47 protein-coding genes and 1 pseudogene (1 of these 48 only partly in view) are annotated in these 57295 nt (G+C 72.0%); 8 read left to right on the forward strand and 40 right to left on the reverse strand.

The genetic code is table 11. The features are described 5' to 3' along the window. The 4 genes from ACFYYF_RS26235 to ACFYYF_RS26250 all read right to left on the reverse strand — a co-directional run. On the reverse strand, nt 1-78 hold the 5' end (the start) of the coding sequence (locus ACFYYF_RS26235; protein WP_388779810.1) for a phytoene desaturase family protein. The gene continues 1332 nt to the left of window position 1, outside the view; only the first 78 of its 1410 coding nucleotides appear in the window; its start codon is at nt 76-78; its stop codon lies beyond the left edge, outside the window. Nucleotides 79-373: 295 nt separating this feature from the next. Then, nucleotides 374-1240, reverse strand: a complete 867-nt coding sequence (locus ACFYYF_RS26240) for an inositol monophosphatase family protein (RefSeq protein ID WP_388779812.1) — start codon at nt 1238-1240, stop codon at nt 374-376. A 124-nt stretch (nt 1241-1364) separates the two neighbouring features. Then, a complete protein-coding gene (locus ACFYYF_RS26245; protein ID WP_388779815.1) occupies nt 1365-3185 on the reverse strand; it encodes a gamma-glutamyltransferase family protein in 1821 nt (606 codons plus the stop codon). An 87-nt stretch (nt 3186-3272) separates the two neighbouring features. After that, complete coding sequence (locus ACFYYF_RS26250; protein ID WP_388779818.1) at nt 3273-4046, reverse strand: DUF4232 domain-containing protein; 774 nt, start codon at nt 4044-4046, stop codon at nt 3273-3275. Between the two features lie 413 nt (nt 4047-4459). On the opposite strand from ACFYYF_RS26250, the gene ACFYYF_RS26255 reads away from it, so the two are divergent. Beyond that, nucleotides 4460-5134, forward strand: coding sequence for a hypothetical protein (locus ACFYYF_RS26255; RefSeq protein WP_361686661.1), 675 nt, complete (start codon nt 4460-4462; stop codon nt 5132-5134). A gap of 51 nt (nt 5135-5185) precedes the next feature. Here the strand turns inward: ACFYYF_RS26255 and ACFYYF_RS26260 are convergent, their stop codons facing one another. From ACFYYF_RS26260 to ACFYYF_RS26305, 10 genes are all read right to left on the reverse strand, one after another. Then, nucleotides 5186-6775 carry an NCS1 family nucleobase:cation symporter-1 gene (locus ACFYYF_RS26260; RefSeq protein WP_388779821.1) on the reverse strand — a complete coding sequence of 530 codons (1590 nt, stop codon included), beginning with the start codon at nt 6773-6775 and terminating at the stop codon, nt 5186-5188. Nucleotides 6776-6900: 125 nt separating this feature from the next. Beyond that, a complete protein-coding gene (locus ACFYYF_RS26265; protein WP_388779824.1) occupies nt 6901-7923 on the reverse strand; it encodes a TIGR03842 family LLM class F420-dependent oxidoreductase in 1023 nt (340 codons plus the stop codon). Nucleotides 7924-7941: 18 nt separating this feature from the next. After that, a complete protein-coding gene (gene hydA / locus ACFYYF_RS26270; RefSeq protein ID WP_388779826.1) occupies nt 7942-9342 on the reverse strand; it encodes a dihydropyrimidinase in 1401 nt (466 codons plus the stop codon). Between the two features lie 217 nt (nt 9343-9559). After that, entirely contained in the window at nt 9560-10402 is an 843-nt protein-coding gene (locus ACFYYF_RS26275; RefSeq protein WP_361686673.1) for a nitrilase-related carbon-nitrogen hydrolase, read from the reverse strand. Between the two features lie 213 nt (nt 10403-10615). Next, nucleotides 10616-12205: a PucR family transcriptional regulator gene (locus ACFYYF_RS26280; protein WP_388779830.1), complete on the reverse strand. Its 1590-nt coding sequence runs from the start codon at nt 12203-12205 to the stop codon at nt 10616-10618. A 149-nt stretch (nt 12206-12354) separates the two neighbouring features. Beyond that, nucleotides 12355-13638, reverse strand: coding sequence for an aspartate aminotransferase family protein (locus ACFYYF_RS26285; RefSeq protein ID WP_388779833.1), 1284 nt, complete (start codon nt 13636-13638; stop codon nt 12355-12357). Continuing rightward, the gene (locus tag ACFYYF_RS26290; protein WP_361686682.1) at nt 13635-14477 is read right to left on the reverse strand and encodes a nitrilase-related carbon-nitrogen hydrolase; all 843 of its coding nucleotides are present in this window, start codon (nt 14475-14477) and stop codon (nt 13635-13637) included. The genes ACFYYF_RS26285 and ACFYYF_RS26290 overlap by 4 nt, the downstream gene beginning before the upstream one ends. A gap of 376 nt (nt 14478-14853) precedes the next feature. After that, on the reverse strand, nt 14854-16566 hold the full coding sequence (locus ACFYYF_RS26295; RefSeq protein WP_388779836.1) for a hypothetical protein: 1713 nt from the start codon (nt 16564-16566) through the stop codon (nt 14854-14856). Between the two features lie 222 nt (nt 16567-16788). Beyond that, nucleotides 16789-17724, reverse strand: a complete 936-nt coding sequence (locus tag ACFYYF_RS26300) for an HAD hydrolase family protein (protein ID WP_388779839.1) — start codon at nt 17722-17724, stop codon at nt 16789-16791. A 194-nt stretch (nt 17725-17918) separates the two neighbouring features. Continuing rightward, the gene (locus ACFYYF_RS26305; protein ID WP_388779842.1) at nt 17919-18173 is read right to left on the reverse strand and encodes a helix-turn-helix domain-containing protein; all 255 of its coding nucleotides are present in this window, start codon (nt 18171-18173) and stop codon (nt 17919-17921) included. A 32-nt stretch (nt 18174-18205) separates the two neighbouring features. Here ACFYYF_RS26305 and map point away from each other — a divergent pair, with 32 nt between their 5' ends. Then, nucleotides 18206-18973, forward strand: a complete 768-nt coding sequence (gene map / locus ACFYYF_RS26310; RefSeq protein ID WP_361686694.1) for a type I methionyl aminopeptidase — start codon at nt 18206-18208, stop codon at nt 18971-18973. Nucleotides 18974-19207: 234 nt separating this feature from the next. Here the strand turns inward: map and ggt are convergent, their stop codons facing one another. Beyond that, on the reverse strand, nt 19208-21025 hold the full coding sequence (gene ggt / locus ACFYYF_RS26315; protein ID WP_388779845.1) for a gamma-glutamyltransferase: 1818 nt from the start codon (nt 21023-21025) through the stop codon (nt 19208-19210). A 103-nt stretch (nt 21026-21128) separates the two neighbouring features. Here ggt and ACFYYF_RS26320 point away from each other — a divergent pair, with 103 nt between their 5' ends. Both ACFYYF_RS26320 and ACFYYF_RS26325 read left to right on the forward strand, forming a co-directional pair. Next, nucleotides 21129-21953, forward strand: coding sequence for a hypothetical protein (locus ACFYYF_RS26320; protein WP_361686700.1), 825 nt, complete (start codon nt 21129-21131; stop codon nt 21951-21953). A gap of 186 nt (nt 21954-22139) precedes the next feature. Continuing rightward, complete coding sequence (locus ACFYYF_RS26325; protein ID WP_388779848.1) at nt 22140-23714, forward strand: alpha/beta fold hydrolase; 1575 nt, start codon at nt 22140-22142, stop codon at nt 23712-23714. Nucleotides 23715-23761: 47 nt separating this feature from the next. Here the strand turns inward: ACFYYF_RS26325 and ACFYYF_RS26330 are convergent. From ACFYYF_RS26330 to ACFYYF_RS26400, 15 genes and pseudogenes are all read right to left on the reverse strand, one after another. After that, a pseudogene (locus tag ACFYYF_RS26330) lies at nt 23762-23986 on the reverse strand (amino acid ABC transporter permease); the annotation flags it as partial. A gap of 83 nt (nt 23987-24069) precedes the next feature. Further along, the gene (locus tag ACFYYF_RS26335; protein ID WP_388779851.1) at nt 24070-24216 is read right to left on the reverse strand and encodes a hypothetical protein; all 147 of its coding nucleotides are present in this window, start codon (nt 24214-24216) and stop codon (nt 24070-24072) included. 179 nt (nt 24217-24395) lie between these two features. Further along, entirely contained in the window at nt 24396-24836 is a 441-nt protein-coding gene (locus tag ACFYYF_RS26340) for a DUF6278 family protein (RefSeq protein ID WP_361686709.1), read from the reverse strand. Between the two features lie 253 nt (nt 24837-25089). Next, nucleotides 25090-25869, reverse strand: a complete 780-nt coding sequence (locus ACFYYF_RS26345; RefSeq protein ID WP_361686713.1) for an exodeoxyribonuclease III — start codon at nt 25867-25869, stop codon at nt 25090-25092. A gap of 107 nt (nt 25870-25976) precedes the next feature. Beyond that, nucleotides 25977-26612 carry an MBL fold metallo-hydrolase gene (locus ACFYYF_RS26350; RefSeq protein ID WP_388779853.1) on the reverse strand — a complete coding sequence of 212 codons (636 nt, stop codon included), beginning with the start codon at nt 26610-26612 and terminating at the stop codon, nt 25977-25979. A gap of 72 nt (nt 26613-26684) precedes the next feature. Next, on the reverse strand, nt 26685-27980 hold the full coding sequence (locus tag ACFYYF_RS26355) for an alpha/beta fold hydrolase (RefSeq protein ID WP_388779856.1): 1296 nt from the start codon (nt 27978-27980) through the stop codon (nt 26685-26687). 121 nt (nt 27981-28101) lie between these two features. After that, on the reverse strand, nt 28102-28359 hold the full coding sequence (locus ACFYYF_RS26360; RefSeq protein WP_388779859.1) for a DUF6059 family protein: 258 nt from the start codon (nt 28357-28359) through the stop codon (nt 28102-28104). A 112-nt stretch (nt 28360-28471) separates the two neighbouring features. After that, nucleotides 28472-30916: an SWIM zinc finger family protein gene (locus ACFYYF_RS26365; RefSeq protein ID WP_388779862.1), complete on the reverse strand. Its 2445-nt coding sequence runs from the start codon at nt 30914-30916 to the stop codon at nt 28472-28474. Continuing rightward, nucleotides 30913-33906, reverse strand: coding sequence for an SNF2-related protein (locus ACFYYF_RS26370; protein ID WP_388779865.1), 2994 nt, complete (start codon nt 33904-33906; stop codon nt 30913-30915). The genes ACFYYF_RS26365 and ACFYYF_RS26370 overlap by 4 nt, the downstream gene beginning before the upstream one ends. 140 nt (nt 33907-34046) lie before the next feature. Further along, the gene (locus ACFYYF_RS26375) at nt 34047-34628 is read right to left on the reverse strand and encodes a sugar kinase (protein WP_388779868.1); all 582 of its coding nucleotides are present in this window, start codon (nt 34626-34628) and stop codon (nt 34047-34049) included. Beyond that, nucleotides 34625-35812 carry an ROK family glucokinase gene (locus ACFYYF_RS26380; RefSeq protein WP_361686734.1) on the reverse strand — a complete coding sequence of 396 codons (1188 nt, stop codon included), beginning with the start codon at nt 35810-35812 and terminating at the stop codon, nt 34625-34627. Before ACFYYF_RS26380 ends, ACFYYF_RS26375 begins: the two co-directional genes overlap by 4 nt. Nucleotides 35813-35941: 129 nt before the next feature. Further along, nucleotides 35942-36748, reverse strand: coding sequence for an ATP-binding cassette domain-containing protein (locus tag ACFYYF_RS26385; protein ID WP_365486453.1), 807 nt, complete (start codon nt 36746-36748; stop codon nt 35942-35944). Between the two features lie 14 nt (nt 36749-36762). Then, nucleotides 36763-37818: an ABC transporter permease gene (locus tag ACFYYF_RS26390; protein WP_365486451.1), complete on the reverse strand. Its 1056-nt coding sequence runs from the start codon at nt 37816-37818 to the stop codon at nt 36763-36765. Further along, nucleotides 37815-38819, reverse strand: coding sequence for a sugar ABC transporter substrate-binding protein (locus ACFYYF_RS26395; protein ID WP_388779872.1), 1005 nt, complete (start codon nt 38817-38819; stop codon nt 37815-37817). The genes ACFYYF_RS26390 and ACFYYF_RS26395 overlap by 4 nt, the downstream gene beginning before the upstream one ends. Nucleotides 38820-39025: 206 nt before the next feature. Beyond that, nucleotides 39026-39763, reverse strand: a complete 738-nt coding sequence (locus ACFYYF_RS26400) for a GntR family transcriptional regulator (RefSeq protein ID WP_361686840.1) — start codon at nt 39761-39763, stop codon at nt 39026-39028. A gap of 128 nt (nt 39764-39891) precedes the next feature. On the opposite strand from ACFYYF_RS26400, the gene ACFYYF_RS26405 reads away from it, so the two are divergent. Beyond that, on the forward strand, nt 39892-40905 hold the full coding sequence (locus ACFYYF_RS26405; RefSeq protein WP_361686745.1) for a Gfo/Idh/MocA family oxidoreductase: 1014 nt from the start codon (nt 39892-39894) through the stop codon (nt 40903-40905). Nucleotides 40906-41047: 142 nt separating this feature from the next. Here ACFYYF_RS26405 and ACFYYF_RS26410 read toward each other — a convergent pair whose 3' ends face one another. The 4 genes from ACFYYF_RS26410 to ACFYYF_RS26425 all read right to left on the reverse strand — a co-directional run bounded on the left by ACFYYF_RS26410 (nt 41048) and on the right by ACFYYF_RS26425 (nt 45139). Then, nucleotides 41048-41542 carry a hypothetical protein gene (locus ACFYYF_RS26410; RefSeq protein ID WP_388779874.1) on the reverse strand — a complete coding sequence of 165 codons (495 nt, stop codon included), beginning with the start codon at nt 41540-41542 and terminating at the stop codon, nt 41048-41050. Nucleotides 41543-41573: 31 nt separating this feature from the next. Next, nucleotides 41574-42749, reverse strand: a complete 1176-nt coding sequence (locus tag ACFYYF_RS26415) for a cytochrome P450 (RefSeq protein WP_388779877.1) — start codon at nt 42747-42749, stop codon at nt 41574-41576. Between the two features lie 42 nt (nt 42750-42791). Continuing rightward, nucleotides 42792-43463 carry a response regulator gene (locus ACFYYF_RS26420; RefSeq protein WP_388779878.1) on the reverse strand — a complete coding sequence of 224 codons (672 nt, stop codon included), beginning with the start codon at nt 43461-43463 and terminating at the stop codon, nt 42792-42794. 404 nt (nt 43464-43867) lie between these two features. Further along, complete coding sequence (locus ACFYYF_RS26425) at nt 43868-45139, reverse strand: histidine kinase (RefSeq protein ID WP_388779881.1); 1272 nt, start codon at nt 45137-45139, stop codon at nt 43868-43870. Nucleotides 45140-45317: 178 nt separating this feature from the next. Here ACFYYF_RS26425 and ACFYYF_RS26430 point away from each other — a divergent pair, with 178 nt between their 5' ends. Further along, a complete protein-coding gene (locus ACFYYF_RS26430) occupies nt 45318-45524 on the forward strand; it encodes a hypothetical protein (RefSeq protein WP_388779884.1) in 207 nt (68 codons plus the stop codon). Nucleotides 45525-45531: 7 nt separating this feature from the next. Here the strand turns inward: ACFYYF_RS26430 and ACFYYF_RS26435 are convergent, their stop codons facing one another. The 5 genes from ACFYYF_RS26435 to ACFYYF_RS26455 form a co-directional block, all read right to left on the reverse strand. Then, nucleotides 45532-46140 carry a dihydrofolate reductase family protein gene (locus ACFYYF_RS26435; RefSeq protein ID WP_388779885.1) on the reverse strand — a complete coding sequence of 203 codons (609 nt, stop codon included), beginning with the start codon at nt 46138-46140 and terminating at the stop codon, nt 45532-45534. Between the two features lie 126 nt (nt 46141-46266). Further along, nucleotides 46267-47082: an AIM24 family protein gene (locus ACFYYF_RS26440; RefSeq protein WP_361686766.1), complete on the reverse strand. Its 816-nt coding sequence runs from the start codon at nt 47080-47082 to the stop codon at nt 46267-46269. Between the two features lie 133 nt (nt 47083-47215). Continuing rightward, a complete protein-coding gene (locus ACFYYF_RS26445) occupies nt 47216-48598 on the reverse strand; it encodes an MFS transporter (protein WP_388779888.1) in 1383 nt (460 codons plus the stop codon). Between the two features lie 496 nt (nt 48599-49094). Continuing rightward, nucleotides 49095-50750, reverse strand: coding sequence for an amidohydrolase (locus ACFYYF_RS26450; protein ID WP_388779891.1), 1656 nt, complete (start codon nt 50748-50750; stop codon nt 49095-49097). A 464-nt stretch (nt 50751-51214) separates the two neighbouring features. Further along, a complete protein-coding gene (locus tag ACFYYF_RS26455; protein ID WP_388779894.1) occupies nt 51215-52114 on the reverse strand; it encodes an Lrp/AsnC family transcriptional regulator in 900 nt (299 codons plus the stop codon). A gap of 211 nt (nt 52115-52325) precedes the next feature. Between ACFYYF_RS26455 and ACFYYF_RS26460 the strand changes: the two genes are divergently transcribed. Together ACFYYF_RS26460 and ACFYYF_RS26465 are read left to right on the forward strand one after the other, a co-directional pair. Then, the gene (locus ACFYYF_RS26460) at nt 52326-53348 is read left to right on the forward strand and encodes a C-terminal binding protein (RefSeq protein WP_388779897.1); all 1023 of its coding nucleotides are present in this window, start codon (nt 52326-52328) and stop codon (nt 53346-53348) included. Next, a complete protein-coding gene (locus ACFYYF_RS26465; protein ID WP_388779899.1) occupies nt 53345-54157 on the forward strand; it encodes a class II aldolase/adducin family protein in 813 nt (270 codons plus the stop codon). The genes ACFYYF_RS26460 and ACFYYF_RS26465 overlap by 4 nt, the downstream gene beginning before the upstream one ends. Nucleotides 54158-54283: 126 nt before the next feature. On the opposite strand, the gene ACFYYF_RS26470 is transcribed toward ACFYYF_RS26465, so the two are convergent. Then, nucleotides 54284-57142 (reverse strand): M4 family metallopeptidase, encoded by a 2859-nt coding sequence (locus ACFYYF_RS26470; RefSeq protein ID WP_388779902.1) that lies wholly within the window; start codon nt 57140-57142, stop codon nt 54284-54286. Nucleotides 57143-57295 lie beyond the last annotated feature (153 nt).

Genomic DNA, 57295 nt, shown 5'->3' on the forward strand with positions numbered 1-57295 from the left:
GGAGAAGCCCCTGCGGGCCAGTTCCACGGCAGCCGTCAGTCCGTTCGGCCCCGCACCCACCACGACGGCATCGAGCATCGACGGCACCTTCGGACTCCTTTGTCAGCCGACGGCCACTGAGCATCAGGATATGCCGGTGGACTGACAGCCTTGACGGCACGGGGTGTTGGACCCGGGCACCCCGTGCCGGGCACCGGCCTCCACGAAGGGGAACCCGGGCCCGCGCGGGGCGTGGAACTCCCGCCCAGGGCTGCCGTGGCGCTCGCCTCTCAGGAGCTGCCATGGCGCTCACCGCTCAGGGCTGCCGCGGCGCTCACAGCTCAAGGGCGGCTGCCGTGGCGCTCCCGCTCAGGCGCGGTCATGGCGCTTCCGCTCAGGCGCGGGCCGCCACCCACTCCGGCTGACCTGTCAGCAGGGCGGTCACCCGGCGGGCCGTGGCCTCGTCCCGGGCCGCCGTGAACGGCAGCGCGTTGCCCCCGGTGACACGGAAGGGCTCACCGCCGAGCGTCCTGTGGGCGCCGCCCGCCTCCTCGACCAGGAGGAGTCCCGCGGCATGATCCCAGGCCGCCTCCCAGCTGAACGCCGTCGCGTCCAACTCACCGCGGGCGATGGCCAGATACTCCAGGCCCGCCGAACCGCAGGGGCGCGGGGCGACACCCTCGGTCCACAGTCCGAGGAGCGCGCGCTTCTGCTCGTCCGTGGTGTAGTCCGGGTGGGAGGTCGCGATGTGGAGGTCGCGGCCGGGCTCGGGCGATCCGGAGCGCAGCGGCACGCCGTCCAGCACGGCTCCCCGCCCCCGGACGGCGGTGGCGAACTCGCCACGCGCGGGCGCGTACGTCCAGGAGGCGCGCACCACGCCGTCCAGCACGAGCGCGACCAGTGTGCAGAACCCGGGGTCCCCGTGCACGAACTGCCGGGTGCCGTCGACGGGGTCGACGATCCAGACGGGCGCCGTGCCCCCGATCGCCTCGTAGATCTCGGGGTCGGCGTGCACCGCCTCCTCGCCGACCACGACCGAGCCGGGCAGCAGCGCGACGAGGGCCGCGGTGAGGTGCTTCTCGGCCAGGCGGTCGGCGTCGGTCACGAGGTCGTGCGGGCCGGACTTCTGGTCGATCTCGTCCGCGGAGAGCTGCCGGAACCGGGGCATGATCTCCGCGGCGGCGGCCTCGCGGACTGCGTGTTCCACGTCGGCCGTACGGTGTGCGAGAAACTCGTCGATGGTTTCGTTTTCTTCGATCATGGCTCCATGACAACACGCTCCACTGACAATCCTCACCCCTCCGGGGTACTCCAGGTGGAATCACCATGAATTCCCGGGGCCGCGCGATCACCGTTCCGGTCGCCGCGCCCTTCGCGGGCGGGCCTCAGCGGCCGACCGCGTACCCCTGCATCCCGCGCGGATTGGCCCCTGCCGACAGGATGCCGGTCTCCGGGTCGCGGGCCACCGCGCACAGCCGCCCCTCGGACCAGGCTTCGGCGACCGTGACGTCGTGGCCCCGGCGGCGCAGTTCCTCGACGACCTCCGGGTCCGTGCGGGACTCGACGGTGAGGCTGCCCGGACGCATGCCGCGCGGATAGAAGGAGCCGGGAAAGCTGTCGTTGTGCCAGTTCGGGGCGTCGATCGCGCCCTGGAGATCGAGTCCGCCGCGCACCTTCGGACGCAGCGCGACGGACAGGAAGAAGTGTGTCTGCCACTGGTCCTGCTGGTCGCCGCCGGGGGTGCCGAACGCCATGACGGGCACGCCGTCGCGCAGCGCGAGGGAGGGCGTCAGGGTCGTGCGCGGCCGTCGGCCCGGGGTCAGGGAGTTGGGCAGCCCCTCCTCCAGCCACGCCATCTGGAGCCGGGTGCCGAGCGGGAAGCCGAGTTCGGGGACGACCGGGTTGGACTGGAGCCAGCCGCCGCTGGGAGTGGCGGCCACCATGTTGCCCCAGCGGTCGACCACGTCCAGGTGACAGGTGTCGCCCCGGGTGCCTCCGTCGGGTGCCACCTCGGGTTCCGCGGCCGCGCGGGCCATGGTGGGCTCACCGGCGCCCGGCACCGCGAGCGCGTCGAAGCCGGGTTCGTCGGCGGCCACCACGCGCGCGTGTCCGCTCAGTCTCGGCTCGCGGCCGCCCGGAGCGCCGGGCCGCAGCTCGTACGACGCCTTGTCCCCGACGAGTGTCCGGCGGGCCGCGTTGTAGGGCTCCGACAGCAGGTCGCCGAGCGGCACCTCGGCGGCGTCGCCGTACCAGGCCTCCCGGTCGGCCATGGCGAGCTTGCAGCCCTCGACGAGCAGGTGGACGTACTCGGCGGAGCCGTGGCGGGGCAGCTCGGGCGGGAGCAGTGCCAGCTGCTGGAGCAGGACCGGGCCCTGGCTCCAGGGGCCCGCCTTGCACAGGGTCCAGCCGCGCCAGTCGTACGTCGCCGGGGCCTCGTAGGTCGCGGACCAGCCGGCCAGGTCGGCGGCCGTCAGGGTGCCGGCGTGGCGCTCGCCGCTGGTGTCCATGGTGGGCCGCCGGGCCTGCCGGACCAGGGCCTCGGCGATGAACCCGGAGCGCCACACCTCCCGCGCCGCGTCGATCTCGGCCACCCTGTCCCCGGCGCCGGAGACCTCGTCGAGCAGCCGTCGCCAGGTCGCGGCGAGGGCCGGGTTGCGGAACAGCTCGCCGGCGCGCGGTGACCGGCCGCCCGGCAGATACACCTCGGCCGAGGAGGTCCACTCCGTCTCGAAGAGCGCGCGTACGGCGTCCACCGTCTCGCCGACGCGTTCCACGGGCGCGTGCCCGTCCTCGGCGTAGCCGATGGCGTATTTCAGGACGTCGGCGAGCGGTTTGGTGCCGTGGTCGCGCAGGAGCAGCATCCAGGCGTCGAACGCGCCCGGCACGGCGGCGGCGAGCGGGCCGGTGCCGGGCACGAGGTCCAGACCGAGGCTCCGGTAGTGGGCGACCGTCGCTCCGGCGGGCGCGACGCCCTGTCCGCACAGCACGCGTACGGGGCCGTCCGCGGGGGCCAGGATGATCGGGACCTCTCCCGCGGGTCCGTTGAGGTGGGGTTCCACGACGTGCAGGACGAAACCGGCCGCGACCGCGGCGTCGTAGGCGTTGCCGCCGTCCTCCAGGACCGCCATCGCGGACTGTGAGGCGAGCCAGTGCGTGGAGGACACCATGCCGAAGGTGCCCTGGAGCGTGGGTCGGGTCGTGAACATGCCTGCCACCTCACGGTACGGAGCGATCGGCCGGTCCCGACTATGGCATCCGCCCCGGCCCAGGCGGCAGGGCGGGCAGGCGGGAGATCAGCGCACGGGCGCCCAGGCCGTTGTTCCCAGTGTGTTCTCGGGGCCGATGTCCAGCGGGTCCGGCAGCCGGAGGGTGACGGCGCGCTGCCCCCGCTGCGGCGCGATCCGCAGGTACACCCCGTCCTCGGCCGCCATCCGCCAGTACAGGGCGGCGTGCGCGCTCTCGCCCGGGTGGAGCGTGAAGGGCTCGGGGCCCGGGTCGGCGGGGGCCATGGGCACCCTGTCCGTCCCCGCCACGGCGTGTACGCCCGTGATCGGGGCACGGTCGCCGTCGAGCACGTCGACGACGGCGGGGCGGCCGTTCACCTTGTACGGGCGCTTGCCGCAGACGGTGAGCGTCAGGGTCATCCCGCGCAGGCCCATGGCCGCGTCGACCGGTCCGGTCGCGAGGCGCAGGCCGGACGCCGGGCAGGGACCGTCCTCCGCCGGCGCGGTCTGCGCCGGCACGGGCAGCTCGATGACGACGGAGTCGCTCGGGGTCCCGGACGGGTCCGGGAGATGGGCGGCGTCGGTCCCGACGACGCTCGGGACGGGGTCCGGGACGGAGGTCTGCCCGGGGTCGATCTCGTGGTCGATCTCGGTGGACAGGCCGCACCCCGCGGTGGCCGTCGCGACCAGGCAGGCGAGCAGGACCGGGCGCACCCACCTCTCCCGGAGGGCGGCGGCACGGGACGGGGTGCGCGCGGGTAAGGAGACGGTGGGGATTTCGGACCGGGCCCAGGGCCCGGCGGGGGCGGCCGCGCCGACGCGGCGCCGGTTCGTCGCGATCATGGGCCGATCATGGCACGAAAGCTCCACGGAGGGCATCGCTCCGCTCGCTCCGGCGTTCACCACCGGAGTCCGACCGGCTTGAGAGCAGGGCCAGTTGGAGACGGACCGGGGGCCGGACGGTCACGCCGTCGGACGGTCGGGGCACAGCGCCGCCCGGCACTCCGCGATCCCGTTACGGGCCGGTCTCGTCGCGTCTCGACGCGGAGGAAATGGCGATGATCGCAATTGTCGATCATTCGATCGAACAAATAAGACATCTTGCCGCAGCGTCAGTCAATCGACGCCAAGGTGAGTCACCGTCATCACACGGGCATGCCGCCGGTCGGCCCTTCCGCACCACGGCGTCTCATGTGACACTGGCGTCCCGTCCGCAGTGCGGACTCCTCCGCACCATCCCCCACGAGAAGTGCGCTTTGGGTTCTCTTCCTCTGCCGCTCGCGCTCGCCGCGCGCCTCCTGCCGGTCGCTCTGCTCGCCTCCGCGGGCTGGGCCCTGGCGACCGGCCCGTCCGAAGCGACCCCCAACGCCGAGGACAAATCGACGCAGAAACAGACATCGGACTCGCCGTCGGCTCCTTCGGCCTCCGCCGACGTCAAGACCTTCGCCGCCTCGCCCGCGCCCTGCGGCGGCATCCAGGTCGCGACGATCAAGTCTCTTGTCCCCGGCGCCAAGACGGCCGGGCAGGAGATCGCGTCGACCGACAAGGCGGTGCGCCGCACCTGCTCGTGGAACGCCCTGAAGGAATTCGACTACCGCTGGCTCGACGTCTCGTACGAGATCAAGGACACGAACGCCGCGGCGGAGAAGGCCTACAAGGAGCGTGTCGCCGACAAGAGCGGCGGCGGAGCGGTGCCCGGTCTCGGCGACTCCGCCTACTCCGTGGTCAACCTCAGCACCGAGGACAAGCAGGAGACCCGTGAAGGCGTGGTGATCGTCCGGGCGGCCAACGCCCTGGTGGTCGTCACCTACAACGGCAGTGACTTCGAGACCAAGAAGGCGCCCGGCACCGACGAGATCAACAAGGGCGCCATCAAGGCGGCCAAGGAGGCGGTGGCGACGCTGAAGGACGGCCAGAGCCAGAAGAGCTGACCGTCCTCCCGCCGCCGCGTTCGGTCCGCGGCCGTTCCGCTCCGGTCCGCGTCAGTCCGCGGCCGGTTCACTCCGGTCCGCGGCCGGTTCACTCCGGTCCGCGGCCGGTTCCCGCCCGTCCGCGAGGGCGTCCTTTCCGCGGGCCAGCATCAGGACCAGGTACAGCACCATCGAGGTGCCGAGGCCGACCGCCCATCCGTAGTCGGCGAGCGATTCCAGCGCCGGGACGGGCCGCCCGTCGATCAGCGGATGGAAGTCGGCGCCGCCGACGGCCAGGACGCCACCGGTGACGAAGGCGACCACCGCCCGCCAGTTCCAGCCGCCGTCGTACCAGTACCGGCCGCCGGTGCGATACAGGTCGGCGAGGTCGAGCCGGGTGCGGCGCAGGATCCAGTAGTCGGCGATGAGGATGCCGGCGACCGTCCCCAGCAGACCGCCGACCAGCCCGAGCCAGGTGAAGATGTAGCCCTGGGGGTCGGCGTACAGCTTCCACGGGAAGATCAGCACGCCCAGGACACAGGTGGCGAGCGCGCCGGTCCGGAAGTTGATCTTCCGTGGGGCGATGTTGGAGAAGTCGAAGGCCGGGGAGACCAGGTTCGCCGCGATGTTCACGGACAGGGTCGCGACCAGCACGGTGACCAGCGCGAAGAGGATGCCGACGACGTTGTCCGTCTTGGCGGCGAGCTGGACCGGGTCCCAGATCGCCTTGCCGTACACGGCCTGCGAACCCGAGGTGACCATGACCGACAGGAACGCGAAGAGCGTCATGGTGGTGGGCAGTCCGAGGGCCTGCCCGACGGTCTGCGCCTTCTGGCTCCTGCCGTACCGGGTGAAGTCCGGGATGTTCAGCGACAGCGTGGACCAGAAGCCGATCATGCCCATGAGCGAGGGCCAGAACAGCTTCCAGAAGTCCCCGCCCCAGCCGAGCTGCGAGGGCTGGTCGAGCAGCGGCCCGAAGCCCCCGGCCTTGTCGCTCATCCACCACAGCATCACGCCGGCGCCGACGAGCACGAACGGCGCGGCCCAGTTCTCGAACCGTCGGATCGTCTCCATCCCCCGGTAGATGATGGCGACCTGGAGCGCCCAGAAGACGGCGAACGACAGCCACATGGTCCAGGGGTGCCCGCCGATCTCGGAGGCGCCCGCCCAGCCGTCGCCGAAGAGCTTGCCCGCGAGGAAGTAGATCGCCTCTCCGCCGATCCAGGTCTGGATGCCGAACCAGCCGCAGGCCACCAACGCCCGTACGACGGCCGGGAGGTTGGCCCCGCGGACGCCGAAGGAGGCGCGGGCGAAGACGGGGAAGGGGATGCCGTACTTCGGCCCCGCGTGCCCGGTGAGCAGCATCGGGACCAGCACGATCAGGTTGGCGAGCGCGATGGTGAGGACGGCCTGCTTCCAGTCCATGCCGACGGCGATCAGACCCGAGGCCAGCGTCCAGGAAGCGGTGTTGTGGGCCATGCCGACCCACAGGGCCGAGAAGTTGTACGTGGTCCAGGTGCGCTTCTCGACCGGGACCGGGAGCAGGTCGTCGTTGGCGTAGGGGCCGGTGGGGGCGGGGGCGTCGGGCGCGATCTCCACCCGGCCGTCGGGGAGCGTGACTTGTCCCGCGGGCGGGCCGCCCGGGGAGACTATTTCTGTCATGAGCAGGCCAATCAATGAGGAGTGACGGGAAAGGCCGTGCGGGGACGACTCGGGGGGTGCGCGCAGTGCGCCCTGATCCCCTTCCCGGGACGGCGGGAAGGGGAGAATGAGGGGATGACCTTCGGTTACTGCCCGTTGATACCGGGGATGACCCGCGCTCCGTACGCGTCGATCGTGGCCTCCTGGGCGTCGTGCATGTCGTAGACGGCGAACTGGTCGACGCCCAGCTCGCGCAGCGCGTTCAGCTTCTCGATGTGCCGCTCGGGCGTGCCGATCAGGCAGAAGCGGTCGACGATCTCGTCGGGGACGAACGCGGTGTCGGGGTTGTCGGCCCGTCCGTGGTGCGAGTAGTCGTAGCCCTCACGGGCCTTGATGTAGTCGGTGAGTTCGTCGGGGACCGCGGCCGAGTGCTCGCCGTACTTGGAGACCAGGTCGGCCACGTGGTTGCCCACCATGCCGCCGAACCAGCGGCACTGCTCGCGTGCGTGGGCGAGCGCGCCGGCCGAGTCGTCCTCGGTGATGTACGCGGGCGCGGCCACGCAGATCTTCACCTCGGCGGGGTCGCGGCCCGCCGCGGCCGCCGCGTCCTTCACGGCCTTGACCATGTACTCGGTGAGGTAGAGGTCGGCGAGCTGGAGGATGAAGCCGTCGGCCTCCTCGCCGGTCATCTTCAGCGCCTTCGGGCCGTACGCGGCCATCCAGACCGGCAGTTCGGCACCCTGACTCACCCAGGGGAACCGGACGACCGTGCCGCCGAGGTCGGCCTCGTCGCCCCGGGCGAGGGCGCGGATGACCTTCATCGCGTCGCTGATCCGGGCCAGGGTGTTGGGCTTGCGTCCGGCGACGCGCATCGCCGAGTCGCCGCGGCCGATGCCGCACACCGTGCGGTTGCCGTACATGTCGTTGAGCGTCGCGAAGGTGGAGGCGGTGACCTCCCAGGTGCGGGTGCCCGGGTTGGTGACCATCGGGCCGACCGTCAGCTTCTCGGTGTTCGCGAGGATCTGACTGTAGATCACGAAGGGTTCCTGCCAGAGCACGGCCGAGTCGAAGGTCCAGCCGTACGTGAAGCCGTTGGCCTCGGCCCGCTTCATCAGGTCGATGACACGGGAGGCCGGGGGGTCTGTCTGCAGGACGAGTCCGAAGTCCATGGCGCCACTCCTGGTCGCTCAGAGAAGGTACTGACAGGTGGAACGGGGGGTGTAGACGCCGTGGCCCGCGCGCCCGGTGAACTCCCGGTCGGTGATGACCATTTCGCCGCGCGAGAGGACCGACTCGACCCGTCCGGTGACGCGCCTGCCCTCGTACGCCGAGTAGTCGACGTTCATGTGGTGGGTCTCGACCGACATGACCTGCTCGGCGTGCGGGTCGTAGATGACGACGTCGGCGTCCGCGCCGGGGGCGATGGTCCCCTTCTTCGGGTACAGGCCGAACATCCGGGCCGGTGTGGCGCAGGCGATCTCGATCCAGCGGCGCCGGGAGATGTGCCCGTCGACGACGGCCTGGTGGAGCAGGTCCATGCGGTTCTCGACGCCGGGAAGCCCGTTGGGGATCTTCGAGAAGTCGCCGCGGCCGAGTTCCTTCTGGCCGGTGAAGCAGAACGGGCAGTGGTCCGTCGAGACGACCTGGAGGTCGTTCGTGCGCAGGCCGCGCCACAGGGCCGCCTGGTGTTCCCGGGGGCGAAGCGGCGTGCTGCACACGTACTTCGCGCCCTCGAAGTCCGGTTCCGCGAGGTTGTCGGTCGACAGGAACAGGTACTGGGGGCAGGTCTCGCCGAAGACGTTCAGGCCCTCGTCGCGCGCCCGGGCGAGTTCGGCGACGGCCTCGGTCGCCGAGACGTGCACGACGTAGAGCGGGGCGCCCGCCACCTGGGCGAGCTTGATCGCGCGGTGGGTGGCCTCGGCCTCCAGGAGCGCCTTGCGCACCTCCCCGTGGAAGCGCGGGTCGGTCTCGCCCCGGGCCAGCGCCTGTTCGACGAGGACGTCGATGGCGATGCCGTTCTCGGCGTGCATCATGATGAGCCCGCCGTTCTCGGCGGAGCGCTGCATGGCGCGCAGGATCTGGCCGTCGTCGCTGTAGAAGACGCCCGGGTAGGCCATGAACTGCTTGAAGGAGGTGACGCCCTCCTCGACCAGCAGGTCCATCTCCTTGAGCGTCTCCTGGTTCACGTCGGAGACGATCATGTGGAAGCCGTAGTCGATGGCGCAGTTGCCGTCCGCCTTGGCGTTCCAGGCGTCCAGACCCTCGCGCAGCGAGCGGCCGACGCTCTGGACGGCGAAGTCGATGATGGTGGTGGTGCCGCCCCACGCGGCGGCCCGGGTGCCGGTCTCGAAGGTGTCGGAGGCGAAGGTGCCGCCGAAGGGCAGTTCCATGTGGGTGTGGGCGTCGACGCCGCCCGGGATCACGTACTTGCCGGTGGCGTCGATGGTGCGCTCGGCCGTCCACGACTCGGCCGCGGGCGTGCCCGTCGCGGCGAGGGCGGCGATCCGGCCGTCCTCGATCAGGACGTCGGCGTGGATCTCGTCGGACGCGGTGATGACGAGACCACCCCGGATGACGGTACGGCTCATGCTCCCTCTCCTTCCGGTCGTGGGTGCGTTGAGGGGGTTGTGGGGCTGTCAGGGGCTGGCGCCGGCGCTGCGTCCCGGTGAGGAGACCCATGGGCCCGGTGAGGAGGCGCATGGGGTGGTTCGCGGGACGGCGTGTGCCGGGTGCCTTGCCGCGGGTCCTGCGCTCGGATCGCGGGACCCGCGACACGGACGACCGGGGCGTGCCCCTTCCGGACGGTCAGGGCGCGGTCAGCGGCGCGTACGCGCCCGGGGCGCGGTCGCGGTAGAACTGCCACCGGTCGCGGACCTCGCGGAGCTTGGCCATGTCCAGGTCGCGGACGACGAGTTCGCTCTCCTTGTCGCTCGCCACCTCGCCGACGAACTGGGCCTCGGGGTCCACGAAGTACGAGGTGCCGTAGAAGTCGTTGTCGCCGTACTCCTCCTGCCCGACCCGGTTGATCGCACCCACGAAGTACTCGTTGGCCACGGCGGCGGCCGGCTGCTCCAGCTGCCAGAGGTAGCCGGAGAGTCCGCGTGAGGTGGCCGACGGGTTGAAGACGATCTCCGCGCCCGCGAGACCGAGGGCTCGCCAGCCCTCCGGGAAGTGCCGGTCGTAGCAGATGTAGACGCCGATCCGGCCGACGGCCGTGTCGAAGACGGGCCAGCCGGAGTTCCCGGGCCGGAAGTAGAACTTCTCCCAGAATCCCGGGACCTGGGGAATGTGGGTCTTGCGGTACTTGCCCAGGTAGGAGCCGTCGGCGTCGATCACGGCCGCCGTGTTGTACAGGACCCCGGGCTGTTCCTCCTCGTACATCGGCAGGACGAGGACGAGGCCCAGCTCCTTCGCCAGCGCCTGGAAGCGCCGGACGATCGGGCCTTCGGGGATCTGCTCCGCGTACGCGTAGAACTCCTTGTCCTGCACCTGGCAGAAGTACGGTCCGTAGAACAGCTCCTGGAAGCACAGGACCTGTGCGCCCTGCGCGGCCGCGTCGCGGGCCGCCTGCTCGTGGACCTGGATCATCGATTCCTTGTCGCCGGTCCACGCGGTCTGGAAGACGGCGGCGCGGATCACTCTGCTCATCGGGACCTCCGGTCGCTCGGTGTGCGAGGAGACTAGAAAGCCCCGGCCCCTTCTTTGAGTTGCACCGTGTCACGTCCGAAGTGCTGTGCCGTTCCACGGTGTCACCTCCGCGTCGTCCCGTGTTTCAGCCGGCTGATTCCGTGTTTCACGACTGTTGCCGCCGGTTCCCGACCGGCCCGCCGGTTCCTCGCCGCTGTCGCCGCCCATCGGCTCTCACCGTTGCTGTGCGTCGTGCGCGAGCAGGGCGATGTGGACGGAGGCGGCCTGCTCGAAGTCGTCGAGGTCGACGCCGAGGCGGGCCTGTATGACCTCCAGACGGCGGTAGAGCGCGGGCCGGCTGACATGGTGGAGCTGCGCCGTGCGCGACTTGTTGCGGCCGGTGGCGAGATAGGTCCGCAGGACGGGCAGGAGCCGCGGATCCGCCTGGGGACCGCTCAGCAGCCCGTCGAGTTCACGCTCCGCGAAGGACTGGACGTGCGGGTCGTCGCGCAACAGCCGGACCAGGCCGCGCAGATGGACGTCACGCAGCCGGACCAGCGCGGGCCGGTCCTCGTCGGCGGGCGCGTCGGCGGCGGCCTCCGCGACGTGGAGGGCCTCCCGCAGTCCGAAGGGCACGTCGTCCCAGACGATGCGGGGTGCGGCGGCAGCCACGGTGGAGGGGACCCCGGTCTCGTGCCGCAGTCGTACGGCGAAGTGCTCGGCCAGTGCCTCCGCGTCCTGGTCGCGCGGGAGGCTCAGCAGAAGGGCGGTGGCTCCGTCGGACAGTTCGGCGACCAGCCCCGGCAGCCCCAGCAGGCGCAGCACGCGGTCGAGTTGGGCGGCGTCGCCGTCGCGCACCACCAGCGGCACGAAGGTACGGCGGTTCACCGGCAGACCCGCTGCCCTGGCTCGCGGCAGGAGCTGGCGGGCCGGTACGACACCGCTCACGAGGTCGGTCAGCAGGCCCTGGGCGGACTCCGCCTCCCAGGAGTGGGCGGGACCCGCGAGCATGCGGTGCAGGACCAGCGCCTCGGCGGCCCGGTCGGCCAGGAGGCGCCCGGTCGCCGCGTCGCCCCGGTGACCGCACAGCACGATGCGGCCCCAGCGCTCCCCCCTGCCGCCCAGTTCGGCGCGGATCCATCCGTCGCCCGCGCTGCCTCCCCCAGTGCCTGAAGGGCCTGGGTGGTACCCCCATGCCTGCCGGGCGATGCGGTCCCAGTCGCGCAGCACGTCGTCGACGGCGGAGCGTTCTCCGGCGGTGGCGAGGACCCGGTGGGCGAGGTTGGTCACGACGACGGGGCATGCGGCGTGCACGGCGATCTCGTCGAGCATGCGCTGGAGCGACGCACCGGTGGTGATCAGTCCGGTGAGTGCGGTGCGTACGGCTTCGGAGAGGCTCACGGCCGCGAACTTGTGCCGCACCAGCCGGGACTGCACCTCCTCGGTCAACTCGGCGAACGGGAAGGGACGATGGAGCACCACCATCGGCAGCCCGCAGCGTTCGGCGGCGCGGCGCATCACGTCCGGGGGCGCGGGGAAAGCCCGGCCGAGCCCGAGGACGACGGCCGCCGCCTCGGCGCGGTGCAGCGAACGGATGTACTCGGCCTGGGCATCGGGGTCACCGGCGAGCAACACCCCGGTGGTGAGGACCATTTCGCCGCCGCTGAGCATGACGCCCACGTCGGCGGCCTCGGCCACGTGCACCCAGCGCACGGACCGGTCGAGGTGGCCGGCGCCGGCCACCACCTCGGGCTCCCCCGCCAGCACCCGGTCCAGGGCGAGGACCTGGCGGACCGAGAGGGCGGGTTCCAAGGCGGTGGTCATGGCGGCGTTCCCCTTCGTCCGTGGCTCGGTTCGCCTCCGGAGCGCTGCGGGCGGCCTCGGGGACCCGACGCGTACCCGGACCCCCGGGTCGTCGCGTGCCGGGTCCTCGAGACCACCGTCCCTTCGGCTCACCCGCCCTCGCTCATCTGTTACTGGGCCTGCCGCAAGGCGCGTTCCAGGATCGACGCGCCCTCCTCCGCCTCGGCGACGGTGAGTGAGAGCGGCGGGGCGATGCGCAGCACACTGGTGTCGTGGCCTCCGCCCTTGCCGATCAGCAGGCCCTCCTCGCGGGCCGCTTCGAGTACCGCTGCGGCTCCTTCGGGGTGCGCGCGGTCGGTTCCGGGCCTGACCAGCTCGATGCCGATCATCAGTCCGCGCCCGCGCACCTCGCGGACGCCGTCGAACTGCGCGGCGACCGCGCGGAGCCGTTCGATGAGGAGGCCGCCGACACGGCGGGCGTTGCCCTGGAGGTCGTGTTCGAGGAGGTAGGTGAGATTCGCGAGCCCCGCCGCCATCGTGACCGGTGAACCACCGAAGGTCGAGATGGAGTTGGAGTCCAGGCAGTTCATGATCTCGGCGCGGGCGACCACTCCCCCGATGGACATGCCGTTGCCGATGCCCTTGGCGAAGGTGAGCATGTCGGGCGGACCGGAGGCGGCGTGGGCCTGCCAGCCCCAGAAGTGCTCGCCGGTGCGGCCCCAGCCGGTCTGCACCTCGTCGGCGATCCAGAGGACGCCGTGCTGCTGGAGGACGTCGCGGAAGGCCGCGTACAGGCCGTCGGGGGGTGCGGTGAAGCCGCCCACGCCCTGGATCGGTTCGGCGATCAGCGCGGCGGGCGGGCGGACATGGCCGAGCAGGTCCTTCAGATCCTCGACGCAGGCATCGACGAAGGCGGTGTCGTCCAGGTCGGCGTAGGGACCGCGGGTGCGGACACCGCCGTGCACGTACAGCGTCTGGAGCGGCGACAGGGAGGTCGGTGACCAGCCCTTGTTGCCGGTGATCCCGACCGCGCTGAACGACCGGCCGTGGTAGCTGTTGCGCATGGCGAGGATCTGGTTGCTGCGCCGGTGGGCGGTGGCGAGCAACAGGGCCGTGTCGTTGGCCTCGGTGCCGGAGGTGGTGAAGAAGACGCGGGCGTCGGGGATGCCGGACAACTGGGCGACGCGTTCGGCGAGTTCGACCATCGGCCGGTTGAGGTAGAGCGTCGAGGAGTGGATGATCCGGCCGGCCTGCTCGCTGACGGCCTTCGTCACCTCGGGCAGGGCGTGCGCGGTCATCGTGGTGAGGATGCCGCCGAAGAAGTCGAGGTACCTGTTTCCCTTGGAGTCCCAGACGTGGCGGCCCTCGCCGTGGGTGATCTCGATCGGGTCCTCGTAGTACAGGGCGAGCCAGTCCGGCAGGACGGCCTGGTGGCGGGTGTACAGGTCGGTCATGGCCGCACCAGCCCTTCGTAGGCGTCGGGGCGCCGGTCGCGGTAGAACGCCCATTGTTGGCGTACTTCCTCGATGAGGCCGAAGTCCAGGTCGCGGACGACGAGTTCCTCGGACTTGTCGCTCGCCCGCTCGCCGACGAACTGGCCGCGCGGGTCGACGAAGTACGAGGTTCCGTAGAAGTCGTTGTCGCCGTACTCCTCCTGCCCGACCCTGTTGATCGCGGCGATGAAGTACTCGTTGGCGACGGCCGCCGCGGGCTGTTCGAGCTGCCAGAGGTAGGCGGAGAGGCCGCGGGAGGTGGCGGAGGGGTTGTACACGAGCTGGGCGCCGTTCAGACCGAGCTGCCGCCAGCCCTCGGGGAAGTGCCGGTCGTAGCAGATGTAGACCCCGACCCGGCCGACGGCCGTGTCGAAGACGGGCCAGCCGAGGTTGCCGGGCTTGAAGTAGTACTTCTCCCAGAAGCCCTTCACCTGCGGGATGTGGTGCTTGCGGTACTTCCCGAGGTAGGTGCCGTCGGCGTCGATCACGGCCGCGGTGTTGTAGTAGAACCCGGACTGCTCGACCTCGAACACGGGGACGACGATCACCATGCCGGTCTCGCGCGCGAGCTCACACATACGGGTGACGGTGGGACCGTCGGGGACCGGCTCCGCCCAGGCGTAGTGCTCCGGCTCCTGGACCTGGCAGAAGTAGGGGGCGTTGAAGACTTCCTGGAACCCGATGACCTTGGCACCCTGCCGGGCCGCCTCACGGGCGTGTTCCTCGTGCTTGGCGACCATGGATGCGGTGTCGCCGGTCCAGGTGGCCTGGACCAGGGCGGCACGTACGACGTTGCCCATGAGCTGCTCCTTCGACGGGACGTCAGAGAGCCTCTACGCCCGTAGACAAAGCTGTAGAGGCTCGAAAGTAAGCCCCCCGGACAGCCTTGCCAAGACCATCGTCGTTAACCCGCTGAGTCGATCACGTTTCTGACCCTCCCGGGTGAGTGACGTGGCCGGTGAAACGGGAGGTGCGGCCGATCGGGCGACCGCCCGGTCCGTCGCGCGCGAACGCACCCGAGGCCCGGCGCCTCACCGTTCGCGCCGCACTCCGATGTCACCTGTGCGCGTGCGCGCACGGGCAACAGCGTGCGGACGCCCACGCGCCTGCCGAGGGCAGGGTCAACCGTGACCGGTGCCCGGCGAGGTGTGCGTCAGGTCCCTCGCCGGAGGCATGTCATGCCGCGAATCCGGCCACGCGCAGAGCGTGGAGCAGGTCCCATCCGCATTCGTCGGACACTCCCTGAGCCGCCCGCAGGAGCAGCGGCACGAGGCGCTCCGGGTCCGTCTCGGCGCTTCGGGCGGCCTCCTCCGGGGTGCGCACGCGGACGTACGCGTCGAGGAGAGCGCCGACCTCGCGGCCGCGGCCCTCGTCGGTGAGGCCGAGGACGGCGGCCGCTATCTCGGGGGCGGGCCGGGTGACGCCTTGGCGCAGCATCTGCCGGCCGTCGGCGACGCGGCCGGCGGTGGCGAGCGCGTCGGCCGCGGCGACCAGTCGGTCGGCGGGCAGCGAGGCCGCCTCCCAGAGCAGGGTGGCCCAGTCCGCGTCGAGCCCGGCGCGGTGCAGTTCGGCGGCGAGCAGGGGGAAGCGGGCGGGGGGCCAGTACGCCGCTTCGACGAGCAGGACGTGCGCCTCGCCGCTGCGGCCCTCTCCGCGCAGCCGCGTCAGCGCCGCGACGCTCTCCCCGATGAGCCGCCGCGCGTCCTCGTCCGGCAGTTCCGGCCCGGTCGCCGCGTGGGAACGGGCGGGCTCCTCGGCGGCCCCCGCGAAACGCGCGCCGCGGGGCGTACTTGCGCCCCGCACGGTCGGGGCGGGCAGCACGGGACCGGTCTCCGGCACGGCCACGGGCGCCACGTCCGGCTCCACCATCCCGGCGAAACGGGCACTGCCTCGACGACGCCGCTTGGCACGCTTGCCCGGATGCGGGTCGCCGCCGGGGGTCGCCGTGTCGCGCGCCGGACCGGCCGCCGCCACGCGCCCGTGGTCGTGCCGGTCGTCCTGCGGAGTGCCGACGGACGCGCCCGTGGGGTGGACCTCGCGACCGCTCGGGTGATCCGTGGCGAAGGACCGAGGATCGGGACCCGGCGCACGGTCCGCATCGAAGGGCCGGGCATCGGGGCCCGGCGCCTGGTCCGCGGGCAGAGACCGCGCGTCGCGGCCCGGTGCGCGGCCCGGCGTATGGCCCGGTGCGTGGCCCGTTCCCGGTCCGGACGGGTCCCCCGCGAACAGGTTCCCGTCGGGCCGGCCCCCCTCCGAGGGGTGACGTCCGGGCCGGTGCCCCCCGGACACGTCCGGCCGGTTCTCCGGCCCCGGCCGCCACATTCCGTCCCCGGTGGCCGCGGCCGGCGGATGCGGCGCACTCCGCTCCCGGGCGCGATGGGCGTGGCGGTCGACGTTGTCCATGCGGTGGAGCAGTTCGGCGCACCGCGCGGTGGCCCGCTGGTGATCGTCCTGAGCCCAGGCGAGGTCCGCCCGGATCGCCTCGGCCTCCCCCTGGGAAGCGGCCGAAGGGAGCCGTCCGCTCAGTTCGGCCTGGCGTTCCGCGGCGTACCGCTGTTCGCGGAGCATGACGTCCAGGCGGTCGCCGAGCGCGTCACGGCCGCCCGGACGGACGTCGTACGCGGTCAGCGAGGCGGCGTGCAGCGCCCGGGCCCGTACCGTCTCCTGGGCGGCGGCACGTTCCCCGTACTGCCCGAAGACATCCTGGAGGAGTGCCTCCACGACGTCCCACGGTGGCACCTCCCGCCCTTCGAGGCACGCCTGCATGCCGTCGGGGTCCCGTTGCCAGAAGACCCCGCACCAGCCGCCGCCGCGGTCGAGCCGGTCCACAAGCCCGTTCAGATACCGCGCGAACTCCAGTACCTGTACCGGGAGTTGTCCTACAGCCATCACTCAACTCCCTGCCCGACGTGAGCGCTTCGACCCGACAGCGAACACGAGTCGTGTTACGGATCGACTACGGGGAGTTTTCGGCGGGGACGCAGAGATCTCGCGGCAGGGCGCACCGGAGCGCCCCCGCGCGGGCGTGCGCCCGGACGAAACCCGGGCGCACGCCGGTACGAACAGCCCACCGCGGGCCGCGCGAGCGGACCGGCGGACGTCACCGCACGCTCAGATGCGGCACGCCTCCACCGCCGCCGCGCGGGGCAGTACGAGCCGGACGAGAGCGGCGACGCCCTCGTCGTCGTTGCTGGGCAGCACGATGTCGGCGGCGCGCAGGATGTCCTCGTGGGCGTTGGCGACGGCGGCGGCGAGCCCGGCCGCGCGCAGCATCGGGATGTCGTTGGGCATGTCGCCGACGGCGGCGGTGTGTTCCGCCGGAATCCCGCCCCGCTCGGCGAGCGTCCGCAGCGCCTGACCCTTGTCGACGCCGGGGGCGGACATTTCGAGGAAGTCACCGGTGGATCTCGTGATCACCGCACGGTCCCCCACGACCGAGGCGATCACGGCGGCGAGTTCGTCCACGAGCAGCATCGGGTGGGCGGCAAGGATCTTGACCACCGGGTCCGCGTCCGCCGGCGCGGACACACCGTCCAGCGCCACATGACGCCAGGCGTTCGGCACCAGCCGCACGAAGGCCGTCTCCAGCCGGAGCCCGGACACGGAGTCGACCCCCAGCGCGACCCCGGGCACCGCGTCACGGACCGCGCGCAGGATCCCCGCCGCGTCGCCGGGGCCGAATCCCCGGCAGTCCAGCAGCCGCCCCGACCGGACGTCCACGGTCACCGCGCCGTTGCTGCACACCACGGGCCCGGTGAGCCCGTGGCGCCGGGCTAGGTCCAGGGTGTCGCGGACGGGCCGTCCGGTCACGCCCACCACGGCGATCCCGGCCCGCTCCGCCTCCGCGAGCGTACTCAGGGTGCGTTCACGGATGGCGCCGGACGAGTCGAGCAGTGTGCCGTCGAGATCGGTGCAGACGAGCCGCACGATCATGCGCGTACGGCGTCCACGTCTCGCCGCGCGCTCTGCGGGGATGGAAGGCCGCGCTCCGCCGGGCGCCGGCTGCTGCGAAGTCGCCACGCCGGAGCGGGCGTTGGTGTTCGACATGGCCGGAGGTTAGTGACTACGCGCGTAGACGACAAGGGAATGGTCAGTGAATTCAACAATTTCTCAGCACGAGCCGGCCAAAGCCGGACCGCGACACCCGGCACGCGGGGCCCGGCATCCGGCATCCGGCATCCGACACACGGGGCTCGGCACCCGGCACCCGGCACGGAACCCCCGGAGCGTCGGGCCCGCCCTCACGCCGCCGGCATCAGCGCACACCTGACGACCAACTCATCCATCGAGAGACCGAGGGCCCGTGCCAGCGCGGCGATCGTGAAGAAGGCCGGGGTGGGCGCGCGCCCGGTCTCGATCTTGCGCAGGGTCTCCGCGGAGATCCCCGCCACCCCGGCGATATCCGCCATGCTGCGTCCGCCGCGGGCCTCGCGCAGCAGCCGCCCTAGCCGCTCGCCGCGTTCGCGCTCTTCGGGGGTCAGAGGGGTTCGCACCATGACACCATTCTAATACCGGTATAGTAATTGGCATGGTGGAACTGAAGACCGACACATCGATCGACGAGATGTACGCGGCCGGCCAGGTCGTGGGCAGGGCACTCACGGCCGTGCGCGAGGCCGCCGGCGTGGGCGTCTCCCTGCTGGAGCTGGACGAGGTGGCGCATCAGGTCCTGCGCGACGCGGGGGCCACGTCACCCTTCCTCGGCTATCACCCCTCCTTCGCGCCCACACCCTTCCCCGCGGTCGTCTGCGCCTCCGTGAACGAGGCGATCGTGCACGGCATCCCGACGGGCTACCGGCTGCGCGATGGCGATCTCGTCTCCATCGACTTCGGCGCCGAACTGGGCGGCTGGGTGGGCGACTCGGCGATCAGCTTCATCGTGGGCGAGCCGCGCCCCGGCGACGCGCGGCTCGTGGAGACCGCGGAGCGGGCCCTGGCCGCGGGGATCGAGGCGGCGGTCGTCGGCAACCGCATCGGGGACATCGCGCACGCGATCGGCACGGTGTGCCGGGCGGCCGGGTACGGAATCCCGGACGGGTTCGGCGGTCACGGCATCGGACGCCGGATGCACGAGGACCCGGGCGTCCCGAACGAGGGCCGCCCGGGACGCGGGATGCCGCTGCGGCACGGCATGGTCCTCGCCATCGAGCCGATGCTCATCGGCGGCGGCACGGACGGCTACCACGCCGCACCCGACGGCTGGACGCTGCGCACGAACGACGGCTCCCGCGCGGCGCACGCGGAACACACGGTGGCCATCACGAACTCGGGCCCGCGCATCCTGACGGCCCGCTGACCCCTCCGACACCCGCGCCCGCGAGACGGACACACGCCCTTCGGGCACCCGCAACCACGGGACGGACGCGCACCACCTTCTCGGGCCCCCGCGACCGCCGGGCGGACACACCACCCCTCGGACACCGGTAACCACGGGACGGACGCACGCCCATCCGTCGGACGCCCATGGCCGCGGGGCGGGGCGCACCCCGCCCCGCGGTGCGGCGGTCTCGGCGCCGCCGGGGCCCGACGGCTAGGACGCGGGCCGTACGACCATGGCCGAGCCTCCGCCCCGGCGGACCTTCTCCGCGGCGGCCAGCCATGTGCCGTTCGCCAGGCGCTGGACGCCGGTGGCAGCGCCGATCTCCGGGTTCACCTTGAAGGAGTGCCCGATGCCTTCGAGCCCGGCCCTCAACGGGCTGTCGTACAGGCCCGGTTCGAGCTCGGTCTGGGCAGCGTTGCGCTGGCTGGCGCGTGGCGCGGCGATCGCGTCGACCAGCGGGAGACCTCGGTCGACGAACTGGGTCAGCGTCTGCAGCACGGTCGTGATGATGCTCGCGCCACCGGGCGAACCGAGGGCCACGACAGGCCTGCCGTGCCGGTCGAGGACGATGGTCGGTGAGATCGACGAGCGCGGCCGCTTGCCGGGACCGGGCAGGTTCGGGTCGTGGACGGCGGGGTTGGCCGGGGCGAAGGAGAAGTCCGTCAGCTCGTTGTTGAGGAGGAATCCGCGTCCCGGGACGGTGATCCCGCTGCCGCCGGTCTGCTCGATGGTGAGGGTGTAGGCGACGACGTTGCCCCACTTGTCGGCCACCGTCAGATGGGTCGTGTTCTCTCCCTCGTACGTGGTCGGGGCGGCCGTCCCGGTGCCGGCGCAGGCGGCGGGAGCGCTCGGGTCGCCCGGCGCGAGCGGACTGGTCAGCACGGCGTCGTCCTTGATGAGGCAGGCCCTGCTGTCCGCGTACTCCTGCGAGAGCAGGCCCTTGGTCGGCACGTCCTCGAAGGCCGGGTCTCCCACCCAGCGGCCCCGGTCCGCGAACGCGACCCGGCTCGCCTCGATGAAGTGGTGCAGGTACTGCGTCTCGCTCGCCCTGGAAAGGTCCGTCTTCTCCAGGATGTTGAGCGCTTCACCGACGGTGGTGCCGCCCGAGGAGGAGGGGGCGATCGAGTAGACGTTCAGACCGCGGTACGAAGTCCTGGTGGGCGCCTGGCGCTTGGCCCCGTAGGCCGCGAGATCCCTCAGGGACAGCTTGCCGGGCCGTGCGTTGTAACCGGACGCCGGGTTCACCGGCGGCCTGTTGACGGTGTCGACGATCTCCTGGGCGAGTTCGCCGGTGTAGAGGGAGCGTGTGCCCTTCCTGCCCAACTCCTCGTACGTGCGCGCCAGATCGGGGTTCTTGAAGGTCGAACCGACGACCGGCAGCGAGCCGCCGGGCAGGAACAGCCGCGCGGTGTCGGGGAAGTTCGCGAAGCGGGCCTGGTTCGACTCGGTCTGCGCGCGGAAGGTCGGGTCGACCGTGAACCCGGTGCGGGCGATGCGCTCGGCCGGCTCCAGGACGGTGCCCAGGCGCCGGCTGCCCCACGAGTCCAGTGCGGTCTGCCAGGTGGCGGGCGTACCCGGTGTGCCCACGCTCAGCCCGCTGGTGACGGCGTCGGCGAAGGCGAGCGGCTTGCCGTTCTCCAGGAACAGCCCCGAGTCGGCGGTCAGGGGGGCCGTCTCGCGCCCGTCGATCGTGTGCACCGCATGGGACTTGGCGTCGTAGTAGACGAAGTAGCCGCCCCCGCCGATGCCGGACGAGTAGGGCTCGGTGACACCGAGGGCCGCCGCGGTCGCGACCGCCGCGTCGACGGCGTTGCCGCCCTTCCTCAGCACCTCGATGCCCGCGGCCGAGGCGTCCGCATCGACGCTCGCCACGGCGCCTCCGTACCCCACCGCGACGGGCACCTTCGCGGCGGGCGTCCTCGCGGCCGTGCCCGCCCCCGGTGCCCCGGGCGGCGCGGCCGCACCCACTAATACCGTCGCGGCCGAAACCGCCAGGACCGTCAGATTCCGCGCAAGAGGGCGTCGCATCGATACCTCCAGTCAACAGTCGTCCGCGCAGCGTAACTTCACCGCGGTGACCACGTCAGGCCCCCTCGAACAGGGTTCCGTGGGCCCGCTAGCATGCGCGCACATGAATGACGACGTGCGCAACATCGTCCTCGGCGTCCTTGCCACCGGCCTCAGTGCCGCGCTCGGCTGGGTCGCCCGTACCTACCTGTGGAAGCGCAAGCTCCGCCGCAAGCAGGCGTTCTTCGGGCTGCCCGACAACTCCGAGTCCCTCCTCGTGGTGAACCGTGAGGCGGGCGGTCCGGAGCTGACGGTGATGCGGCACGACGTGTTCGCGCTTCTCGAACTGTCCGCGCTCATCAAGGACTGCGGCGCGCACGCCCAGGTCATAGCGCACGACGCGACCCAGCAGGGCTTCGGCGAGCGTACGGAGTTCTGTGTGGGCGGGCCGGCCTCGAACCGACGCATGGCCGCGCACCTGCAGTCCCTGCTGCCGGGCGTGCAGGTCAACGTCGACTCCGGGCGCGGGCCCGACCGGGGCGCCTTCCAGATCGGCAGCGAGCGCTACCGGCTGGAGTCGGGCCAGGCCGAGTACGTGATCCTCGCCCGGCTGACCGCGGGCCAGAGCCGTGACGTGAGACCGGTCTTCCTCTTCTGCGGCCAGCGTGCGATCACCAACCAGGCGGCGACGCGCTATCTCGCCCGCAACCACGCGCGCCTCGCCCGCAAGCACGGCGGCAACAGCTTCGTCCTGCTCCTGAAGGTCGTGAACTCCCAGGCGTACGGCCCCGATGTCGTCGAGGTCGTCGCGGACGTCACCCGCGCGGCCCAGGCCCCGCTGCCGACGCCGCCGGCCCTGGACCCGGCACCGGACCCGGCGTCCGGCTCCGGTGAGGACGGGGAGGCCGCGGCGAAGACGGCCGCGCCCCGGCAGCGCCGGCGTTCGTGACGCCCGGTTCGCGGGGTGCGGCGCTTTCCGGCCGTTCGTGGCGGCACTGCCCGTCGAGGTTTGAACGGATGGAAATGAACACTTCAACAATCGTTACTCCCACGTAACTTACCGACGGGTTACTTCGAGTAAGCCGCCGCGGTTACCGTCGGGTCACCTTGCACTGACCAAGTGAGGAGTGACCCGTTGGGAAACGGTCGCAACCCCCTGCGCACGTCCGCCGTCGGCGTCGTCTCGGCGACGGTGATCGCCGCCGCGAGCCTCGGCCTGGCCCCCGCGGCCCAGGCCTCAGACAGCTCCGGAGGTGTCCGCTTCGTCGACATCTCCGGTGACGGCGACACCATCCTCAAGGCCAACGTCGTCACCCCCGCGGGAGCGGACGGCACCCGCGCCTACCCGCTCATCGTGCTGCCCACCAGCTGGGGCCTGCCACAGGTCGAGTACCTCGCACAGGCCCAGAAGCTCGCGAACTCCGGTTACGTGGTCGTCGGTTACAACGTCCGCGGGTTCTGGCAGTCGGGCGGCGAGATAGACGTCGCCGGCCCCCGCGACACCGCGGACGTGTCCAAGGTGATCGACTGGGCACTCGCCAACACCCCGGCCGACGCACGGAAGGTGGGCGTCGCGGGCGTCTCGTACGGCGCCGGGATCAGCCTGCTGGCCGCCGCCCACGACAAGCGCATCAAGGCGGTCGCGGCCTTGAGCGGCTGGGCGGACCTGACCACGTCGATCTACTCCGGCCGCACCGAACACGTCCAGGCGGCCGCCCTGCTGGACGGCGTCGGGCACATCACGGGCCACCCCAGCGCCGAGACCCAGCAGGTGTTCAAGGACTTCTTCTCCGGGAACCTCGCGAAGGAGCAGAACCTGCTCGACTGGGGGAAGAAACGTTCTCCCGGGACGTACCTGAACCAGCTGGACAAGAACGGCCCCGCCGTCTTCATGGCCAACACCTGGGGCGACACGATCTTCTCGGCGAACCAGTACGCCAAGTTCTACGAGGAACTGACCGGCCCCAAGCGGCTGGAGTTCCGTCCCGGCGACCACGCCACCGCCGAGATCACCGGTCTGCTGGGGCTCCCCAACGACGTATGGACCGACACCGCCCGCTGGTTCGACCACTATCTGCGGGGCGAGGACAACGGCGTCGACCGCGAGCAGCCGGTACAGCTCAAGTCCCGCTCCACAGGCGGCTACGAGGGTTACCCCGACTGGAAGTCGGTCGGCGCCACGACGAAGAAGATCGGCCTCGGGGGCACCACCCGGATCCACACGAACGTCGACTCCGGCGCGGACGGCGGGGTCATCTTCCTGTCCAGCATCCTCGACCAGCTCACCCGGATCCCGCCGATGGCCTCGATCCCGCTGCTGCCGCGCTACTGGACCGCGGTGTGGCAGTCGGAGAGGTACGCGAGCACCCAGCGCGTGCGGGGGACCGCCAAGCTGCACACCACGGTCACCGGCACCGAGGAGAGCGGCACCTTCATCGCCTACCTCTACGACGTGGGCCCGCTCGGCGTCGGCAAGCTGGTCAGCAACGCGCCGTACACCTTCCACGGGCAGACGCCCGGCGAGCCGTTCGGCGTCGACCTGGACCTGTTCTCCACGGCGTACGACGTCCCGGCCGGGCATCGTCTCGCCCTGGTCGTCGACACGGTCGACCCCTTGTACATGGAGCACAACCCGTCCGGCGCGCAGCTGACCTTCTCCTCACCGGAGCACGACCCGTCCTACGTGTCGGTACCCCTGCGCGAGCAGTGATCTCCGGCTGGCGCCGGCCGGGCCTGGCCCTGTGAGCTGCTGATCCCCTACGGTCCCGGGGCTGTGGGGGGTACCCCACCCGGCAGCAGCGTCCCTGGTTCGGCCGGAGCCACGTCAACGGCCTCGGTCTCGGGACTGTGCCGCTTTCGCCCGTACGCCCGTGGGGCGGACCGGGAGAGCGGCACACACATCCCGATGCGGATCGGCGAGATCACCGTCGTCACGGGGATGAACGGCAAATCGTAGTCGAGGATCGCCGCGATCGGCCTCCCGGGCCCGGGGAAGCACCCGGCGAGGGGCACGCGCCGGCGCCCCCGCCGGGGAAGCGGCGGGTCCGGGCACGGACGGCCGCGCCTCACGCGGCAGTTGACGAGATGTTCGACGGGCCGGTGATCACGACCACCTCCGCCGTGCCGTCGGCGAGGTCGTGGTCCTGCGGAACATGCGGCTCCCCGAAGTGCGTGGTGACGTCGTACAGGTCGGTCAAGGGATCGACGGCCATGCCGGTCCGGCCTGTCGCCGACCGGGCAGTCACCGCAAACTATCGATGCAAATCGCCGCATAAGGGGCGACACGCACGTCAGGTCATTAGCCGTATTTGAGGCTGGATGACGAGGTGATCACGACGGTGCATCACGCCACCCCGGTCCGGTCGCCGGGACGTCCGCTCGCGCCCTTCCGTCAGGCCTCCGTGGCTTCGGCGTACATCTGGGACAGCTCGGGGACACCCTGCACGGCCCAGTCGAGGCCGGCTTCGACGACGGGGATCTCACGACCCGAGGGGAGCCGGACGGCCGGACTTCCGCCCGGCCAGACGTGCCAGGAGGCACCCGGCACGGTGCGCACCACGACGGTGCCGAGATAGAGACCGGCGTCGTTGCCGAGCCAGGGAAGCGCCTCGGGGTCGTCGCGCCACAGCGGCAGAAGCTGGTCCAGCGCCACCAACGAGTCCGGGGTGTCGTCCAGTTCGAGGCCCACGGCCGCGGCCTGGGAGCGGAGCAGTTCGCACTCGGAGAGCAGTTCGGCCACACCCACCGGGTCGTCCTCGAACGCCTTGGCGAGGGGACGCCCCTGCCGCACCGGATGCCGCTTGAGCAGCTTGTCCAAGAAGGGGATGTTCATGACCGGCCTCTCCGTGGGTGAGATCGTCGAAGCTCCGTGTTCCCGGTATGTGAACAAAATGTAGCTCGCGGCATTTCATCACGGAATCAGGCGAATCGTGACGCCCCGGGAAACTCCTCGGGTCATCACCGGTTCCCGAGCCGCCCATGAAGAAGGGTGCCCGCAATCGCCGGGCCGAACGCCTGCCGACGGTCACGGGCACCCGGGGAAGGTCCAACGGCCTGTCCGACGGATCAGGCGCCGGACGGGCCCCCTAGACGTCCAGGTCCACCACGACCGGTGCGTGGTCCGAGGCGCCCTTGCCCTTGCGCTCCTCGCGGTCGACGTATGCGTCCTTGACCGCCGTCGAGAACGCCTCGTTGCCGTAGACGAGGTCGATGCGCATGCCGCGGTTCTTCGGGAAGCAGAGCTGGCGGTAGTCCCAGTACGTGTACGGGTGCTCGTACTTCAGGGGGCGCGGGACCACGTCCGTCAGACCCTCCCCGCGCAGGGCCGCCAGCGCGGCACGCTCGGCCGGCGTGACATGGGTCAGCCCCTCGAACGCGGCCACGTCGTACACGTCGTCGTCCGTGGGCGCCACGTTGTAGTCGCCCATCACCGCGAACGGGCGGCTGCCTCCCGCGTCACCGGCCACCGCCGCTCGCAGGGCCTCGAACCACTGGAGCTTGTACGCGTAGTGCGCGTGGTCCACCTCGCGGCCGTTCGGTACGTACACCGACCAGACGCGGACCGGACCGCAGGTCGCCGAGACGGCGCGGGGCTCCTCCACACCCTCGTACTCGGGGCCGCCGGGCAGGCCCCTGACCACGTCCTCCAGGCCGACCCGGGAGATCACCGCCACGCCGTTCCACCGTCCCGTGGCGTGCACGGCCGCCTCGTAACCCAGCTCGCGGAGCTGTTCGGCGGGGAACTGCTCGGCGGCGACCTTGGCCTCCTGGAGGCACAGCACGTCCGTTCCGCTGCTCTCCAGCCAGGCCAGCAGCCTCGGGAGACGGGCGGTGATCGAGTTCACGTTCCAGGTGGCGATACGCATGCCTCACAACCTACCCGGCGGGTACGACAACGGGTCCGCCGAAGACACTCCGCGGCGCCCCTCACCGCCGGGACGGCACGGCTGCCGCGGCCGCCGGCGCCGACGGCTCAGACGTCCGCCGACGCTCCCGGCGCGAGCCGCAGATGCTCGGAGCCGCCGAGAGCCCCGATCTGACGGTCGTAGATCGGCCGGGCGAGGTCCGTGAGCAGGGCGTCGTGGATGTCGTACGCGCGTTGCGGCTTGACCTCGCGCACGTAATCGATGACCTCGGAGATCTTGTTCCACGGCGCCATCACCGGGAGCATCAGCGTCTCGACCGGCCGGTCGGGGACGGTCAGGGCGTCCCCGGGATGGAAGAGGCGGCCGCCGTCGACGAGATAGCCGACGTTGGTGATGCGCGGGATGTCCGGGTGGATCACCGCGTGCAGTTCGCCGTGCACCTGGACGTCGAAGCCGGCGGCGGTGAAGGTGTCGCCGTGACCGACGGTGTGCACCCGGCCGGGGAAGGCGGCGGAGACCTTCTCCGCCACCGACCGCAGGGTCCAGATCTCGGCGGCCGGGTTGGCCTCCATGGCCGCGCGGAGCCGCTCCTCGTCGAAGTGGTCGGGGTGCTCGTGCGTGACGAGGAGGACGTCCGCGCCCACGGCGGCGTCCTCCTCGCTGAAACCCCCGGGATCGATGACGAGCGTCCGCCCGTCCTTGTCGAGACGGACGCAGGAGTGCGACTTCTTCGTGAGCTTCATGAGTCCATCCTGCCCCCGTGCCCGTCCCGGAGGTCACTCCTGTGGACGAGTCCGCCGGACGACTCCGCCCGTTCACTCCTGGGGGGTCGTCTCCTCACGGATGATCTTCTGGGCCACCCGGAAGGCGCTGTTCGCCGCCGGAACACCGCAGTAGACGGCCGTCTGGAGCAGCACCTCCTTGATCTCCACCGGGGTGAGACCGTTGCGCAGCGCGGCCCGGGTGTGGACGGCGAGCTCGTCGAGATGGCCGCCCGCGACCAGGGCCGTCAGCGTCACGCAGCTGCGCGAACGCCGGTCGAGTCCGGGACGGTCCCAGATCTCGCCCCACGCGTAGCGGGTGAGGAACTCCTGGAAGTCCCCGGAGAACTCGTCCGCCGAGGTCAGCGCTCCGTCGACGTGCGCGTCCCCCAGCACCTCGCGGCGCACCTTGATCCCGATGTCGTACGGGTCCTGCCGCCCCGCGGGCTCGGGCGCGACGGGGGCCGGGGCGATCTCGGCGAAGGGGGCGACGGGCGGCGGGGCGGCCTGCACGGGGTACGCCTGCGCGACCTGGACCGCCATCTGGCCGGTGGACGACTCGAAGGCGGGCAGCCAGGCGCTGGAGAAGTGCCGGACGAGCAGATCCGTCACGGCGGCGGGCTGCTCCACGGGAACCAGGTGCGAGGCGCCGGGGACGACCGCGAGCCGGGCGTCCGGTATCCCCGCGACCAGCGTGCGCGCCTCCGCGGGCCCGGTGACCTCGTCGTCGGAGCCGGCCAGGACGAGGGTGGGAACGCCCACCATGCCCAGTTCGCCCCGTACGTCGAAGGCGGCCAGCGCCTCGCAGGCCGCGATGTAGCAGCCCGGGTCGGTGGTGCGGACCATCTGCACGGCCCACTCGGTGATCGCGGGCTGGGCCGCCGCGAAACCGCTCGTGAACCAGCGTTCGGGCGAGGTGCGGGCGATCGGGTCCAGACCGTTGGACCTCACGATCACCCCGCGCTGGCGGAACTCGTCGGCCGTGCCGAAGCGGGGCGAGGCGGCGATCAGCGCGAGGGACGCCATGCGCTCGGGGCACCGCAGCGCCAGTTCGAGCCCGATGGCGCCGCCGAACGCGCAGCCCGCGTACCCGAAGCGCTGGATGCCCAGCCGGTCGAGCGTCGCCAGCAGCCGCCCGGCGAGTTCGGCCACCGATCCGGCCGGATGGGCGGGAGCTCCGCCGTGTCCCGGGAGGTCGAAACGGAAGATCCGCCAGCTCTTCGAAAGCTCGGGAATCTGCCTGTCCCACATGTGCCAGGTGGTGCCGAGCGAGGGTCCGAGTATGAGGACCGGGGCGTCTTCCGGGCCGTCAAGGCGGTATTGCAGGGTATTCGTCGGTGTCTCACTCACGCCCTGCACGCTCTCACATCACACGAATTTTCACGTGATCGGGCCTGAATCCCGTGCGAGCTGTCCCCCGATGGGGTGGTGTCGCGAGGATTCTCCGGACCGGCTTCACGAATATGTTCGCCTATGTTCGCCGGACCTCTATGCCCAGCGCGCACCAGAGCTCCCGCTCCACCTCCGTCGGCGGGACGTGCGCCGCGGGACGCTCCGGGTGGCCGGCCGGTGGCCGGCAGCTCGTGTCCGGCGTCCGGTCCGGCTCCTCGCTCCGCACGGAGGGCTCGGGCAGCGGGCATCCCGACAGCATGGAGCCGACCGCCAGCAGACCGGAGGTCCACCGGGCGAACACGTCGGCCCATCGGCGCGCGCGGCGCATGTCGGTCATGTCCTCGCCGCCCCTTCGCCGAAGGCGTCCACCGCCCTGTGGGAACGGAGGGTATCCCGGTCGTCCCGGCCGGCGGGAGGTCAGATCCCGTCGACGGGCCCGCCGGACCGGGTCAGAGCTCGTCCGGTGCGCCGAGGCCCGTCAGGGCGCCGACCGGGTCGAGGTCCGGGGTGCCACGGGGCCACCAGTCGTCGTGGCCGGGCTCGGACTCGTACGCGTACCACAGGCCGTTGCGGCCGAGGCGGAGCTGGGCGTGGCCCTGCGGGTGGGTCAGGTGGTTGCGCCAGGGGCGGAAGGCCGGGAAGTCGGCGGCCATCAGCAGCGGCCGGGCCCGGTCGAACCGGCCCGCCGGAGGGTCCCACGGTTCCTCCAGCACGGCGAGCGCGTCGTACCCGCCCTGCCGCCAGGCGGCGACCGCCCGTGCCAGGTCGACCGGCGTACGGCTGGTCGCCGACGCGAGCGAGGAGTAGAGGGCGCGGGTGGCGGCCGTGAGACCCGATCCGGGGCGCGCCGCGGCGACGCGCACCGCGTCCTGCCAGAGTGTCAGTTCCGCGACCGGATCGCGGCCCGAGGTGAGCAGCGCGTGCGCGCGGGCGGCCGCGTCCGTGGCCAACTGGTCCAGCGCGAAGGCGTCCGGGCCGCCCGGTACGCCCGGATACGCCGGCGGCTGCCCGGGATGCGCGGGCGGCGGCAGCGGAGCGGGAAGGGGCGGCAGCGCGCCTCGGGCGAGGACGTCACTGGCGCGCACGCCGGCCGGCTGTGTCGGTTCCCGGTCCTGGGCGGCGCGGGCCGCACGGGTGGCGTTGCGCCGGGACAGCGCGTCGAGCAGCTCGCGCTCGCCCCGGCCGCGCAGCAGGAACAGGACGAACGGGTCCTGGTCCAGCAGCCGCGCCGTCTGGTAGCAGAGGGCGGCCGCGTGTTTGCAGGGGTGTCCGAAGTCGGGGCAGCTGCAGTGCGGTTCGAGTTCGCCGGGGCCGGGAAGCAGCTCGACACCACAGTCCGCGAGCGACCTGGGCATCTCCTTGTCGAGGAGCGCCGCGATGTGTCCGGGCCGCTCGGCCACGGCGTCGAGAAAGCGGTCCCAGTCGTCGTCGGTCAGCGTCCGCACTCTGACCTGGACGCGGTACGGGCGCGGCCGGCTCCCGTGCACGTACGCGAGCACCAGACCGGGTGTGACGGTGACGGCGTCGACGTGGCCGTGCCCCGCGTACGTCCGCCCGCGCGCGAGCCGGGCCGCGTCCAGCGCCCCTTCCTCCAGCGCCGCGACCCACGCGTTGCCCCACCATGTCTCCGCGAACCCGTCTTCCTCGGGGACCCGCGGGGGGAAGGCGGGGAAGGTCCGGCGCAGCTCACCGTCCCGGCCCGGGGAGGCCATGGAGCGGGGGCGCCGCCCGGCGGGAACGGAGGTGACCGGATCGCCGGTGGGCCGATCGGTCTCCGGGGCCTCCGGGGACTTCGCGCCGGGCCCGCGGCCGAAGAGCTCCGGGACGAGAGAGCCGAACCGGAAGGGCTCGGATGCCGATGCCTCCCACTCGGGCGCGGGGGGCGTGGAGTCCTCGGGGTGGTGCGGGTGTGTCGGGTCCTCGGGGTGTCGGGCGGGCGCGAAGTCCGCAGGAAGTGGGGAGTGTTCGGGCTGCGTGGAGTCCTCGGGGTGTCGGGCGGGCGCGAAGTCCTCCGGAAGTCCGGGGTGCGCGGAGTTCTCGGGGCGATGTGGGTGTGCTGAGTCCTCGGGGTGTCGGGGGTGTGCGGCGTGCTCGCCGTGTCGCGGACGCTCGGGGTGTTCGTCGTGCTCGGTGTACGGGGCGCCTGCGAGCCGGCCGGGGTTTCGGTCTCGCGTCGTCTCGCCGGCGTCGGTGTGCGCGTCGGGGTCCGACGGCTGTCCCGTCTCGGCGGCCACGTCGGGGGGCAGCCGGAAGGCGTCCGCGAGCAGATCGTGAAGCCGGCGCTGCTGGGACAGCCGGTCCGTGGTCACGGGGTGCGCTGGGCTCCGTCGCCCCCCGGCCCGGGCCGGGGACGTCCTGCCGGACCGGCGCCTCGGTCCGGCTCCCTCGCTCCCGCCCTCCGTCGGCCGTTCGCCGCCGTCCGCCTCCTCGGACCGGAGCCGCCGTGCCTCGTCCCGCGCCGCGCGCAACGCCTCACGGGCGATGTCACCGGGGCGCGCGCCGGCCCCGGCCGCCGCGCCGGAACCTCCCGTCGTGGACGGCTCCGCCGCCGTCGTCCGGCGCAGGGCCTCGCGCGCGGCGTCGCTCGGCCTCGCCGCCGGGGTGGACGCCCTCGGCGGCGCCTCCGGCGCACCTGACACGGTGGACGGGGGGGAAGGAGCCGTCGGCACGGGCGACTCGCCGGTCACCGCATCCCGATCGGCACCCTCACCCGTGCCAGTGCCCGCACCCGTGTGCTCGTCGGCCGCGGCGGCCTTCCGCGCGGCGCGCAGGGCCCGGCGGGCCTCGTCGGCTGGGCGGTCGCCGCTGACGGGTGGACGCGGAACGGCGCCGCCGGCCGGTTCCTCGGCTCCGGTCGCGGGCACGCGGGGCTCCTCGTCCCCGGTTCCGTTCATGACGGCCTCCGAAGAGAGACGAGGTCCGACAGCTCGCGGTCGGTGAGCTCCGTCAGGGACGCCTCTCCGGAGCCGAGGATCGCGTCGGCGAGGGCCCGCTTCGCTTCGAGCATCTCGGCGATCCGGTCCTCGACCGTGCCCTCGGTGATCAGGCGGTGCACCTGGACGGGCTGGGTCTGGCCGATGCGGTAGGCGCGGTCGGTGGCCTGCTCCTCGACGGCGGGGTTCCACCAGCGGTCGAAGTGGACGACGTGACCCGCGCGGGTGAGGTTCAGACCGGTGCCGGCCGCCTTGAGCGACAGCACCAGGACGGGCGTCGCCCCGCTCTGGAAGCGGTCCACCATGTGTTCGCGGTCGGCGACCGGCGTACCGCCGTGCAGGAGCTCGACCGGGACGGCACGGGCGGTCAGATGGGCCGTGATGAGGCGGGCCATGCCGACGTACTGCGTGAAGACGAGTGCGGAGCCGTCCTCGGCGAGCAGGGTGTCCAGCAGCTCGTCGAGCAGGGCCAGTTTGCCCGAGCGGGCGGAGGTGCCCCGCGCGGCCTCCCGGGCGTCCTCCTTCAGGAACAGGGCCGGGTGGTCGCAGATCTGCTTGAGGGAGGTCAGCAGTTTGAGGACCAGTCCGCGGCGGGCGATGCCGTCCGTGGTCTCGATCGCCAGCAGGGACTCGCGGACCACCGCCTCGTACAGAGACGCCTGTTCGCGGGTGAGCGGGACGGGGTGGTCCGTCTCCGTCTTCGGCGGCAGCTCGGGGACGATGCCGGGGTCGGACTTCTTGCGGCGGAGCAGGAACGGGCGGATCAGCCGGGCCAGCCGGGCCACGGCCTCCTCGTCCTCGCCGTTCTCCACGGCGCGGGCGTGCCGGGCGCGGAAGGACTTGAGGGGGCCGAGCAGTCCCGGGGTCGTCCAGTCCAGCAGGGCCCACAGCTCGGAGAGGTTGTTCTCCACGGGGGTGCCGGTGAGCGCGACGCGCGCGGGGGCCGGGATCGTGCGCAGGGCCTTCGCGGTCGCCGAGTAGGGGTTCTTGACATGCTGGGCCTCGTCCGCGACGACCATGCCCCAGCGCTGTTCGGCGAGGTGGGCGGCGGCCGACCGCATCGTGCCGTACGTCGTGAGGACGAAGCCGCCGCCGAGGCCGTCGAGGCTGCGGTCGGAGCCGTGGAACCGGCGCACGGGGACGCCGGGCGCGAAACGGGTGATCTCCCGCTGCCAGTTGCCGAGGAGGGAGGCGGGGCAGACCACCAGCGTCGGTTCGCTGCGGGCCCGCTTCAGGTGGAGCGCGATGAGTGTGACGGTCTTGCCGAGACCCATGTCGTCGGCGAGGCAGCCGCCGAGGCCGAGGGAGGTCATGAGGTCCAGCCAGGCGAGGCCCCGGAGTTGGTAGTCCCGCAGGCGGGCGTCCAGGCCGGGCGGGGGTTCGACGGGGGTCACGCCCGCGGTGAGGCGGTCGCGCAGGGTGGCGAGCGCGCCGACCGGCACGGCCTCGACGGTCTCCCCGTCGACCTCGGCGGTTCCGGTGAGCGCGGCGGACAGGGCGTCCACCGGGTCGAGCAGGCCCAGTTCGCGCTTGCGGGCCTTGCGGACGAGGGCCGGGTCGACGAGGACCCACTGGTCGCGCAGCCGGACGACGGGCCGGTGGGCCTCGGCCAGGGCGTCCATCTCTGCCTCGCTGAGCGGATCTCCGCCGAGGGCCAGCTGCCAGCGGAACTGGAGGAGTTCCTCGCTCTCGAAGAACCCGGTCCCGTCCGTCGCCGATCCGGGCGCGGGACGGACCACCGCGGCGGCGCTCAGGTCGTGCGCCAGGTCCCGGGGCCAGTGCACGGCGACGCCCGCGGCGCCGAGCCGGGTGGCGACGACTCCGAGCAGGTCCGACAGCTCGTCCTCGGAGAGGGCGAGCACGTCCGGCACGTCCTGCTCGGACAGCCGGTCGAGGGGCGGCCAGACCCGGGCGGCGCGCCGGACGGCGAGGGCGGCGTCGACGCGCGCGCGGGGTCCGAACACCGTGTCGGCGTCCCCCGCCCACAGGGCCGCCGCGTCCACGACGAGCGTGGGGTCGGCGAGGCTGTGCACCTGGACGACGGCGGCGCCCGCGCGCCGCGCTCCCTCGCCGTCGTCGAAGAGCTGGTGGGCGGACAGGTCCAGGCGCAGCGAGATCCGGACGCCCGCGTCCATGCCGGCGGCGACCTCGGCGGCCCAGTCGTGGGCGCCGGTGAGCCGCTGCGGTTCGCGGGCCGCGAAGGGCATGCCGGAGGTGTAGGGGGCGGCGGGGGTGCGGGGCAGGGTGTCGGCGACGGCGTCCAGGAAGGACCGCACCAGGGCTTCCGGCTCGGGCAGCCGGACCGGTCCCCTGCCGGGAAGGGGGACGGCGTGCCCTTCGTACGGAAGGGCCTCGGCGACCGACCTCAGGTGGGCGATGTCCTCCGGGTCCAGCGGGCCCGCGCGCCAGGCGTCGAAGCCGTCGGGGGTGAGCCCGGGCAGGAGGCGGCCGCGGGCGACGAGACGCAGGGCGTGCAGCGCGGCGGCGCCCCAGCAGACGGTGGCGGGATGCGCCGCGGGGTCGCGCCGGGCCCCGGCCAGCAGCGGGAGGGCTTCGCCGACCGGGAGGGTCACGGCGGGGACGGTGCTCCTGCGCACGCCCGAGCCGTGCGGTCGTACGACCGTCAGTTCGGTGTGCTCAGGCGCGGGCGCGCGCGTGCCGGGTCCGGGCGGCGCGGCACCGCCGGGGTGCTCACCGGGTCGCGGGCCGTCTTCGTCCCCGTCCTCGGCGGGCAGGGGTTCGCCCCGCGGGTCCCAGAACGCGACGCGTCCCTCGCGGGGCAGCGGCGCGGGCAGGAAGACGGCGGCGAGGCGCGCGGAGGGCAGCGGACCGGCCGGCGGCCGCGCGAGCCCGCGCGGCCGGGGGTCCGTCGTGGACGCGGAGCGCGCCCGGACCGGGGACGCGCTCGTGGAGGACACCCGCGTGGTCGTCGCTTCCGCCCCGTCCCGCATACGCCCGGTCACCTCCCGCCCTCGTGTCGAATCAGTTGTCTTCGACTCTACGGGCGGGGTCTGACAATCGGCTCCCACGGCCGCGGCGGGCGGCGGCGGGCCTCGTCACCGGGCCCGGCCCGGCGTGGCGGGGCCGGGCGCTACGGGATCGTGCGCGAGACGACGTACACCATGGGGTGGCCGGTCTCGGAGCCGTTCACGACGATGTCCTGGGTGGGCGCGGGGTCCTTCTGCTTGTGGACGAGTCCCCACCAGGGGCCGGGGCCGGTGAACTCCCATCCGACGACCTTCTGGTTGCGGTCGCTGATGGTGATGTGGTCCTTCTTCAGGGCGGAGCGGCTGGTGCCGACGCCCTTGAGGAACGCGTCGAGCCCCGCCTGCGTGGTGCCGAACTGGACGTAGAGCCGGCTGGTCTTCCAGTTGTTCGTCTCGTAGTACGCGACGTCGGTCGACTTGGGCGGGATGGGCACCTGGTAGAGGCGGCGCTGGACGCGCGAGGGCCAGCCCGAGGTGAGGCCGGTGGCCGAGTACTTCTCCTCCTTGTCCTTGCCGCTGTTGCGGCTCTGGTCGGCGGAGATCACCAGATAGCCGGCGGGTACACCGATGAGCAGCACGATGATCAGCAGGGTCAGCGCGCGGCGGCGGAACTTGTGGCACGGGTCCTCGGGCGGCCGCTGCGGCTCGTCCGGGGACGTGGCCTGACGAGGGAGCGAGGCGGTCACCGCGACTCCTGCTGCGTCGTGCGGCGGGTCTCGGCGTAGCGCTCGTACCGCTCGTAGCGCTCCACGCGGCGCCGCTTGGCGCGCCGGAAGCGGCGGGCGACGAGCCGCGCGAGGTCGGCGGCGCCGACCATGCCGGCCTCGGGGCCGAGCTGGGCCCGCGCGATCCGCGCCTCGGGGCGGTAGCCGCGGCCGGTGAGGTGCCGGCGGAAGGCGTCGCGGGCGGGACCGATCAGCAGGTCGTCGGCCGCGCTCACCCCGCCGCCGATGACGAAGCAGGACGGGTCCAGGGCGGCGGCCAGGTTGGCGATGCCGACGCCGAGCCACTGGCCGATGTCCTGGAGGAGTTCGACGCACATGGCGTCGCCCTCGCGGGCCAGCTCGGTGATCATCGGGCCGGTGATGTCGCCGATGTTGCCCTTGACGTGCTCGATGATCCCGAAGGCCACCGGGGAGTCGGCCGCGGCGAGCTCACGGGCCTCGCGGACGAGCGCGTTGCCGGAGCTGTACTGCTCCCAGCAGCCGCGGTTGCCGCACGGGCAGCGATGGCCGCCGGGCACGACCTGCATGTGGCCGAACTCGCCGGCGACCCCGAACTTGCCGCGCTTGACCTGGCCGTCCTCCAGGATCGCGCCGCCGATGCCGGTGCCGAGGGTGATCATCACGAGGTGGTCCTCGCCGCGCCCGGCGCCGAAACGCCACTCGGCCCAGGCGGCGGCGTTGGCGTCGTTGTCGACCAGGACGGGCACCGCGAGCCGTCCGGCGAGGCGGTCGCGCAGCGGCTCGTTGCGCCAGGACAGGTGCGGGGCGAACAGGATGCGGTTGCGTTCGGCGTCCACCCACCCGGCCGCCCCGATGCCCACCGCGTGCACGTCGTGCCGGTCGGAGAGGTCCAGCACCAGTTCGACGATGGTGTCCTCGACGACCTTGGGGCTCTTGGACTTGTCCGGCGTCTCGGCGCGGACCTTCTCCAGGATGTTGCCGTCGGCGTCCACCACGCCCGCCATCACCTTCGTGCCACCGATGTCGATGCCGACGGTGGGGACGCGGGGTGCCGTCAGATGGGAACGGCGCTCGCGTGTGCCCACGGTCCGCAGGACGGTGGCCCGCGCGGAGCCGATGGGGGTGCCCCCCGCGCGAGCGGAGCCGAGAGCTCGGGGCAGCGCGAGGTCGCGGTAGGTGCTCATCGCGCCGATTCTGCCCTACGCCGCACCGGGGCCGCACCGTGGAAGCGCGGTGACACAGGTGACCTGTGGGCCGTCTGTGGCCTGTCCCGGCCGGCCCGCGGGGCCGTCCGGGTCACGGCCCCGCGCCCCTCACAGGGCACGGTTCTCCAGCTCGTGGCGCAGGTCGTCCAGCTCGCTCCCGCCCGCCATCTGGCGCGTCAGCTCGTCGAGGGTGATCCCGTCCCGGGTGTAGCTGCCCGACATGGTGCCGCGCTTCAGCAGGACGAAACGATCACCCACGAGATAGGCGTGATGCGGATTGTGGGTGATGAACACAACACCCAGTCCGGCGTCTCGTGCGGCGGCCACATATTTGAGGACCACACCGGACTGCTTCACGCCGAGAGCGGCGGTGGGCTCGTCGAGGACGAGGACCTTGGCGCCGAAGTGGACGGCGCGGGCGATCGCCACGCACTGGCGCTCGCCCCCGGACAGGGTGCCGATCGGCTGGTCGACGTCCCGCAGGTCGATGCCCATGCGCAGGAGTTCCGCGTGGGTGGTGCGCCGCATGTGGTCGACGTCGAGGTGCTTGAACGGGCCGAAGCCCTTCCGGGGCTCGGAGCCCAGGAAGAAGTTCCGCCAGACCGGCATCAGCGGGACGACGGCGAGGTCCTGGTAGACGGTGGCGATGCCCCGGTCCAGGGCCTCGCGCGGGGACGACAGCCGGGTCTCCTCGCCCTCGACGCGCAGGGTGCCCCCGTCGTGCCGGTGACGGCCCGCGATGATCTTGATGAGGGTGGACTTGCCGGCGCCGTTGTCGCCGAGCACACAGGTGATCTCGCCCGCGTGGACCTCCAGCGAGACACCTTCGAGGGCGCGGATGTTGCCGTAGTACTTGCTGACGTCGTCGAGCTCGACGAGCGCCGGGCGCTCCGCGGCGGCGACTTCCCCGGTCATGTTGCTCTCCGTCGTCACTTCGTGGCCTCCGCGCGCTTGCGGACCCAGTGGTTGAGCAGGGTCGCGAGGAGCAGCATCACGCCGAGGAAGAACTTGAACCAGTCCGGGTTCCATTCGGCGAAGACGATGCCCTTGCTGACCATGCCGAAGATCAGCGCGCCCACGGCAGAGCCGATCGCGGAACCGTAGCCGCCGGTGATCAGACAGCCGCCGATGACGGCCGCGATGATGTAGATCAGCTCGTTGCCCACGCCCTCGCCGGACTGCACGACGTCGAACGAGAACAGCAGATGCTGCCCCGAGATCCAGGCGCCGAAGGCGACGCCCATGTAGAGGCCGATCTTGGTCCTGTCGACCGGGACGCCGACCGCCCGGGCCGCCTCCTCGCCGCCGCCGACGGCGTAGATCCAGTTGCCGACGCGGGTGCGCAGCAGGATCCAGGTGGCCACGGCGACCAGGACCAGCCACCACAGGATGGTGATCTTGAAGTCGACGCCGCCGATGGTGATCGTCGAGGCGAAGACGTCCTTGGCGGAGGAGAAGCCCTCCATGTCGGAGATCGACTTGGTGGAGACCGTGCCGCTGATCAGCTTGGTGAAGCCGAGGTTCATGCCGGTCAGCATCAGGAAGGTGCCGAGCGTGATGATGAAGCTGGGCGGGTCGGTGCGGGTCAGCATGACGCCGTTGAAGACGCCGATCGCGAGCGTGGCGAAGAGCGAGACGACCACGCCGACCCAGACGTTCGCCGTCATCTGGTAGCTGAACATCGACGAGATCAGCGCGGAGCTCGTCACCATGACGCCCGCGGAGAGGTCGAACTCGCCGCCGATCATCAGCAGGGCGACCGGGACGGCCATGATGCCGATGGTCGACGCCGCGTACAGGACGGTGCTGAGGCTCGCGGCGCGGACGAAACTGTCCGCGAAGAGCGCGAAGAACACGAACACCGCGAGCGCGCCGACCACCGAGCCGAGCTCGGGACGGCTCATGAGCCTGCGCAGCGGCGAGGTCTTCAGGAGGCGTTCGTCCGTCTCGGGGCCGGGCGCCGGCGCGGGTGCCGTGGCGGTCATCGGGTCCCCCGCTCCGCGTACCGCTCCAGCTCGGAGGCCTGGTCCTTGGTGATGATCTGCGGTCCGGTCAGGACGGGCTTGCCGCCGCCGAGGACGTCCGCGTTGTACTTGTAGAGCCAGAGCAGGTCCACGGCCTCGTAGCCCTGGAGCCAGGGCTGCTGGTCGACCGCGAAGCCGAGGGTGCCGTCCTTGAGCCCGGCGGCGACCTTCGCGTTCAGGTCGAAGGTGTCGATCTCGGCCTTGCTGCCCGCGTCGTTCCTGGCCTTGACCGCGGTGTCCGCGAAGGGGGCGCCGAGCGTGACGACCGCGTCGACCGACGTGTCGGCCTGGAGCTTGGCGCCGATGGAGGACTGCACGTCGGGCATGTTGGTGCCCGTGACGTAGAGGTTCTCGACGGTCCCGTCGAAGGTCTTCCTGATACCCGCGCAGCGCTGCTCGTGGCCGACGTTGCCCTGCTCGTGCAGGATGCACAGGGCCTTCTTCCTGCCCCGCTTGTTCAGCTCCTCGCCGACGGCCTCTCCGGCGATCGTCTCGTCCTGCCCGATGTGGGTCAGCGCGCCGAAGTCCTTCGACTCCTCGGAGCCCGAGTTCACCGTGATCACCGGGATGCCCGCCTTGCGGGCGCGCGCGACGGCGGCCTTCATGGCGTCGGGCTTGGCCAGCGTGACGATGATGCCGTCGACCTTCTTGTCGACGGCGGCGTCCACGAGCTGCGCCTGCTGCTGGGCCTCGTCGTCGTGCGAGTACAGGAAGTTGATGTTGTCCTTGACGGCGGCCTGCTTGGCCCCGTTCTGGACGATGTCCCAGAAGGTGTCGCCGTCGCCCGAGTGGGTGATCATCGCGAAGGTCCACCGGGGCGTGTTCACCGCGGCCCTGCCCTGGGCCGCGGCCGCCTTGCGGGCATCCTCGGCTCGTTTCCCCCCGGTGCTGCTGCATCCCGCGAGGGACACCGTCAGCGCCCCCGCCAGCGCGATGCCCACCCAGGTCCGTGTCCGTGCCACGAGGCCGTGCCCTTCTTGCCGTGCTCTTGGTGTGCCGGGCCGTGAGGACCGGCCCGGGGGCCCTCCGGCGGGCCCTGAGGGACCGATGTCGTACCGGCCCAAACGGCCAAGTATCGATCATTGGGATCATCCGCCCAAATCACGGTCCCTGCGCGCGGGGCTACGGCCTTCCCGGCCGCACCACGGAAGGCTGGGGCGGAGTCGCGTCAGGGCCGCACGAGGAGCTGGAACTCGAAGGAGTAGCGCGAGGCGCGGTAGACGTGGGTGCCGAACTCGACGGCGCGGCCGGTGTCGTCGAACGTGGTGCGCTGCATGGTGAGGACGGGGGTCCCGGCCGGTTCGCCGAGCCGCTCGCCCTCGTCCGCGCTGGCCGCGCGGGCACCGACGGACTGGCGGGCGCTGTGGAGGGTGATGCCGGCCCCGCGCATCAGCCGGTACAGGCCGGTGGCCTCCATGCGGTCACTGTCGAGCTCCAGCAGCTTGGGGGGCAGGAAGTTGCAGAGGTACGCCATCGGCTCACCGTGCGCGAGCCGCAGCCGTTCGACACGGTGGACCTCACTGCCCTCGGGCACCCCGAGGGCGGCCGCGACCTCGGTGGACGCCGGCTCGACGGTGTTGACGACCACCTGGGTCGCGGGGCGCTGGCCCGCCGACTCCAGGTCGTCGTAGAGGCTGCTGAGTTCCATGGGGCGCTTGACCTGGCTGTGCACGACCTGCGTTCCGACGCCCCTGCGCCGAACGAGCAGTCCCTTGTCGACGAGGGACTGGATGGCCTGGCGGACCGTGGGGCGGGAGAGACCGAGGCGCGCAGCGAGCTCGATCTCGTTGCCGAGCAGGCTGCCGGGGGTCAGCGCTCCGTGCTCGATGGCGGCCTCGAGCTGCTGCGAGAGCTGGAAGTACAGCGGGACCGGACTGGTGCGGTCGACGCCGAGCTGGAGCGACACGGTCGGATCCACAACTGGTTTGCCCACGGATCGAGCGTAGCTCCGTGAGATGTTGACGGGAAGTTGTGAAGTTCGATTGTCCGGACAAACCATTGACAGCGTCGCGGGTCGGCCCCCAGTTTGTTCCCATGCGCATCGGACTCATCGGAGCAGGTCGTATCGGTACATTCCATGCGGCCACTCTCAGTCGTCACCGTGAGGTCGGGGGCTCGCTCATCGTCACGGACGCGGATCCCGCGCGGGCCCAGCGGCTGGCGGACCGGCTGGGCGCGACGGCGGCGCCCACCGTGAACGAGATCTTCACCTGGGGCGTGGACGCGGTGGTCATCACGGCCGCCACCTCGGCCCACTCCGAACTGATCGGCCGGGCGGCACGCTCCGGGCTCCCGGTCTTCTGCGAGAAGCCCATAGCGCTCGACCTGGCGGGCACGCTGGCCGCGCTCGCCGAGGTCGACGCCGCCGGAACGGTTCTGCAGATGGGTTTCCAGCGCCGTTTCGACGTGGGCTACACCGCTGCCCGCGAGGCGGTGCGCTCGGGCCGGCTCGGCCGGCTGCACACCGTACGGGCCATGACCTCGGACCAGTCGCCGCCCCCGGCCGACTACCTCCCGCTCTCCGGCGGGCTCTACCGCGACTGCCTGATCCACGACTTCGACATGCTGCGCTGGGTCAGCGGCCGCGAGGTGGTCCAGGTGTACGCGACTGGCTCCGACGCCGGGCCCGCGATGTTCCGCGAGGCGCGTGACATCGACACCGGCGCGGCCGTCCTCACCTTCGACGACGGCATGCTCGCGACGGCGACGGCCACCCGCCTGAACGGCGCCGGGTACGACGTGCGCATGGAGCTCTCCGGGGAGCTGGACCAGATCGCCGTCGGCCTGGACGACCGTACGCCGATCGCCTCGACCGAACCGGCCGGACCGCCGCCCGCGGACAAGCCGTGGACCGGCTTCCTGGAACGCTTCGGACCCGCCTACGAGGCGGAACTCGCCGCGTTCGTCGAGGTGGTCCGCGGTGAGCGGGCCAACCCGTGCGACGGCCGTGAGGCACTGGAGGCGCTGCGGATCGCCGAGGCCTGCGAGCTGTCCCGGCGCGAGCGGCGCCCGGTCTCCCCGGCGGAGATCCCCGGCGGCAGGCTCTGACGTCCGGCGGGTTCGGACCGGCCCGGGCACGGCCGCGTCCTCCCGCGACCCGGCTCGTTCGGGCTGCCGGACGCCCCACGCGAACGGACCGCCGAGGACCGCCGGCGCACCGTGCCCGGGAAGGCGGCCCCGAGCCGGACCCTCATCCCAGGAGCCGGACGGCGGGCGTCTCGCTGTCGACTCCGAGCCGCCGGTCGCAGTGCTTGCACGTCAGGGAGTGCGGCCGCACCTGGTTGCTCTGGATGCTGCCGGTCCCCGACTCGTTCGCCTCCGGGCAGTGGTAAGCGAGGAGCAGCCGCACCCAGGGGTGGCTGGTGGGCGCGGCGGCCGTCCGGCGGTCCCGGCTGTCGGTGAAGGGCGCCCACCAGAAGTCCACCAGCGCCCGGACCGCCAGCCGGTCCCGGCCGCTCGTGATGTCGAACCCCGCGATCCTGCCCGCGGTGCGGTGGCGCTGGAACCCGCTGCGGCTGCCTGAGCACAGCGCCTGCTCGGCCCCGCGCTCGAACACCGTGGTCCGTCCGGTCCGCTCGCAGACGAAGCAGTCGAGGCTGAACTCCAGCCGGGAGCGCCAGTAGAGCTGATGGCGCGTGTCCTCGACACCGGTCAGCTCCGCGGTGATCTCCGCCGTACGAAGCACGGGAAACGCTCCTCACTCGGCACCGGGCCGCTCACCAGCGCACCGGCATACGGCGCACGCCTCGCATCAGCATGCCGGGCAGCCAGCCGCTCGGCGGTCCGTCGAGCGCCAGGTCCGGGCACCGCTCCAGCAGGGAGCGGAGGGCGACCTGGGCTTCGAGCCGGGCCAGCGGCGCGCCCAGACAGTAGTGGATGCCGTGCCCGAAGGCGAGATGGCCGCGGGTCTCCCGCCGGAGGTCGAAGCGGTCGGGTTCCGGATAGCGGGCCGCGTCACGGTCTGCCGCGGTGAGGCCGATCATCACCTCTTCCCCCGGCATGATCGCCGTGCCACCGATGTCGAGCGGTTCGGCGGCATAGCGGAAGGTCGCGTTCTCCACCGGGCCGTCGTGGCGCAGCGTCTCCTCGATGGCGGCGTCGAGCAGGGTCATGTCCGCCCGGACGGCGGCGAGTTGGCCGGGATGGCCGAGCAGGGACCGCACTACGCCGGTGATGAGGTTGACCGTCGTCTCGTGTCCTGCGACGAGGAGCAGGAACGCCATGCCGTGCAGTTCCCGCGTCGAGAGACGGTCGCCGTCCTCGGCCGTCGTGCGGATGAGACCGCTGAGCAGGTCGCCGGTGGGACCCGCGCAGCGCTTGTCCTCGATGAGTTCGGCGAGATATTCGGCGAGTTGGGCGAAGGCCTTCTGCTCGCTCTCGGCGCTCGTGGGAGCCACCGTCTCCGTGGACAGGGCGCGGAACGCGGCCCGGTCCGGCTCGGGGACCCCGAGCAGCTCGCAGATGACGGTCAGCGGGAGCGGATAGGCGAAGGACTCGACGAGGTCCGCGTGCCCGCGCGGGAGCATCGCGTCGAGCAGGTCGTCGGTGATCTCCTGGATCCGCGGGCGCAGCGCCGCGACCCGGCGGCCGGTGAACTCGCCGGTGATCAGCGTCCGGAGCCGGGTGTGCTGCGGCGGGTCGGCGAACAGCATGTGCTGGCCTATCAGTTCCTGTCCGTAGAACAGGAACCCCGCGGTGTCCGGGTTCTTGGCCAGCCGTGGATCGGCGAGCGCGGCCCGCGCCTCCTCGTACCCCACGACGAGCCAGGTCTCGTGCGCCCCGTCCGGCGGTGGCAGCCGCACCCGGTGCACGGGACCGAGCGCGCGTAACTCGGCGTAGACCGGATGCGGATCCTCGGCGAACCGCGCTCCGTACTCCCCCAGATCGATCACGACTCTCCTCCCGTCACCCCGCTCAACGCGCGAGCGCCCCGCTCAGTGCCCGTCCTCCTCCAGCAGCCCCGCGTCGTACGCCAGCAACGCGATCTGCACACGGTTGTTGAGGTCGAGTTTGGCGAGGATGCGGGAGACGTGGGTCTTGACCGTGGCGACGCTCATGAACAGTCCGGCGGCGATCTCCGCGTTCGACCTGCCCCGGCCGACCTCGACGGCGACCTCGCGTTCGCGGTCGTTCAGGACGGCGATCCGGGAACGGGCTCCGGACCTGCGGGTGTCGGCCGCGGAACCCGCGGCATGCGCCATCAGCTGGCGGGTGACGGTGGGCGACAGCACCGGGTCTCCGGCGGCGACCCGGCGTACCGCCGACAGGATCTCCGCGGGTGGTGTGTCCTTGAGGACGAATCCGGCGGCGCCCGCGCGCAGCGCCCTCAGCACCTGTTCGTCGGCGTGGAAGGTCGTCAGGACCACGACCTGGGGTGCCTCCGCGCGTCCGCGCAGGCGCTCGGTGGCGGTCAGTCCGTCGACGCCGGGCATCCTGATGTCCATCAGGACGACGTCGGGCCGGGTGCGGTCGACCAGTTCCTCCACCTCGGCGCCGTCGGCGGCCTCGCCGACGATCTCGATGTCCTCGGCGCCGCCCAGCATGAGCGCCAGTCCCGCCCTCACCAACGGATCGTCATCCACAAGCACCAGCCGAATCCCAGTCATCCCCTCACCCAACCAGCTCCACAGACCTACGTTCGCCCCCTCCGCCCCTACCCGACCCACCCCGGGGCTCCGCCCCGCCCCCCCGCTCCTCAATCGCCGGAGGGGCTGCAAGGTGCACCCACACCCGAAAGGTCACCCAAACGGAACCCACCCCCGGGGCTCCGCCCCAGCCCCCGCTCCTCAAACGCCGGAGGGGCTGAAACTTCCCCGGCGCCTGAAGTGTCTGGCGCCCGTAGGGATGGATCCCGCACCCGCAGTCGGGATCCGGCGTGAGGGGACGTGCCGGTACATCGATGGCCGTCGCCACTAACGTTCACTTCTCTGTCCGACAGCGGCGGCCTGATGCACCGGCACGGCCCCGACCCACCCACCGGACCGAACCCGCGACCACCGGCAGGCACCGGCTACGCCGCCCACGGCAACCACGCCCGAACCCGGAACCCACCCCCCACCACCCCATGCTCAAGCCGCCCACCCGCCAAGAGCGCCCGCTCCGTCAACCCGATCAACCCCTGCCCGGACCCCGGCACCTTCGGCACCGGCCCGGGCGGCGCGGCATTGGCGACGGTCACGGTCAGCCCGGCCCCGGCGGCCCCCCGCACCGTCACCGTGACCTCCGCCCCCGGCGCATGCTTGCGCGCGTTCGTCAGCCCCTCCTGGACGATGCGGTACGCGGTACGCCCCACGGACGCGGGCACGGCGGCCGGATCGGCGACCCGGTTGTCGAGGACGACCTTCGCACCGGCGGAACGCGACTCGGCGACCAGCCCGTCGAGCGCCGCCAGCGTCGGCTGCGGCCGCCCCGCCTCGTCGGAGTCCCCGGCCCGCAGCACCCCGATGATCTCGCGCAGATCCTGCAGCGCCTCGTGCGCGCTCTCCCGGATCACCCCGGCGGCCCGGGCGACCTCCTCCCGCGGCGCGTCGGGCCGGAACTCCAGCGCTCCCGCGTGGACGCTCAGCAGCGTGAGCCGGTGCGCGAGCACGTCGTGCATCTCGCGCGCGATCGCCTCCCGGGCGAGCCGCTGCGCCTGCTCGGCCCGCAGCGCCGCCTCGGTCTCGGCCCGCCGCGCGCGGTCCCGCAGACTCAGCATGAGCTGGCGCTTGGACCGTACGAACATGCCCCAGCCGACCACCGCGGAGGTGAGCAGGGCGGTGACGGCGAGGGCGGCGAGGTACGGCAGATCGGGGTCGGGCCGCAGCCAGAAGAAGGCCGGAAGCAGCGCGAGCTGGACGCCGCCGACCCAGGCCACGTACCGGAAGGGCCGGTGCACGGCGAGGGTGAACAGGGCGACGAGTCCCGCGCCGCCCGCGGTGGTCGAGACGAGGCCGACGGGGATCATGGCCACGGCCAGCCCCAGCGGCCAGCGCCGGCGCAGCCAGACCGCCGCGCAGGCGAGCACGCCGATGAGCTGGTCGGCGACCGCGAGGCCGTGCGGGACGTCCGGGTCGTCGCTCAGGGTGTTCGCGGCGGCGAGCCCGATGACGACGGCCAGCAGGAAGCAGCCGAAGTCGACGACCCAGTCGCGCACGGTGCGCCGGGGCCGCCCGGAGGGCCCGGCGCGCCCGGCGTCGGGATCGAGGTCCGCGGCCACGGCCGACGGCAGCAGCCAGCGCCGCGCGGGCAGGACCTGCGTCGGCACGTCACGCGGCTCGGGCACCGGATTGTCACCACTCACGGTCGACAAATCTACGCAGCCGGACCCGCCGCCACCTCTCCGCGAGCCCCGCCGGCGACCAAAGTCGGCACGCTTCAGACTTTCGTCCGGCAGAGCGCCGGCAGTCCCCGTCTTCGGTCGGACATGCCTCGCCCCGCGGCCGATGTACGCGGGGGGTCCGCGGGGCGAGGGTCGTCCCATGAAGCAGCTGCTGGAGGTGCTCGGTTTCGTCGCCCTCGTTCAGGGCGTCCTCGGTCTGATCCAGGAGGTCACGGGCCGGCTGCACGGGTGGGGACTCGTGCGGCGGCTCGGTTTCCTGGACGGTCACGAGCTCTACGCGAGCGCCACGCTCGTCGTCCTGGCGCTCGCGCTGTTCGCGGCCGCCGAGAGCCGGAGACCCCGGTGACACCGGCTCAGTAGCTGCCGTAGGTCGGCCGGCCCTCGCGCTCGTACGAGTTGATCGCGACGCCCGAGCCGGTGATCGTGCCGCCGGTTCGCCGGAACGCGGTCGGGGCGGCACCGTCGGCGAAGAGGCGGCGGCCCTCGCCGAGCACGACGGGGAAGGTCATCAGGTGCAGGACGTCGATCAGGCCGAGCGCCAGCAGGGACTGGGAGAGGACGGCGCTGCCGTGGATCTGGATCTCCCCCTCGGTGCGCTCCTTGAGGGCGGTGACCTCCTTGCCGAGGTCGCCGGTGATCACGGTCGTGCCCTCCCAGGCGGGGTCCGTGAGCGTGGAGGAGGCGACGTACTTGGGCAGCGCGTTCAGCTTGGAGGCGATCGGGTCGGACGGGTCGGTCATCTTCGGCCAGTAGCCCGCGAAGATCTCGTACGTCCGCCGGCCCAGCAGGAACGCGTCCACGTGGGAGAAGTTGTCGACGACGAAGCGCCCGAAGTCGTCGTCGCCGAAGGGAACACTCCAGCCGCCCTGGTCGAAGCCACCGCTGCGGTCCTCCTCGGGACCGCCCGGCGCCTGGTGGACTCCGTCGATGCTGACGAACGCGGTGAGGGTGAGCTTGCCCATGACGGTGCCTGCTTCCTTGCGGTGGGGTCTGCTGTCATCAGGTCAGACCCCACCGGCGCCCGCAACTCATCGGTCCCCGGCCTATTCACCCGGTGCGGTGACCCGGCGTTCGCGCGGGCCGGGGGCTCAGCCCGCGTTGGTCGAGAACAGCCCGCCCGTCGGACCCTGCTTGTCGCCGCCCTGGGCCTTCCTCAGGGCATTGGCGAGGCTCTCGATGGTGAGGGACTGAAGGATCACCCGTCCGTTGCCCTCCAGCGTGGCCAGCGACAGACCCTCGCCGCCGAAGACCGCGTTCATCAGGCCCTGCCGGTTGAGGCCGCCGATGCGCTGGACGCCGTACTGGATGCCCTCCTCGAAGGCGACCACGCAGCCCGTGTCGACCTCGATACGGCCGCCGAAGTCGGCCGGGTTCAGGTCGATGAAGTTACCCGCTCCCGCGATGATCACCGTGCCGTGACCGGTGAACTTCTCCAGGACGAAACCCTCGCCGCCGCTGCGCCCGGTCCGGCCGCCCTGGAAGGCGATGCCGAACTGCACGGTCGACTCCGCCGCCACGAAGGCGTCCTTCTCGGCGAACCACGCGCGCGTGCCGTCGAGCTCCAGGGCGCGCATCTCGCCGGGCAGCACCCCCGCGAAACCGACGGTGCCCTCGCCGCCCGTCGACGTGAAGTACTGGAACGCCAGCGACTCGCCCGCGAGGGCACGCTGACCTGCCTGCATGGCGGTCCCCACGGCCTGGCGCAGCATGCCGCCCATGCCGCCGCCACCGCTCGGCTGCCCGCCGCCACCACCGCCCGACGGCCCGGAGAGCCGCGTCTCCATGGTCACGTTGGTGGTCTTGAACAGGAACTTTCCCGCCTCGCAGTACACGGTCTGGCCGAGGCTCAGGTTGACGACGGCCATCTGCATGGCGTTGCCGACGATTTCTTGCTGAAGAGTCACGCCGTGAGAACGCGGGAGACGGAGCAAAGAGTTCCGGCCGTCCGGAGGGACGGACGCGGCAGGGCCGCCCCGGATGTCCGGGGCGGCCCTGTACCGGCTCTGTGTGCGTGTACCGGCTCTGTGTGTGGCCGGGTCAGACTCCGGCGGTCGCCGGCTCCGGCGTCGCGGCCGGAGCCGCGACGGCCGTGCGCCGCCGGTGGTAGGTCCGCAGCCGCAGCGTGCACCAGATGCCGATCACGGAGGCCGCCATCAGGGCGACGGCGGGCGGCCAGTACGCGCCGCCCGCCAGCGAGGACAGCCACACGGCGGCGACCGGCGCGAAGCCTCCGAAGACCAGGTTGCAGACCTGGTAGGAGAGCGAGATGCCGGTGTAGCGGACGTGCGGGGCGAAGCCCTCGGCGAGGATCGCCGCCATCGGCCCGTACAGCGCGGACATCACGAACCGCATCGCGAGCATCATCGCGTAGATCAGCGCGACGCTGCCGGTGTCCATGACCATGAACTGCGGGATCGAGAGGAGCACGACGCCCGCGAGGCCGCCGACGACCACCTTGTGCGAGCCGATCCTGTCACCGAGCAGGGCCAGGAACGGGGTGACGAGGAGTTCCAGGAACGCGGCGAGCGAGAGGCCGTTGAGGAGCATCGACTCGGACAGGTGCTGGTCGTCGGTGCCGTACGCCAGGAGGTAGCTGGTCACGACGTAGTAGCCGCCGGTCGCGGTGGCCAGCGAGAAGACACCGACCAGGACCGTCCGCCAGTCCTTGCGCAGCACCTCGGCGACGGGGAGCTTGCTGACCGCGCTCTGCTTGCCGCCCTGCCCTCCGGCCTGCTCGATCCTCTTCTGCTCGGCGTGGATCTCGTCCATCACCGGCGAGTCCTCCAGCTTGGTGCGCACCACCAGGCCGATGACGACGAGGACGGCGGAGGCCAGGAACGGCACGCGCCAGCCCCAGGAGTCGAAGGACGCCTCGCCGAAGAGGTTCATCAGGCTGAACATGCCGGTCGACAGCAACGCGCCCACGGACGAGCCGAGCTGGGCGAAGGAGCCGAAGAAGGTGGCCTTGCCCTTGGGGGCGTTCTCCACCGCGATGAGCACGGCGCCGCCCCACTCGCCGCCGATCGCGAGGCCCTGGATCAGCCGCAGCACGATCAGCAGGACCGGGGAGAGGACTCCGACCTGTTCGTAGGTGGGCAGCAGGCCGATCGCGAAGGACGCGAAGCCCATCATCAGCAGGGTGATGACGAGGGTCTTCTTGCGGCCGACGCGGTCACCGATGTGACCGAACACGATGCCGCCGAGGGGGCGCAGCAGGAAGCCGACGGCGAAGGTCGCGAAGGCCGAGATCGTCTTCAGCGAGGCCGGCATGTCGGCCGGGAAGAAGACGTCGTCGAACACGATGGCCGCGGCCGTGGCGAAGGCGTAGAAGTCGTACCACTCGATGGACGTTCCGGACAGGGCGGCGAGGGCCGTTCTGAACGGGCTCTGCGGGGTGCGCGGGGTGGTGCGGTCCGGCACGGGGACCTCCGGCGGAAGAGTGCGGTCGGGGACGGGAACTGCGGCGGTGTGGGGGCGGGTTCCGGGATGGTTACCGGACCCGGCGACCGGGCCACGAACGGGATCGTCCGGCCGCCGGGAGACGAGGGGGCGGGTTGTCGGGGCCCGCCGGTTTCGGGGGGCCGCCGGACCAGGCGGGGCCGCCTGGATATCGGGGGTCCGCGGGATGTCGGGGGTCCGCCGGGATGTCAGTGGTCAGCCGGGATGTCGGGGCCCGCCCGCGTGAGGAGGGCGGCCCGCGGGTGACGGGGGGCGGGGTGTCGGGCGGCCCGCGGGTGACAAGGGGGCGGGGTGTCCGGGACCCGGTGACGAAGGCGTGGGTGACAGGGGTGTGGGTGTAGGTGACGAGGGTGTGGGTGGCAGGGGTAAGGGTGGCGGGAGTGTGCGTGACGAGGGTGGGGGTGACGGGGGTGGGGGTGACGGGGCCCGCGGCCGGACGGGGCCGCGGGCCGGTGGGTCAGCGGCCGGGGGCGGCCCAGGCGCGGCGGCCGCCGACCCAGGTCTCGCGCACCCGGATGCCGGTGAGTTCGTCGGCCGGCACGGTCAGCGGGTCGGCGTCCAGGACGCAGAAGTCGGCGAGCATGCCCGGCGCGAGGGCGCCGACCGCGTGCTCACGGTGCAGGGCGGCGGCCGCCGCGCCGGTGTGGGCGTGCAGTCCGGCCTCGACGGGCAGGCGCAGCGACTCGTCGCCGAGGACCGTGCCGAGCACGGTGCGGCGGGTCGCGGCGGCGGCGACCGCCTCCAGCGGGGCGGGCGGGGCGACCGGCGCGTCGGAGGAGAAGACGACCGGGACACCCGCCTGCGCGCAGTGGCCCGCCGGGTTGTAACGGTGGCCCGTCTCGCCGATCGCGGTCAGCGTGCCGTCACCGGTGCGCAGGTGGTGCTGCGGCTGCATCACGGGGACGACGCCGAGCTCGCCCATGCGCGCGATCTGCTCGTCCGTCGGCAGCCCGGAGTGCTCGATGCGGTGGCGCATGTCGTCGCGCGGCCGGTCGGCCTGCGCCTTCTCGATCGCGTCGAGCACCATGCCGATGGCGTACGGGGACTGTGCGTGCGTGGCGGTCTGGAGGCCGGCGGCGTGGGCGCGGCGGACGATCTCCGCGTACTCCTCGACCGAGTGGTAGAGCTGGCCGTGGTGGCAGCAGTCGGCGGCGTATCCCTCGGGGAAGTACGCCGTCCAGCCGCCGAGGGTGCCGTCGGCGTAGAACTTCACGCCCTGGACGCGGAACAGGTCGTCGCCGAAGCCGCGTACCGCGCCGAGTTCGAGGGCGGTGTCGAGCAGCGCGGACGTCAGGTAGGCGGAGACGCGCATGCGCAGGCTGCCGTCGGCGTGCGCGCGCAGGTAGGTCTCCATCTCGCGGCGCGAGACCTGGGCGTCGCCGATCGTGGTGACGCCCGCGGCGAGGAAGACCTCCTGGGCGCGCAGCAGGTGGTCGGCCATGATGTCGTCGGGCTCGGAGAGGTGGAAGTTCGGGCCGTGGTTGCCGATCTTCACGCCGGACGGGCCGGTCAGCAGGTCGCAGGCCGCGTCCCAGAGCTGTCCGTCGGGCTCCCCGTTCGCGAAGTGCCCGATGCTGCCGCCCTCGGGAGAGGGGGTGCCGGCGGTGATGCCGCAGGTGCGCAGGGCGTGGGAGTTGACGACGCCGCCGTGGCCGGAGGCGTTCATGACGTAGACCTCGCGGTCGTCGGCGACCCGGTCGAGATCGTGGCAGTTCGGGTGGCGGCCCTCGGCCAGGCGCCGGTGCTCGTAGCCGAAGCCGCGGACCGGGACACCCGCGGGCAGGTCGCGTCCGGCCTCGCGCAGCACCTCGACCATCGTGTCGATGTCGCCGACGCGCTCGGGCCGCAGGTCGACCCAGGCGAGGGCCTGTCCGTACATCACCGGGTGGCAGTGGGCGTCGACGAAGCCGGGGTGGACCAGCCCGCCGTCCAGGACGAGTTCGGTGTCGGCGTGGCCGCCGAGCACCACTCGGGCCTCCTCGGCGGTGCCGACGTGCACGACGCGGTCGCCGCGGACGGCGAGCGCTTCGGCGCGGACGGGGGTGCCGGGGACGGCCACGGCGGCACCGGTGACGAGCAGGGTGCGCTCGGGGGATGCGGACGGACGGGGCATGACTGGCCTGCTTTCGACCGGGGAGGTACGGGGGTACGCCGACAGACGATTCGACTTGGAGAACCATAGATAGCGAACGACCGGTTGACCAGAGGGTCACATGAAGAATGTTTGGGAAGTCGAATCGCTGGATGGCTTACGTATCGACTGCGGGGCCCTGCTTGCGGGTCGCCGACCGATCGCTGGGGCCGGTCACGCGGACGGGTCGCCCGGCGGTCACGCGGGCCGGTCGCTCGGCGGTCACGCGGGCCGGTCATGCGAGCCGGTCACCCGGGCGGCTCCCGCGGCGGTCACGCGGGCCGGTCACGTGCGGCGGTCACGGGGACGGCCGGAACGGGGCGGTCACGCGGGCCGGTGAACATGGCGGTCACCCCCCGCCAGGCCCCGTATCGACGCTCACACCGAGCGTGCTTCGGCGCTCACACCGCGCGCTTCGGCTCTCAACCGGGCACGCTTCGAAAGGCTCACACCGGGCGCGGCCCCATGTCGTACCGCTCCTTGATCAGCTCCAGGTGGAGCCAGCTCTCCACCTCGCGCACCTCGGGCAGCTCCCGCATCTCCTCCAGCGTGGCCCGCACGGCGGCGAACGACTCCGCCGTGATGGTGCCGACCAGCTCGGCGCGCCCCAGGCACGTCGACAGGAACGTCACCCGCTCCAGGCCGGCCACCCGCTCCGCCACGCGAGCGGCGGCCCCGGCCACGCGCAGGCTGAACCCGCACAGATAGCCCATGCCGAGCACGTCGGGGCGCACGAGGGCGACCACCTTCGCCACGCCGCCGTCGAGGAGGCGCAGGGTGCGCGCCCGGGTGGCGCCGGGCGACAGTCCGACCCGCCCCGCCAGTTCGGCGAACGGCAGCCGTCCGTCCTCCTCCAGCTCCGCGAGGATCCGCCCGTCGAGCTCGTCCTGGAGGGCGACCGTCGGCTCCTCGGCCAGCAGGTACGGGTCCTTCACGTGCCGGGTCGCGACCAGCGGGTCCACCGTGCGCACGCCGTCCATGGCCCGGACGCGCTCGATGGTCCGCTCCAGTTCCGCGAACCCGGCGGTGCGCAGTTCCGCCATGATCGACCGGCGCCCGCTGGTCAGCGTCACGAAGGGCGCCTGGGGAAGCGCGGCGATCGCGCGTGCGACCGGGGCGGCGGCACCCTCGGTGTCGATGGCCAGATGCGCGGACGCGGTGAGCCGGTGCACGGCCGGATGGGCGATGGCCACGATGCGCACGGCCCCGGACTCCTGCAGCCGCTGCACCCGCATCCGGGTCGCCGGACGGGACAGGCCCACCCGCTGGGCCAGCGTCTCGTAGGTCAGCCGGCCGTCGGCCTGAAGCCCACGCACGATCGCCAGGTCGGTCTCGTCGAGATCCACGGACAGGTCCCCTCGGTCCTCGGTCGGCCCGGTCGTGGGTCCGGCCGGGTCCGTGCTCATTCTCGGGCAGCGCGCGAGGACCCCGGACGGCGGCTTCGCCGACCCGGCACATGGGGCCTGGCGCGATCATCTCGTCGATACTGGACAAGGCGAACAGTCGAAACGTAAGTTGCGTGCCGTTAGGGCAATCGAATCATCTAGGGAGCGTGGCGTGTCGCGACCCGTGGCTGTCATCACCGAGACGGAAGAGCTGGACCCCGGTCCAGGACTGAGACTGCTGTCCGAGGCCGGTTTCGACGCCAGGTTCGTCGGCAGCCGTGACCCGGAGGCCATCGCCGCCGCCGCGCACGACGCGGACGCGCTGATCGTCGGGTACGCGTCGGTCGACGGGGCCCTGCTCGACCGGCTGCCCAAGGTGCGGATGCTCGCGACCATGTCCGCCGGATACGACATGATCGACACCGCCGAGGCGGCCCGCCGTGGTCTGTGGGTGGCCAATCTGCCCGACTCGGCGACCGAGGACGTCGCCGTGCACGCCCTCGCCCAGGCACTCGCGCTCCTCCGATGCCTCCCGCAGGCCGACGCCGCGGTCCGGGGCGGCGGCTGGAACGGCGACTTCACCGAAGTCCCGCGCCGAGCCAGCGAGTTGACCCTCGGCCTGGTCGGCTTCGGGCGCATCGCCCGCACCCTCGCCCGGATCGCGGCCCCCGTCTTCGGCCGGGTCGTCGCCCACGACCCGCACGCCGCCGACTGGCCCGAGGACGTCGAACGGGCCGACCTGGACACGCTGGTCGCCGAGGCGGACGTCCTCTCGCTGCACACCCCGTCCACCGCGCGGACCCGGGGAATGGTGAACGGCCCGCTGCTCGCCCGCATGCGGCCCGGCGGCATCCTGGTCAACGTCTCGCGGGGCGACCTGATCGACGCCGACGCCGTGCTCGACGCCCTCGACAGCGGCCGGCTCGCGGGCGCCGCGCTCGACGTCTTCCCCACCGAACCGCCCGCCGCCGACGACCGGTTGCGCCGTCACCCGCGGCTGCTGCTCTCCCCGCACAGCGCCTTCCGCACGGACGCCTCCCTGCGCGCCTACGTCTGCGGACCCGCGCGGAACGTCATCGCCTGGTGGACCACCGGACGCCCGAACACCCCGGTCGTCACGCCCGGGACACCCATCGTCCCCGCTTCCACCGCCCCCGCCCTCCGCATCGCCCCCACACAAGGAGTCCCCGCGTGACCGACGTCCTCACCCACCCCGCCGGCTCCGTCACCGCGGACGCCGCAGCCGCAGCCACAGCCACCGAGGAACTTCGGCTGCGCCGCGAACTCGCCGCCGTCTACCGGCTGGTGGCGCACTTCCGGATGACCGACCTGATCTTCACGCACATCTCGCAGCGGCTGCCCGGCCCCGAGAACCACTTCCTGATCAACCCCTACGGGCTGCTCTTCGAGGAGATCACCGCCTCCAACCTGGTCAAGATCGACCTCGACGGCAACCCCGTCGAGCCGGGCCCGCACCCGGTGAACCCGGCCGGCTTCGTCATCCACAGCGCGATCCACCGGGCACGCCCCGACGCGCACTGCGTGCTGCACACCCACACCCGGGCGGGCTGCGCCGTCGCCGCGCAGCAGGGCGGCCTGCTGCCGGTGAACCAGATGTCGATGGAGTTCCACAACCGCGTCGGCTACCACGACTACGAGGGCGTCGCCCTCAACCTGGACGAGCAGGAGCGCCTGGTCGACGACCTCGGCGCCCACCCCGCGCTCATCCTGCGCAACCACGGCCTGCTGACCGTCGGCGACAGCGCGAAGCAGGCGTTCCTGCGCATGTACTACCTGGAGAAGGCCTGCGAGATCCAGGTCACCGCCCAGTCCGGCGGCACCCCGCTGATCCTCCCCTCGGACCAGGTCGCGGAGTACACCGCCCGGCAGCTGACCGGCGAGGGCGAGGCGTCCTCCGACTTCGAGGACCACGACGCGTACGACCTCGCCTGGGCCGCCCTGCTGCGCCTGGTGGAGCGGATCGCGCCGGACCACAAGGACTGAGCGCCGACCGCGCACATCCCCGTACGGCATCGCGACCGACCGTGCACGAAGCAGGAGCGGCCGGACTCCCCCGGGGCCCGGCCGCTCCTGTTCTGGTGACGTCGAGTCAGCCCTTGCGGGGCCGGATCAGCACCGGCCCGCCGGGCGGTCCCGCTTCACGAGGTTCGTGTAGCCGGTGGTGCCGTCCAGCCAGAGCACGCGCTGCCCGCTGTCGGCGGCCGCGTACACCTGGTCGCCGCGGTCGCAGGAGACGCGCTGTGCCCCGCCCGTGCCGTCGGACGCCACCTGGTACAGCTTCGGCAGCGTGTCGTTGGCCCACGTCGTGGCCGGGGGCAGCGTGGTCACGGTGACCGCGTCGTCCGAGGCCGTCAGGGAGTAGGCGTACAGCGAGCCGTCGCCGGACTCCGGGGTGAGGGTCGCCGGTCCGGAACCGTCGAGCGCGGCGCGCCTGACCGCGGCCTGGCCGGAGTCGGTGATGTCGTCGTCCTCGATCCAGGTGACGCCGTCGTCGGTGAGGGCGGTCTGGCCGACGCCGGCCGTCGTGGACTTGTCGACCGGCATCGGCGTGGTCTTGCCGGTGGCGGTGTCGAGAACTTCGACGCCGAGCTTGTAGCCGTCGGACTCGGGCCACATCTTCGCGTAGGCGATCCTGCCGTCACGGACCGAGGCCAGCGCGGTGGCGACGACGTAGCTGTTGTTGACCTGCTTGATCTCGCCGGTCCTGATGTTGAGGTACCAGACGTGCTGGAGGCCGTAGTACGGGTCCGGCACCGTGTAGGCGAGGATGTCGCCGTTCAGCACGAGTCCGGAGACGTTGGCGGCGGTGCCGCCGACGACCTTGTCGACGCCGCTGCCGACCGGACGGACGTGGAAGTAGACCGCGGTCGAGGCGAATTCGGCCCAGGCGACGTTCTTGCCGTCCGTGGTGGCGTAGACGTTGTAATTGCCGTTGTTGGGGCTCTTCTGCACCGGCGTGCCCTTGCCGCTGGTGTTGCCGACCCACACCGAGTACGGCTCGCTGCCGTCCTCGTTGGAGCGGGAGAGCGCGTACGTGCCGTTGCCCGCGCTCACACCCGTGCCGGCCACGTTGACCTTGGACAGGATCGTGTCGGTGTCGACGCCGAGCGCCTTCTCCCAGCCGGGCACGATGCCGTGCGCGTCGAAGGAGGTCTTGACGGTTTTCAACTGGGCCTTGGTGGCTCCCAGTTCCTGCGCGGCGGCGACGACCGCGGCGCGGCCCTCGGTGAAGCCGTCCAGCGGGGTCATGTACGCGGACAGGGCACGGTAGACGATCCGGTCGGCGAGGTCGCCGCCGAGGTCCTGGCGCATGTCCCACAGAGCGCCGGAGAAGATCGTGGAGTTGAGGTGCACGCCGCCGTTGTCACCTCGGTAGGTGACCCCGATGAAGTCCTTCGACGTGGTGGCGCCGTCGTTGAGGTCGCGCAGGGCGCACTCGCGCGGGCTCTTGGTGGTGCACAGGTCCTCGCCGAGCAGCCCTGCGTCCGGGTCGTCCATCGACTGGTGGTTGGCCTCCAGGTCGATGGCGTTGCCGAAGTAGTCGGAGATCGCCTCGTTCATCGCGCCGGACTGGCCCGCGTACACCAGGCCCGCGGTGTGCTCGGTGACTCCGTGCGTCATCTCGTGGCCGACGACGTCGGTGTCGGCGGAGAAGGTGCGGTAGTCGCCGCTGCCCTGGCCGTACACCATCTTGGTGCCGTCCCAGAAGGCGTTGTCGTACGGCTGCCCGTTCGACGTCACGCCGACCAGGGAGTAGACGTAGCCGTCCTTGCCGTCGATGCCGCTCCGGCCGAAGTGGTTCTTGTAGTAGTCGTAGACCTTCCCTGCGGCCCAGTGGGCGTCCACAGCGCCGGAGTCGGTGTAGTCCTCGCCGAGGTCGGTGGTGGCCGACTGGAAGGTCTTGATGCCGCTCGGCCACGCGCCGGACGCGGTGGAGACGTCACGGCCTCGGGCGTCGTACGTGGCGATCATCTCGCCGTTGTACGGGCTGTCCGCGGGCCGCTTGCTGTAGTCGATCGTCTCGTAGACACCCTTGGTGTCCTTGTACAGGTTGAGCTCGGTCTTCTCGCCGTTGTAGCGGACTCCCGTGCCCTTGACCACCAGTTGGTCGGCGGCCGAGGTGGCGGCCTCGCCGGCCGGCGGGGCACCCTCGGTGGAGCCGGTGGCGGTGCCCGTCGTGCCGAAGGTCTCGATGCCGCTGTACTGCAGCACCGGGAAGCCGGAGCGTGCGTCGACGTACACCTCCTGCCGCACGGGCGTGCCGTCCGCGGCGCCGACCCCGGTGACGGTGATGTGGCGGGTGAGTACGCCGGTGCCCCGCGGGAGGATCGTCAACCCCCGCTCCTCACCCGCCAGTCGCGCCTTGCCCGCCTTCTCTCCCTTGGCCGGGGCGCGCAGCAGACCATCGCCCTGCTGCGCGGTGACGGCACCGATCGCCCGCTCGATCGCGGTCTTCTCGGAGACCTTCGGGGCGAGCGAGTCGAGCTTCAGCCCGGTGAAGTAGCTGCCCGAGGTGCCCGTGACGGTGCGCCTGCCGTCCTTCGCGGTCATCCGGACGACGTACTGGCCGCCTAGGACCGGGACGCCCTGGTACTTCTGCTGGAGGCGGACCGTCTCCTTGCCACCCTTCTCGGTCGTGGTCCCGGCCGAGGCCAGGCCCTTCGCCGAGGTGTCGGCTATGTGGTACCGGCCCTTCCTGGCCCCGAGGTGGCCGCGGGCGGCGTCGGCGGCGGACCCGGTGGCGGCGGCCTCCTCGTGCAGCCCGGTGACGAGCGAGGGCGTGTCGGTCCCGGCGCCCGGCGTCACGTCGGACGTGGTGGCCGCGGTGGCGGTGTCCGCGTGGGCGGCCGGCACGGCCGTCACCAGCAGGCCCGCGGCGGCGAGCAGTGCCGCCGTGCCCTGGGCGACGGATGTCCCGCCGTGCCGCTTCCTCGCTGTGGCTGATCTCCTGCGTCCTGCACTCCGCACGGTGCCCCTCCGGTGTCACAGATGCGTGAACGGATATCGGATGCGGACATGCAAATGCCGGAGCGGGGGTGTGAACAATGCGTTCCAGGTGGGCACTTGTGTACGTGCACACTTGTGTGGCCTGCGGGAACACCGCCTTGTGTGGCCTGCGAG

The sequence above is a fragment of the Streptomyces sp. NPDC001914 genome (assembly GCF_042891215.1).
Taxonomy (GTDB): domain Bacteria; phylum Actinomycetota; class Actinomycetes; order Streptomycetales; family Streptomycetaceae; genus Streptomyces.

Coding starts and splice junctions, on each gene's coding strand:
- ACFYYF_RS26240 (WP_388779812.1), bottom strand. CDS start 1,240: ATGATCGAAGAAAACGAAACCATCGACGAGTTTCTCGCACACCGTACG.
- ACFYYF_RS26245 (WP_388779815.1), bottom strand. CDS start 3,185: ATGTTCACGACCCGACCCACGCTCCAGGGCACCTTCGGCATGGTGTCC.
- ACFYYF_RS26250 (WP_388779818.1), bottom strand. CDS start 4,046: ATGATCGCGACGAACCGGCGCCGCGTCGGCGCGGCCGCCCCCGCCGGG.
- ACFYYF_RS26260 (WP_388779821.1), bottom strand. CDS start 6,775: ATGACAGAAATAGTCTCCCCGGGCGGCCCGCCCGCGGGACAAGTCACG.
- ACFYYF_RS26265 (WP_388779824.1), bottom strand. CDS start 7,923: ATGGACTTCGGACTCGTCCTGCAGACAGACCCCCCGGCCTCCCGTGTC.
- hydA (WP_388779826.1), bottom strand. CDS start 9,342: ATGAGCCGTACCGTCATCCGGGGTGGTCTCGTCATCACCGCGTCCGAC.
- ACFYYF_RS26275 (WP_361686673.1), bottom strand. CDS start 10,402: ATGAGCAGAGTGATCCGCGCCGCCGTCTTCCAGACCGCGTGGACCGGC.
- ACFYYF_RS26280 (WP_388779830.1), bottom strand. CDS start 12,205: ATGACCACCGCCTTGGAACCCGCCCTCTCGGTCCGCCAGGTCCTCGCC.
- ACFYYF_RS26285 (WP_388779833.1), bottom strand. CDS start 13,638: ATGACCGACCTGTACACCCGCCACCAGGCCGTCCTGCCGGACTGGCTC.
- ACFYYF_RS26290 (WP_361686682.1), bottom strand. CDS start 14,477: ATGGGCAACGTCGTACGTGCCGCCCTGGTCCAGGCCACCTGGACCGGC.
- ACFYYF_RS26295 (WP_388779836.1), bottom strand. CDS start 16,566: ATGGCTGTAGGACAACTCCCGGTACAGGTACTGGAGTTCGCGCGGTAT.
- ACFYYF_RS26300 (WP_388779839.1), bottom strand. CDS start 17,724: ATGTCGAACACCAACGCCCGCTCCGGCGTGGCGACTTCGCAGCAGCCG.
- ACFYYF_RS26305 (WP_388779842.1), bottom strand. CDS start 18,173: ATGGTGCGAACCCCTCTGACCCCCGAAGAGCGCGAACGCGGCGAGCGG.
- map (WP_361686694.1), top strand. CDS start 18,206: ATGGTGGAACTGAAGACCGACACATCGATCGACGAGATGTACGCGGCC.
- ggt (WP_388779845.1), bottom strand. CDS start 21,025: ATGCGACGCCCTCTTGCGCGGAATCTGACGGTCCTGGCGGTTTCGGCC.
- ACFYYF_RS26320 (WP_361686700.1), top strand. CDS start 21,129: ATGAATGACGACGTGCGCAACATCGTCCTCGGCGTCCTTGCCACCGGC.
- ACFYYF_RS26335 (WP_388779851.1), bottom strand. CDS start 24,216: ATGGCCGTCGATCCCTTGACCGACCTGTACGACGTCACCACGCACTTC.
- ACFYYF_RS26340 (WP_361686709.1), bottom strand. CDS start 24,836: ATGAACATCCCCTTCTTGGACAAGCTGCTCAAGCGGCATCCGGTGCGG.
- ACFYYF_RS26345 (WP_361686713.1), bottom strand. CDS start 25,869: ATGCGTATCGCCACCTGGAACGTGAACTCGATCACCGCCCGTCTCCCG.
- ACFYYF_RS26350 (WP_388779853.1), bottom strand. CDS start 26,612: ATGAAGCTCACGAAGAAGTCGCACTCCTGCGTCCGTCTCGACAAGGAC.
- ACFYYF_RS26360 (WP_388779859.1), bottom strand. CDS start 28,359: ATGACCGACATGCGCCGCGCGCGCCGATGGGCCGACGTGTTCGCCCGG.
- ACFYYF_RS26365 (WP_388779862.1), bottom strand. CDS start 30,916: ATGAACGGAACCGGGGACGAGGAGCCCCGCGTGCCCGCGACCGGAGCC.
- ACFYYF_RS26370 (WP_388779865.1), bottom strand. CDS start 33,906: ATGCGGGACGGGGCGGAAGCGACGACCACGCGGGTGTCCTCCACGAGC.
- ACFYYF_RS26380 (WP_361686734.1), bottom strand. CDS start 35,812: ATGAGCACCTACCGCGACCTCGCGCTGCCCCGAGCTCTCGGCTCCGCT.
- ACFYYF_RS26385 (WP_365486453.1), bottom strand. CDS start 36,748: ATGACCGGGGAAGTCGCCGCCGCGGAGCGCCCGGCGCTCGTCGAGCTC.
- ACFYYF_RS26390 (WP_365486451.1), bottom strand. CDS start 37,818: ATGACCGCCACGGCACCCGCGCCGGCGCCCGGCCCCGAGACGGACGAA.
- ACFYYF_RS26405 (WP_361686745.1), top strand. CDS start 39,892: ATGCGCATCGGACTCATCGGAGCAGGTCGTATCGGTACATTCCATGCG.
- ACFYYF_RS26420 (WP_388779878.1), bottom strand. CDS start 43,463: ATGACTGGGATTCGGCTGGTGCTTGTGGATGACGATCCGTTGGTGAGG.
- ACFYYF_RS26430 (WP_388779884.1), top strand. CDS start 45,318: ATGAAGCAGCTGCTGGAGGTGCTCGGTTTCGTCGCCCTCGTTCAGGGC.
- ACFYYF_RS26435 (WP_388779885.1), bottom strand. CDS start 46,140: ATGGGCAAGCTCACCCTCACCGCGTTCGTCAGCATCGACGGAGTCCAC.
- ACFYYF_RS26450 (WP_388779891.1), bottom strand. CDS start 50,750: ATGCCCCGTCCGTCCGCATCCCCCGAGCGCACCCTGCTCGTCACCGGT.